This window comes from Pseudomonas sp. GW821-FHT07F05 (assembly GCF_059418765.1).
The window spans coordinates 179,591-237,261 of record NZ_JBWKQL010000004.1 but is presented as its reverse complement, the minus strand read 5'-3'; the positions used below and the strand labels follow the sequence as shown (position 1 = coordinate 237,261).

At 63.0% G+C, this 57,671-nt stretch carries 44 protein-coding genes and 1 pseudogene (1 of these 45 cut by a window edge); 24 read left to right on the top strand and 21 right to left on the bottom strand.

What is annotated here, in order from left to right; translation table 11 throughout:
- The 3 genes in view from AC07RO_RS12280 to AC07RO_RS12270 are tightly spaced (each overlapping or abutting the next) and all read left to right on the top strand, a layout consistent with a single transcriptional unit that may run on beyond the window.
- Positions 1-2,866, top strand: partial view of an efflux RND transporter permease subunit gene (locus AC07RO_RS12280; RefSeq protein ID WP_495086158.1) — the 3' portion only. 365 nt of this gene lie to the left of the window's left edge; only the last 2,866 of its 3,231 coding nucleotides appear in the window; the start codon falls outside the window, past its left edge; it ends in the stop codon at positions 2,864-2,866.
- A complete protein-coding gene (locus AC07RO_RS12275; protein ID WP_495086157.1) occupies positions 2,856-4,022 on the top strand; it encodes an efflux RND transporter periplasmic adaptor subunit in 1,167 nt (388 codons plus the stop codon). The genes AC07RO_RS12280 and AC07RO_RS12275 overlap by 11 nt, the downstream gene beginning before the upstream one ends.
- On the top strand, positions 4,006-5,415 hold the full coding sequence (locus AC07RO_RS12270) for an efflux transporter outer membrane subunit (RefSeq protein WP_495086156.1): 1,410 nt from the start codon (positions 4,006-4,008) through the stop codon (positions 5,413-5,415). Before AC07RO_RS12275 ends, AC07RO_RS12270 begins: the two co-directional genes overlap by 17 nt.
- A 1,447-nt stretch (positions 5,416-6,862) precedes the next feature.
- Here the strand turns inward: AC07RO_RS12270 and AC07RO_RS12265 are convergent.
- Positions 6,863-7,318: pseudogene (locus tag AC07RO_RS12265) on the bottom strand (REP-associated tyrosine transposase); the annotation flags it as partial.
- Positions 7,319-7,496: 178 nt separating this feature from the next.
- Entirely contained in the window at positions 7,497-9,767 is a 2,271-nt protein-coding gene (katG, locus tag AC07RO_RS12260) for a catalase/peroxidase HPI (RefSeq protein WP_495086155.1), read from the bottom strand.
- A 266-nt stretch (positions 9,768-10,033) separates the two neighbouring features.
- Between katG and AC07RO_RS12255 the strand changes: the two genes are divergently transcribed.
- Entirely contained in the window at positions 10,034-10,495 is a 462-nt protein-coding gene (locus AC07RO_RS12255) for an Hsp20 family protein (protein ID WP_282372645.1), read from the top strand.
- Positions 10,496-10,543: 48 nt separating this feature from the next.
- Here the strand turns inward: AC07RO_RS12255 and AC07RO_RS12250 are convergent, their stop codons facing one another.
- Genes AC07RO_RS12250 through AC07RO_RS12240 form a run of 3 tightly spaced genes read right to left on the bottom strand, consistent with a single transcriptional unit; the run spans position 10,544 to position 13,568 of the window.
- Positions 10,544-11,398 (bottom strand): amidohydrolase family protein, encoded by an 855-nt coding sequence (locus tag AC07RO_RS12250; protein ID WP_495086154.1) that lies wholly within the window; start codon positions 11,396-11,398, stop codon positions 10,544-10,546.
- Between the two features lie 54 nt (positions 11,399-11,452).
- The gene (locus AC07RO_RS12245; protein WP_495086153.1) at positions 11,453-12,874 is read right to left on the bottom strand and encodes an MFS transporter; all 1,422 of its coding nucleotides are present in this window, start codon (positions 12,872-12,874) and stop codon (positions 11,453-11,455) included.
- Positions 12,837-13,568, bottom strand: a complete 732-nt coding sequence (locus tag AC07RO_RS12240; RefSeq protein WP_495086152.1) for a GntR family transcriptional regulator — start codon at positions 13,566-13,568, stop codon at positions 12,837-12,839. Before AC07RO_RS12240 ends, AC07RO_RS12245 begins: the two co-directional genes overlap by 38 nt.
- 1,015 nt (positions 13,569-14,583) lie before the next feature.
- Between AC07RO_RS12240 and AC07RO_RS12235 the strand changes: the two genes are divergently transcribed.
- Positions 14,584-15,018 (top strand): GNAT family N-acetyltransferase, encoded by a 435-nt coding sequence (locus tag AC07RO_RS12235; RefSeq protein WP_495086151.1) that lies wholly within the window; start codon positions 14,584-14,586, stop codon positions 15,016-15,018.
- Positions 15,019-15,036: 18 nt separating this feature from the next.
- Here AC07RO_RS12235 and AC07RO_RS12230 read toward each other — a convergent pair whose 3' ends face one another.
- On the bottom strand, positions 15,037-15,924 hold the full coding sequence (locus AC07RO_RS12230; RefSeq protein ID WP_495086150.1) for a DMT family transporter: 888 nt from the start codon (positions 15,922-15,924) through the stop codon (positions 15,037-15,039).
- A 541-nt stretch (positions 15,925-16,465) separates the two neighbouring features.
- Between AC07RO_RS12230 and AC07RO_RS12225 the strand changes: the two genes are divergently transcribed.
- Together AC07RO_RS12225 and yghU are read left to right on the top strand one after the other, a co-directional pair.
- A complete protein-coding gene (locus tag AC07RO_RS12225; RefSeq protein WP_495086149.1) occupies positions 16,466-18,178 on the top strand; it encodes an amidase in 1,713 nt (570 codons plus the stop codon).
- 72 nt (positions 18,179-18,250) lie between these two features.
- Positions 18,251-19,090: a glutathione-dependent disulfide-bond oxidoreductase gene (gene yghU, locus AC07RO_RS12220; RefSeq protein WP_346627850.1), complete on the top strand. Its 840-nt coding sequence runs from the start codon at positions 18,251-18,253 to the stop codon at positions 19,088-19,090.
- 1,153 nt (positions 19,091-20,243) lie between these two features.
- Here the strand turns inward: yghU and AC07RO_RS12215 are convergent.
- Positions 20,244-21,110 carry an aldo/keto reductase family oxidoreductase gene (locus AC07RO_RS12215; RefSeq protein ID WP_495086148.1) on the bottom strand — a complete coding sequence of 289 codons (867 nt, stop codon included), beginning with the start codon at positions 21,108-21,110 and terminating at the stop codon, positions 20,244-20,246.
- Positions 21,111-21,227: 117 nt separating this feature from the next.
- Between AC07RO_RS12215 and AC07RO_RS12210 the strand changes: the two genes are divergently transcribed.
- On the top strand, positions 21,228-22,127 hold the full coding sequence (locus tag AC07RO_RS12210; RefSeq protein WP_495086147.1) for a LysR family transcriptional regulator: 900 nt from the start codon (positions 21,228-21,230) through the stop codon (positions 22,125-22,127).
- 171 nt (positions 22,128-22,298) lie between these two features.
- On the opposite strand, the gene AC07RO_RS12205 is transcribed toward AC07RO_RS12210, so the two are convergent.
- On the bottom strand, positions 22,299-22,571 hold the full coding sequence (locus AC07RO_RS12205; protein WP_495086146.1) for a DUF2790 domain-containing protein: 273 nt from the start codon (positions 22,569-22,571) through the stop codon (positions 22,299-22,301).
- A gap of 517 nt (positions 22,572-23,088) precedes the next feature.
- On the opposite strand from AC07RO_RS12205, the gene AC07RO_RS12200 reads away from it, so the two are divergent.
- The 3 genes from AC07RO_RS12200 to AC07RO_RS12190 are packed head-to-tail and all read left to right on the top strand — an operon-like array spanning position 23,089 to position 26,973.
- A complete protein-coding gene (locus tag AC07RO_RS12200) occupies positions 23,089-23,541 on the top strand; it encodes a (2Fe-2S)-binding protein (RefSeq protein ID WP_074893339.1) in 453 nt (150 codons plus the stop codon).
- A gap of 11 nt (positions 23,542-23,552) precedes the next feature.
- Positions 23,553-25,745: a xanthine dehydrogenase family protein molybdopterin-binding subunit gene (locus tag AC07RO_RS12195; RefSeq protein ID WP_495086145.1), complete on the top strand. Its 2,193-nt coding sequence runs from the start codon at positions 23,553-23,555 to the stop codon at positions 25,743-25,745.
- A gap of 10 nt (positions 25,746-25,755) precedes the next feature.
- A complete protein-coding gene (locus AC07RO_RS12190) occupies positions 25,756-26,973 on the top strand; it encodes a c-type cytochrome (RefSeq protein WP_495086144.1) in 1,218 nt (405 codons plus the stop codon).
- Positions 26,974-27,034: 61 nt separating this feature from the next.
- Here AC07RO_RS12190 and AC07RO_RS12185 read toward each other — a convergent pair whose 3' ends face one another.
- The gene (locus AC07RO_RS12185) at positions 27,035-27,430 is read right to left on the bottom strand and encodes an ester cyclase (protein ID WP_495086143.1); all 396 of its coding nucleotides are present in this window, start codon (positions 27,428-27,430) and stop codon (positions 27,035-27,037) included.
- Positions 27,431-27,842: 412 nt separating this feature from the next.
- On the opposite strand from AC07RO_RS12185, the gene AC07RO_RS12180 reads away from it, so the two are divergent.
- Positions 27,843-28,268: an NUDIX hydrolase gene (locus AC07RO_RS12180; RefSeq protein ID WP_495086142.1), complete on the top strand. Its 426-nt coding sequence runs from the start codon at positions 27,843-27,845 to the stop codon at positions 28,266-28,268.
- Positions 28,269-28,493: 225 nt separating this feature from the next.
- Positions 28,494-30,917, top strand: coding sequence for a glucose/quinate/shikimate family membrane-bound PQQ-dependent dehydrogenase (locus AC07RO_RS12175; protein WP_495086141.1), 2,424 nt, complete (start codon positions 28,494-28,496; stop codon positions 30,915-30,917).
- A 231-nt stretch (positions 30,918-31,148) separates the two neighbouring features.
- On the opposite strand, the gene AC07RO_RS12170 is transcribed toward AC07RO_RS12175, so the two are convergent.
- Together AC07RO_RS12170 and AC07RO_RS12165 are read right to left on the bottom strand one after the other, a co-directional pair.
- Positions 31,149-31,838 (bottom strand): ATPase, encoded by a 690-nt coding sequence (locus tag AC07RO_RS12170; protein WP_495086140.1) that lies wholly within the window; start codon positions 31,836-31,838, stop codon positions 31,149-31,151.
- 172 nt (positions 31,839-32,010) lie between these two features.
- Positions 32,011-33,345: an aminotransferase-like domain-containing protein gene (locus AC07RO_RS12165; RefSeq protein WP_495086139.1), complete on the bottom strand. Its 1,335-nt coding sequence runs from the start codon at positions 33,343-33,345 to the stop codon at positions 32,011-32,013.
- Positions 33,346-33,492: 147 nt separating this feature from the next.
- On the opposite strand from AC07RO_RS12165, the gene AC07RO_RS12160 reads away from it, so the two are divergent.
- Positions 33,493-34,389, top strand: coding sequence for a DMT family transporter (locus AC07RO_RS12160; protein ID WP_495086138.1), 897 nt, complete (start codon positions 33,493-33,495; stop codon positions 34,387-34,389).
- 80 nt (positions 34,390-34,469) lie between these two features.
- Here the strand turns inward: AC07RO_RS12160 and AC07RO_RS12155 are convergent, their stop codons facing one another.
- Complete coding sequence (locus AC07RO_RS12155) at positions 34,470-35,807, bottom strand: PQQ-dependent sugar dehydrogenase (protein WP_282372684.1); 1,338 nt, start codon at positions 35,805-35,807, stop codon at positions 34,470-34,472.
- A 290-nt stretch (positions 35,808-36,097) separates the two neighbouring features.
- Here AC07RO_RS12155 and AC07RO_RS12150 point away from each other — a divergent pair, with 290 nt between their 5' ends.
- The 5 genes from AC07RO_RS12150 (at position 36,098) to AC07RO_RS12130 (ending at position 40,627) form a co-directional block, all read left to right on the top strand.
- Positions 36,098-37,288, top strand: coding sequence for a GAF domain-containing sensor histidine kinase (locus AC07RO_RS12150; RefSeq protein ID WP_495086137.1), 1,191 nt, complete (start codon positions 36,098-36,100; stop codon positions 37,286-37,288).
- Positions 37,289-37,397: 109 nt separating this feature from the next.
- On the top strand, positions 37,398-38,147 hold the full coding sequence (locus tag AC07RO_RS12145) for a creatininase family protein (protein WP_495086136.1): 750 nt from the start codon (positions 37,398-37,400) through the stop codon (positions 38,145-38,147).
- A gap of 164 nt (positions 38,148-38,311) precedes the next feature.
- Positions 38,312-38,677: a hypothetical protein gene (locus AC07RO_RS12140; RefSeq protein ID WP_192172315.1), complete on the top strand. Its 366-nt coding sequence runs from the start codon at positions 38,312-38,314 to the stop codon at positions 38,675-38,677.
- A gap of 318 nt (positions 38,678-38,995) precedes the next feature.
- On the top strand, positions 38,996-40,204 hold the full coding sequence (locus AC07RO_RS12135; protein ID WP_495086135.1) for an MFS transporter: 1,209 nt from the start codon (positions 38,996-38,998) through the stop codon (positions 40,202-40,204).
- A 57-nt stretch (positions 40,205-40,261) separates the two neighbouring features.
- Complete coding sequence (locus AC07RO_RS12130; RefSeq protein WP_369304227.1) at positions 40,262-40,627, top strand: glyoxalase superfamily protein; 366 nt, start codon at positions 40,262-40,264, stop codon at positions 40,625-40,627.
- A 12-nt stretch (positions 40,628-40,639) separates the two neighbouring features.
- Here the strand turns inward: AC07RO_RS12130 and AC07RO_RS12125 are convergent, their stop codons facing one another.
- A complete protein-coding gene (locus AC07RO_RS12125; protein WP_346628840.1) occupies positions 40,640-41,494 on the bottom strand; it encodes a LysR family transcriptional regulator in 855 nt (284 codons plus the stop codon).
- Positions 41,495-41,640: 146 nt separating this feature from the next.
- Between AC07RO_RS12125 and AC07RO_RS12120 the strand changes: the two genes are divergently transcribed.
- Genes AC07RO_RS12120 through AC07RO_RS12110 form a run of 3 tightly spaced genes read left to right on the top strand, consistent with a single transcriptional unit; the run spans position 41,641 to position 44,826 of the window.
- Complete coding sequence (locus tag AC07RO_RS12120; RefSeq protein WP_495086212.1) at positions 41,641-42,507, top strand: DMT family transporter; 867 nt, start codon at positions 41,641-41,643, stop codon at positions 42,505-42,507.
- Positions 42,508-42,566: 59 nt separating this feature from the next.
- Positions 42,567-43,904 (top strand): ankyrin repeat domain-containing protein, encoded by a 1,338-nt coding sequence (locus AC07RO_RS12115; RefSeq protein WP_495086134.1) that lies wholly within the window; start codon positions 42,567-42,569, stop codon positions 43,902-43,904.
- A gap of 49 nt (positions 43,905-43,953) precedes the next feature.
- Positions 43,954-44,826 carry an NAD(P)-dependent oxidoreductase gene (locus tag AC07RO_RS12110; RefSeq protein WP_495086133.1) on the top strand — a complete coding sequence of 291 codons (873 nt, stop codon included), beginning with the start codon at positions 43,954-43,956 and terminating at the stop codon, positions 44,824-44,826.
- A gap of 42 nt (positions 44,827-44,868) precedes the next feature.
- Here the strand turns inward: AC07RO_RS12110 and AC07RO_RS12105 are convergent, their stop codons facing one another.
- From AC07RO_RS12105 to yghX, 3 genes are all read right to left on the bottom strand, one after another.
- Positions 44,869-45,519, bottom strand: a complete 651-nt coding sequence (locus AC07RO_RS12105; protein WP_495086132.1) for a GntR family transcriptional regulator — start codon at positions 45,517-45,519, stop codon at positions 44,869-44,871.
- Positions 45,520-45,630: 111 nt separating this feature from the next.
- The gene (atzF, locus tag AC07RO_RS12100) at positions 45,631-47,460 is read right to left on the bottom strand and encodes an allophanate hydrolase (RefSeq protein ID WP_495086131.1); all 1,830 of its coding nucleotides are present in this window, start codon (positions 47,458-47,460) and stop codon (positions 45,631-45,633) included.
- A 640-nt stretch (positions 47,461-48,100) separates the two neighbouring features.
- Entirely contained in the window at positions 48,101-48,988 is an 888-nt protein-coding gene (gene yghX / locus AC07RO_RS12095) for a YghX family hydrolase (protein ID WP_495086130.1), read from the bottom strand.
- A 266-nt stretch (positions 48,989-49,254) separates the two neighbouring features.
- Here yghX and AC07RO_RS12090 point away from each other — a divergent pair, with 266 nt between their 5' ends.
- Positions 49,255-49,686 carry a nuclear transport factor 2 family protein gene (locus AC07RO_RS12090; RefSeq protein ID WP_192172305.1) on the top strand — a complete coding sequence of 144 codons (432 nt, stop codon included), beginning with the start codon at positions 49,255-49,257 and terminating at the stop codon, positions 49,684-49,686.
- Between the two features lie 87 nt (positions 49,687-49,773).
- Here the strand turns inward: AC07RO_RS12090 and AC07RO_RS12085 are convergent, their stop codons facing one another.
- A complete protein-coding gene (locus AC07RO_RS12085; RefSeq protein ID WP_495086129.1) occupies positions 49,774-50,658 on the bottom strand; it encodes a LysR family transcriptional regulator in 885 nt (294 codons plus the stop codon).
- Positions 50,659-50,774: 116 nt separating this feature from the next.
- Here AC07RO_RS12085 and argC point away from each other — a divergent pair, with 116 nt between their 5' ends.
- Positions 50,775-51,713: an N-acetyl-gamma-glutamyl-phosphate reductase gene (gene argC / locus AC07RO_RS12080; protein WP_495086128.1), complete on the top strand. Its 939-nt coding sequence runs from the start codon at positions 50,775-50,777 to the stop codon at positions 51,711-51,713.
- A gap of 6 nt (positions 51,714-51,719) precedes the next feature.
- Here argC and AC07RO_RS12075 read toward each other — a convergent pair whose 3' ends face one another.
- The 4 genes from AC07RO_RS12075 to eat form a co-directional block, all read right to left on the bottom strand.
- The gene (locus AC07RO_RS12075; protein WP_495086127.1) at positions 51,720-53,138 is read right to left on the bottom strand and encodes a CoA transferase; all 1,419 of its coding nucleotides are present in this window, start codon (positions 53,136-53,138) and stop codon (positions 51,720-51,722) included.
- A 664-nt stretch (positions 53,139-53,802) separates the two neighbouring features.
- Positions 53,803-54,621, bottom strand: a complete 819-nt coding sequence (gene eutC, locus AC07RO_RS12070; protein WP_495086126.1) for an ethanolamine ammonia-lyase subunit EutC — start codon at positions 54,619-54,621, stop codon at positions 53,803-53,805.
- 36 nt (positions 54,622-54,657) lie between these two features.
- The gene (locus tag AC07RO_RS12065; RefSeq protein WP_495086125.1) at positions 54,658-56,049 is read right to left on the bottom strand and encodes an ethanolamine ammonia-lyase subunit EutB; all 1,392 of its coding nucleotides are present in this window, start codon (positions 56,047-56,049) and stop codon (positions 54,658-54,660) included.
- Positions 56,050-56,076: 27 nt separating this feature from the next.
- The gene (gene eat / locus AC07RO_RS12060; RefSeq protein ID WP_282373663.1) at positions 56,077-57,429 is read right to left on the bottom strand and encodes an ethanolamine permease; all 1,353 of its coding nucleotides are present in this window, start codon (positions 57,427-57,429) and stop codon (positions 56,077-56,079) included.
- Positions 57,430-57,671: the final 242 nt, after the last annotated feature.

Genomic DNA, 57,671 nt, shown 5'->3' with positions numbered 1-57,671 from the left:
GGCGGGCATCACCCCGCCGCTGATCCTCAACTACAGCGCCTCGACCGTGCCGATCCTGCAGATGGCCTTTTCCAGCCCGACGCTGTCGGAAGCGAAGATTCGCGATCTGGTGCAGAACAGCGTCCGGCTGCCGCTGAGTGCGGTGCCGGGGCTGGCGATGCCGACGCCCATGGGCGGCAAGCAGCGGCAGATCACCCTGGACCTCGATCCCCAGGCGCTGGCCGCCAAAGGCCTGTCGGCGCAAGACGTCGGCAACGCACTGGCCGCCGGTAACCAGATCATCCCGGTGGGCACGGCGAAGATGGGCGGCGACGAATACACCGTGCTGCTCAACAACAGCCCCAAGGCCATCGACGAACTCAATGACCTGCCGATCAAGACCGTCGACGGCGCGCTGATCACCATCGGCCAAGTGGCCCACGTGCGCGACGGTTCGCCGCCGCAGACCAACATCGTGCGCGTTGACGGCCGTCGCGCCGTGCTGATGCCGGCGCTGAAGAACGGCAACATCTCGACCCTGTCCATCGTCGACAACATCCGCAACATGCTGCCGCTGATCAACGAGACGCTGCCGCCAGCGCTGAAAACCTCGCTGCTGGGCGACGCCTCCGTGTTCGTCAAAGCGTCGGTGGGGAGTGTGGCCCGGGAAGGCATCATCGCCGCCTTGCTGACCAGCGTGATGATCCTGCTATTCCTCGGCAGTTGGCGCTCGACGCTGATCATCGCCGCGTCGATTCCCCTGGCCGTGCTCTCGGCCATCGCCCTGCTTTCCGTGACCGGACAAACCCTGAACGTGATGACCCTCGGCGGCTTGGCGCTGGCCGTGGGGATCCTGGTGGACGACGCAACGGTGACCATCGAGAACATCAACTGGCACCTGGAACAGGGCAAGGCGGTGAAGGACGCGATCATGGACGGCGCGCGGCAGATCGTCGGCCCCGCCTTCGTCTCGCTGCTGTGCATCTGCATCGTCTTCGTGCCGATGTTCATGCTGCAAGGGATCGCCGGTTATTTGTTCCGGCCCATGGCGCTGGCGGTGATCTTCGCCATGGCCAGCTCGTTCCTGCTGTCGCGCACGCTGGTGCCGACCCTGGCGATGTTTCTGCTCAAACCCCACGTGCTGGAGACCGGCGCCGGGCATCACCCGGAAGACCCGTTCATCAATCACCACGAAGGCGATCAGCATGGCCGACAACGCAACCTGGTCCTGCGCGGCGCATTGATGTTTCAGCAGGGTTTCGAGGCACGTTTCTCAGCGATTCGCGACACCTACCACGGCCTGCTGGGCCTGGCGCTGAAGCGGCGCAAGTCATTCCTCATCGGCTTTCTCGCCTGCGTGCTCGCCAGTTTTGCGCTGCTGCCGAGCCTGGGCGAAGACTTCTTCCCGGCCACCGACGCCGGCGCGCTGTCGATGCACGTGCGCCTGCCGCTGGGCACGCGGATCGAGGAAAGCGCGGCGGCGTTCGACCGCATCGAGCAGCGCATCCGCGAGATCATCCCGGCGGATGAGCTGGACACGGTGATCGACAACATCGGCATCCCCCTGAGCGGCATCGACATGGCCTACAGCAGCAGCGGCACCATCGGACCGCAGGATGGCGATATTCAAGTCACCCTCAAGGCCGACCACGCGCCGACCGCCGATTACGTCAAGCGCCTGCGCGAAGCCTTGCCGCAAAGCTTCCCCGGCAGCCAATTCGCCTTCATGCCCGCCGACATCAGCAGCCAGATCCTCAACTTCGGCGCACCCGCGCCGCTGGACCTGAAAATCTCCGGCCCCAACGGCGACGCCAACCGCGCCTACGCACTGGAACTGCAGCGGCGCTTGCAGCATGTGTCGGGCATCGCCGACCTGCGCATTCAGCAATCCACTGGTTACCCGTCGTTGCAGGTGAACGTTGATCGGCTGCGGGCCAAGCAACTGGGGATCACCGAAAAAGACGTGACCACCAGCCTCGGCGCTTCCTTGGCCGGGACCTCCCAAGTGGCGCCGACGTACTGGCTGAACCCGAAAAACGGCGTCTCGTATTCGGTGGTCGCGGCGACACCGCAATACCGTCTCGATAGCCTGCCGAGCCTCGAAGCCCTGCCGATTACCGGCAGTAACGGACAGTCGCAGATCCTCGGCGGCCTGGCGACGATCAGCCGCGTCGACAGCCCGGCGGTGGTCACCCACTACAACATTCAGCCGACCCTGGACCTGTTCGCGAACGTGCAGGGCCGCGACCTAGGCGGCGTGGCGGCGGACATCCAGAAGGTCATCGACGGCACCGCGCACCTGCGGCCCAAAGGCGCGACGGTCAGCCTGCACGGCCAGATCGACGCGTTGCATGAAGCATTCAGCGGTTTGAGCCTGGGCCTGCTCGGCGCCGTGGTGCTGATCTATTTGCTGATCGTGGTCAACTTCCAATCGTGGATCGATCCGTTCGTGATCATCACCGCCCTCCCCGCCGCGCTGGCCGGCATCGTCTGGATGCTGTTTATCAGCGGCACATCGTTGTCGGTCCCAGCGCTGACGGGCGCGATCCTGTGCATGGGCGTGGCCACCGCCAACTCGATTCTGGTGGTGAGTTTCTGCCGCGAGCGCCTCGCCGAACACGGCGATGCCCTGCTCGCCGCGATGGAGGCTGGCTACACGCGCTTCCGCCCGGTGTGCATGACCGCGCTGGCGATGATCATCGGCATGCTGCCGCTGGCGATCTCCCAGGAACAGAACGCGCCGCTCGGCCGTGCGGTGATCGGCGGCCTGATCCTCGCCACCACTGCGACCCTGCTGTTCGTGCCGGTGGTGTTCAGCCTCGTCCACCGCCACTCAACACCCTTGCCTGCGAATGCCCTTGATGGAGAAACACCCCATGTCGTCTGAACACGCCCCTTCGCGCAAACGCCTGATGTTGCTCGGCATTGGCGGCCTGACCCTGGCGGCGCTGCTGGTCGCCAATGGCCTGGCCGCACGCACCCGCGAGGCACACGCCGTCGACGCCTGGACCGAGCGGCAATCGGTGCCCGTTGTCAGCGTTGTCGTGCCGACCCAAAGCGCCCAAGGCAACACCTTGCGCCTGCCCGCGCGCCTCGAGGCCTGGAGCAATGCGGCGATCAACGCGCGGGTCAGCGGTTACCTGAAAGACTGGGACGCCGACATCGGCAGCCATGTGCAGGCCGGTCAGGTACTGGCCCACATAGACAGCCCCGAGCTCGACCAGCAACTGGCTCAGGCGCGGGCGCGTCTGGCCCAGCAACACGCCAACGCACGCATCGCACAGACCACGGCGGCACGCTGGCAGCATCTACTGACCACCCATTCAGTGTCGCAACAGGAAGTGGATGAAAAAGTTGCCACCGCCACGGCTGCCAACGCCGATGTGCAGGCGGCAGAGGCTGACTATCAACGGATCGTGGCGCTGGAGGAATACAAGACCATTCGCGCGCCATTCAGTGGCACTGTCACCGCGCGCAACACTGACATCGGTCAGTTGATCAAGGCCGATGACGGCGGCGCGCGCCCGCTGTTCAGCCTCGCAGACACCCATCGCCTGCGGCTGTATGTGCCGATCCCGCAGAACTACGCCAGCGTGGTCCGCCCCGGCATGCGGGTGCAACTGAGCGTGCCCGAGCATCCGGGGCAGACCTACACCGCCACGTTGCTCGGGGATTCCACGGCGGTGGATCCGCGCTCCGGCACCCTGCTGGCCCAGTTCATCGCCGACAACCCGGACGGCGCGCTGATGCCCGGCGACTACGCCGACGCCACGCTGCCGGTAAACAGCGCCAGCGGCGGGCTGAGCATTCCGGCCAGCGCGCTGATCTTCCGCGCCAAAGGCACCCAGGTTGCCACCCTCGATGGCGCCGGCCATGTGCACCTGCGCGACATCCACATCGCGATGGATCTGGGGGACCGGCTGATCATCGATCAAGGCCTCAAACCGGCCGATCACGTCATCGATAACCCGCCCGATGCGCTGCGGGAGAACGATGCCGTGCAACTGGCGGACGCCGGAGGTGACCATGCGCACAAGGTTTGAACTGCTGGCGCTGGCCATTGCCGTGACGCTGCAGGGCTGTTCGCTCGCACCGGTTTATCGGGCGCCGGCGGTTCATCTGCCCGCGCATTTCGCCGAGGACGCCGGTCCCTGGCACCCGGCGCAGCCTGCCGATACGGTGCAAGCCCAGTGGTGGAAAGCGTTCGAGGACGCGCAACTGAATGACCTGCAACAACGGCTGCTCAATGCCAACCCGGACCTGACCGCTGCGCTGGCTCACTACGACGCCGCGCTCGCGTATGCCAGTCAGCTGCACGCGGGGCTGATGCCTCAGGTCAACGCCAGCCTGAGCCCGGTTCGTCAGCGGCAGTCGGATCGTCGGCCACTGCGCAGCGGCACGCAGCCCTCGATCTACAACAGTGACACCGCCGGGTTCAGCCTGAATTTCGATCCGGACCTGTGGGGCAAGATCCGCAACCAGGTGGCGGCCGGCGACGCCCAGGCCCAAGCCTCGGCGGACGATCTGGCGGTCGCGCGGCTGAGCCTGCAGCGCCAGTTGGCGACGCTGTATGTGCAGGTGCGCGGGCTGGACGCGCAGAGCCGCATCCTGCAGACCTCGCTGGACGATTACACCCAGGCCCTGCAACTGACCCGCGATCGCTACGAGGGCAAGATCGCGTCGGCACTGGACCTGACCCGTGCGCAAAGCCAGCTCGCCGAAGCCCGGGCGCAGCTCGATGACGTCAACGCCCAGCGCGACCTCGGCGAACACGCCATCGCCGAACTGGTGGGCGCGATGCCCGGAGACGTTAATCTGGCCCAGAACGCGCAACCGCTGAAACTGCCCGGCATCCCCCACGCCTTGCCCGGCAGCCTGTTGCAACAACGCCCCGACGTCGCCGCCGCAGAGCGTCGCGTGTTCGCCGCCAACGCCAACATCGGCGTGGCGAAAGCGGCGTGGTACCCGGACTTCAGCCTGACCGGCCTGCTCGGCGGGCAAACCCAGGGCAGCGGCAATCTGCTGGCGGCAGCCAATCGTTACTGGGCGCTGGGGCCGCTGGTCAACCTGCCGATTTTCGACGGCGGCCGCCGCAGCGCCAACGAGCGGCAAGCCAAGGCCGAATTCGAAGAAGCCGCCGCGCAGTACCACAGCCAGGTGCTCAAGGCGGTGCGCGAGGTGGAAGACAATCTGGGTCAGTTGCGCGATCTGCAGCGTGAATCCGAGGACCAGCACGCCGCCGTCGACGCCGCACAAAACGCCGAACAGATGGCGATCAGCAGCTACCAGGCCGGGGCCGCGAGTTACCTGGATGTAGTGACCGCGCAAACTGCGGCGCTTCAGGCACAACGGCGGTTGCAGGTGGTTGAGACCAATAGGTTGCAGGCCAGTGTCGGGCTCATGGCGGCGTTGGGTGGGGGGTGGAAAAACGGGTGAGCTTAGCGCTCTATGAGAGTGACCGGGATGGCGCTCCACCTTATTTCGGCCAGTTCGTTGGACCTGTGGGAGTGAGCTTGCTCACGAAGAGGCCAGTACATTCAGCCATTTTCTCTGGTACCTGAAAGTAAGTCTTCGCGAGCAAGCTCGACTCCCACGGGATGGTGGTTCGCCTCGGAATCTCAGGTTGCTGCAGGACTTGTGGGAGTGAGCTTGCTCACGAAGAGGCCGGGTCATTCAGCCACTTTCTCTGGTGACTGAAAGTAAGTCTTCGCGAGCAAGCTCGCTCCTACCAAATAGTGGGCTGACTCGAAATCTCCGGTTGCTGCAAAACTTGTGGGAGTGACCGGGGTGGCGCTCCACCTTGCTCAGGAAGGGGCCGGGGCATTCAATCACTTTCTCTGGCGGCTGAAAGTGAGCTTTCGCGAGCAAGCTCGACTACCACATGACGGTGGGCTGACTCGAAATCTCCGGTTGCTATAAAACTTGTGGGAGTGAGCTTGCTCACGAAGGGGCCGGGGCATTCAACCACTTTCTCTGGCGGCTGAAAGTAAGTCTTCGCGAGCAAGCTCGACTCCCACGGGATGGTGGTTCGCCTCGAAATTTCGGCCAGTTCGGGGGACCTGTGGGAGTGAGCTTGCTCACGAAGGGGCCGGGGCATTCAACCACTTTCTCTGGCGGCTGAAAGTAAGCCTTCGCGAGCAAGCTCGACATCCACGGGATGGTGGCCTGCCTCGATATTTCGGCCAGTTCGGGGGACTTGTGGGAGTGAGCTTGCTCACGAAGGGGCCGGGGCATTCAGCCACTTCCTCTGCGGCTGAAAGTGAGCCTTCGCGAGCAAGCTCGACTCCCACGGGATGGTGGTTCGGCTCGACATTTCGGTAAGTTCGGGGGACTTGTGTGAGTGAGCTTGCTCACGAAGAGGCCAGTACATTCAGCCACCTTCTCGGGTGGCTGAAAGTAAGCCTTCGCGAGCAAGCTCGACTCCCACGGGATGGTGATTCGGCTCAGGATTTTCGGTTGTTGCAGGACCTGTGGGAGTGAGCTTGCTCACGAAGGGGCCGGGACAGTCAGCCACTTTCTCTTCCGGCTGAAAGTGAGCCTTCGCGAGCAAGCTCGACTCCCACGGGATGGTGGTGCGCCTCGGAATCTCAGGTTGCTGCAAAACTTGTGGGAGTGAGCTTGCTCACGAAGGGGCCGGGGCATTCAGCCACGTTCTCTGCCGGCTGAAAGTGAGCCTTCGCGAGCAAGCTCGACTCCCACGGGATGGTGGTTCGGCTCGATATTTCGGCCAGTTCGTTGGACCTGTGGGAGTGACCGGGGTGGCGGCCCACCTTGTTCACGAAGACTCATTGATGGGCAATGACTCAGGCAGATCATTGTTGATTCCTAATAAAAGCTTAAGAAACTCACTCCCGGACTCTCCGAACTCCACCCCTGAACCTGGCAATCCAATGGAGTCCCATAGTGGATAATCTCCGACCCGGCTGACTAACCCGGCCCGGAGAGGATTGGCCACGATATAGCGGGCGAAGTGAATCAGATCATCCTCATGGCGTGCGGCTGCATCGTGATATCCAGGCTGCCACAGTCGCCCCTGATGGCCGGTGACCCTGTTCACTGCAATGGCGGTCTTCGACTTGACTCGCTGAACAATGCCCGCAAGCGAGCCATGATGAAGCTTCACTAACCAGTGAAAATGGTCAGGCATCACAACCCACGCCAGCGTTTTTGCAAATCCGCACTCGTGCACCTCTCTCATTTCCTTTACGAGCAGCCGACCCACCCGCCAATCACTAAAATCATCTCTCATACGGTCAAGCCGGGAGGTAACCAGATAGATCCTCCCCATTTCGGAATACCGCCCTATGCGCAAGCTGCGCGAACGCGCTTTCGTGACCATGCTGACTACCTCGACTGTGGATGCACAAACCACGGTAGCCGCTTCATGAGCCATGCCTTTGAGGGTGTATTTCACGCTATGTCCTGTTCATCCAACGCGGATGCACCCGGCCGCGCAAACAACGCCTCCACAAGGGAGGCGTTGGGTCTTACAAGTCGAGGGCTATGAAGCACGCACCTCAGGCAAGATCAAAGCGGTCCAGCTCCATCACTTTGGTCCACGCGGCGACGAAGTCCTGGATGAACCTCTCTTCCCCGTCAGCACTGGCGTAGACCTCCGCCACGGCCCGCAATTGAGCGTGTGAACTGAACACCAGGTCGACCCGGGTGCCGGTCCATTTGACGGCGCCGGTGCTGCGGTCGCGGGCTTCGAACAGCTGGTCGCCGCCCGACACCCCTTTCCACTCGACCCCCATGTCCAACAGGTTCTTGAAGAAGTCGTTGCTCAGCGTGCCCGGCCTTTCGGTCAGGACGCCGTGCTGGCTGTGCCCGGCGTTGATATCCAGAACGCGCAATCCGCCGATCAGAACGGTCATCTGCGGTGCCGTCAGGTTCAGCAACTGCGCCTTGTCGACCAGCAGCTTCTCTGCCGAGACGCGGTAGTGTCCTTTCAGGTAATTGCGGAAACCGTCGGCAATGGGTTCAAGGAAGCCGAACGACTCGACGTCGGTCTGCTCCTGGGAAGCATCCATACGGCCTGGGGTGAACGGCACAGTGACCTGATGACCGGCATTTTTCGCCGCCTGCTCGATACCCGCGCTGCCGCCGAGAACGATCAAATCAGCCAGCGAAATCTGCTTGCCGCCGGACTGGGCGCCGTTGAATTCGTCGCGAACACGCTCCAGGGTTTGCAGCACGCCCGCCAGATTGGCCGGTTGGTTGACCGCCCAGTCTTTCTGCGGGGCCAGACGCAGACGACCGCCGTTGGCGCCGCCGCGTTTGTCGGAACCACGGAAGGTGGACGCCGCCGCCCAGGCCGTGCCGACCAGCTGCGAGACCGACAGCCCGGACGCCAGGATTTTTTCCTTCAGCGCAGCTACATCATTGGCGTCCACCAGCGGGTGGTTGACCTCGGGAATCGGGTCCTGCCACAGCAGCTCTTCCCCTGGCATTTCCGGGCCGAGGTAACGGGCGAGCGGGCCCATGTCCCGGTGGGTCAACTTGAACCAGGCGCGGGCGAAGGCATCGGCCAATTGGTCAGGGTTTTCCAGGAAGCGTCGGGAGACCTGCTCGTAGGCAGGGTCCACGCGCAGCGCCAGATCGGACGTCAGCATGCGCGGTTCCTGGCGTTTGGCAGGATCGAAGGCATGGGGGATTTTGCCCGCGCCCTCGCCATTCTTCGGTCTCCACTGATGGGCGCCGGCCGGGCTCTTGGTCAGCTCCCACTCGAAGCCGAACAGGTTTTCCAGGTACTCGTTGCTCCACTGGGTTGGGGTGGAGGTCCAGGTCACTTCAAGCCCGCTGGTGATGGCATCGCCGGCCTTGCCGGAGCCATAGGTGCTGCGCCAGCCCAGCCCTTGTGCTTCAAGGCCTGCAGCTTCCGGTTCAGGGCCGACGTTGTCAGCGGGCCCGGCACCGTGGGTCTTGCCGAAGGCGTGGCCGCCAGCGATCAGGGCGACGGTTTCCTCGTCGTTCATGGCCATGCGACCGAAGGTCTCGCGGATGTCCCGCGCCGAGGCCGCCGGATCAGGCACGCCTTCCGGCCCCTCAGGGTTTACATAGATCAATCCCATCTGCACGGCGGCCAATGGGTTTTCGAGATTGCGCTCGCCGTTGGCGGTGCGGGTCTGTTCTTCGCTGTGGTGCTCCGGCTCCGCAACCAGCGTGCCCTCGCCCGGCTGCTGCATGTCCTTATGAGCGCCGTAACGGTCTTCACCGCCCAGCCAAGTGGTTTCAGCGCCCCAGTAAACAGCTTCGTCCGGTTCCCAGACATCGGCACGCCCACCGGAAAAACCGAAGGTCTTGAAGCCCATGGATTCCAGCGCGACGTTGCCGGTGAGCACGATCAGGTCGGCCCAGGAAATCTTGCTGCCGTACTTTTGCTTCACTGGCCAGATCAGGCGGCGAGCCTTGTCGAGGTTGACGTTGTCCGGCCAGCTGTTGAGCGGTGCGAAGCGCTGCTGCCCGGCCCCTGCGCCGCCACGGCCGTCAGCGGTGCGGTAGGTCCCGGCGCTGTGCCAGGCCATGCGAATGAACAGCGGACCGTAGTGACCGAAGTCGGCCGGCCACCACTCCTGGGATTGAGTCATCACTTCCAGCAGGTCGCGTTTGACCGCTGCGAAATCGAGGCTCTTGAATTCTTTGGCGTAGTCGAAGCCCTCGCCCATCGGGTCAGTCAATGGCGAGTGCTGGTGCAGGATCTTGAGGTTCAGCTGGTTCGGCCACCAGTCACGGTTTGTGGTTCCGCCTCCGGCTGCGTGGTTGATCGGGCATTTCGATTCAGTCGACATGGTCTACTCACCTTCTTGTTTACTTTTTACTTTTTCGGCCATCAGCGAGACAGCCCAGGCTAGCACTCGCACAAGACTAGACGAATCAGGCCAGCCGTCTAATAGGCAAATGTTTGGGCGACGATAGAGTGGTTCTGTTGGCGGAGTATTTAACGGAGGTGCTTGTATTTTCTGGCGCTTGAGCTCAACTCTAACAACAGCATCAAGTGCAGAGCCGGCGTCGACCGGCGTCTTGATCACCGTGGCAATCTCCAGGAGATTCAGGCATGGCCACCACCGCTTCACTGGCCCCGTTGTTCCGGCAATCAGTGGGCTTTGATCGCTTCAACGATTTTTTTGAATCTGCCTTGCACAGCGAAATAAACGCCAGCGGCCCCCCTCACAACGTCGAACGATACGGCACCGATCATTACCGAATCGTGATCGCCACGGCAGGGCTTGCCGCCGCTGACCTTGACCTGACCCTGGAAAGAAATGTGCTCACCGTTTGCGGGGCTGAAGCCCAGACCGATGGCGGCGTGACGTACCTGCATCAGGGCATCGCCCATGGGCCGTTCCGGCTGGTCTTCCATCTGGCCGATCACATTGAGGTACAGGGCGCGACCTTCAAGAATGGTTTGCTGATCGTCTTCCTGCTGCGGGTCGAACCCCAAGGGGCCAAGGCCCGCCGGATCAGCATTCACAGCCCCGGCGACGATCCCGACCGGCCGCACATCAGCCGGCCCTGATCAACGGCGAGAAACGCGCGCCTGAAGCCGGATCAGGCCTCGGTCGGATCAGGCCTCGGTCGGCGGGAAATCAAACAGCACTTGAGGTGCGTCGATGAGCAACGAGCGCATCAATGGCGCGGAGCAGCCCAGCGCCTGCAGCTGCTCGACCACAGAGCCATAGCTGACCCTGTTTTCATGCTGGGTATGGGGCCAATCACTGCCCCAGACCAGCCGCTGCTGACCGAAAGCGTCGACCAGCAACGACAGCGCGGCACGGGCGAAATCGAGGTTCTCTTGCGCGCTGCCCTCCAGCCGGTAAATGCCCGAGACTTTCATCCACAGCTGCCCGCTCCGGCCCAGCTCCAGCATCTGGGGAAAGCCCGGTTGATCGAGGCCCAGGCGGGCGTCGGGCCGACCAAAGTGATCAATCACGATCTTCATGCCGAACGGCATCAGCCCGGCCAGCAGCGCAGGCATATCGGCGACGTGGCGGTGCACTTCTACATGCCAGTCGAGCACGGCGATGTGCCCGAAGAACACCTGCCACTGCGGTTCGGAAAAGTCCGGCAGCGCCTTGGCCATCAGGTTCAGACGCACGCCAACGACGCCCAGTCGATCCATCTCGTCCAACGCGGCACGGCTGATGTCGCGGTCGACCACCACCACGCCACGCAGTTGATCCGGCGCCTGTTGAAGGGCGTCGAGCAAGTAACGGTTATCGGTCCCGAGGAAACTCGGTTGCACCAGCACGCCATGGCTCAGGCCGTGCTGGTGAAGTTGATCCCGGTACATCGCCAGCGTGGCGTCGTAGTCGGGTGAATAGCGTCGTGCCGATGTCAGGTCCAGCTCCCTGCTGAAGACGTGTGCGTGGCCGTCGATGCCAAGGATCGACGGGGGGGAGACGGAAAAGAGGTCGGACATGGATCTCATCTATCAAAAGGTGCGCGACGCAAAACGCGTCGCGCAGAAGGAAAATCAGGCGCGGGCGGTTTCGCTGCGTGTGTCTGCGACGGCGCCGGCAGTAGGGCTGGCTTCCAGGCTGCGACCGCGGGTTTCCGGCAGGCACAATGCGGCAATCACGGCGACGCCATAGGCGATCCCGGCGTCGATGCCAATGGCGGAACCCAGCGACATCGATTCGCTCATGTGGCCCACCAGGAACGGGAAGACCGAGGACAGCACACGGCCGAAGTTGTAGCAAAAGCCCACCCCTGCCCCGCGCACGTCAGCCGGATACAGTTCGTTGAACAGCGCGCCGAGGCTGGCCGGAATGCCGGCGGCGAAGAAGCCCAGCGGGAAACCGAGGAACAGCATTTGTGTGTTGGTCAGCGGCAGGAACACGTAGCACTGCACGGTGATGACACAGCACAGGGCGAACAGCACGATGTTCAGTCGGCGGCCGATGCGGTCGATGAGAAAGCCGCTGGCAATGCAGCCGCACCAGAAGGCCACGATGATGACTGCCAGGTAACCGCCGGAGTTGAGCACCGACAGATTGCGTTCGGTTTTCAGGAACGTCGGCAGCCAGGTCATCACCGCGTGATAACCGCCGTGGGCGCCGAGGCCGAGCAAGCCGCCGAGCAGCGTCACGCGGATCAGTTCCGGGCGGAAGATGCCGGCCAGGGATTTGAAGAAGCTCTGCGGGATGGCGTTGTCTTTTTGCAGGCGCTGAAAGCTGTCCGGCTCCTCGACGTTGCGGCGCACCCAGATGATCAGCAGCGACGGCAGCAGGCCGACCAGAAACATCACCCGCCAGGCCATGTCCTGGGGCACGAAGGAATAGATCAAGGTAAACACGCCGACGGCCAGGCCCCAGCCCACCGCCCACGCGCTCTGCACGGTGCCCATGACCTTGCCACGGTATTTCGGGTTGATGGTTTCGGCCATCAACACCGCGCCTGCGGCCCACTCGCCACCGATGCCGAAACCCTGCAGCCCCTTGACGATCAGCAGCGAGCTGAAGCCGGTGACGAACGCCGACAGAAAGGTGAAAAACGAGAACCAGAGGATCATCCACTGCAGCGTGCGCACCCGGCCGTAGCGGTCGGACAGCGTGCCACCGACCCAGCCGCCGAGGGCCGAGGTGATCAGCGTCACGCCACTGATCAGGCCGGCGTCACCCTTGGTCAACGCGAAGGCGGCGATCAGCGCCGGAATCGCCAGGCCGAACATCTGAACTTCCAGGGCGTCCAGCGACCATCCGCCGAAGCAGGCCCAGAACGTTTTGCGCTCCCGAGGAGTGACGTGGCGATACCAGTTGAACATGGTTTTTGTCCTTATAAGTGTGAAGCAGCAGGTGCTGTAGAGCCCGTTCTGAGTGACGGGCTTGGGTGCAGAGTTCGGGTTTCTCAGCGGCGCGTCAGCGGATGTCGACGCTGTAGCGGAAGTGGCTGGCATGGCCGCGCGAACGGCGCCATTCCAGCGGTTGTCCGGCGTAGTTGCGCGCCAGACGCTCGATCACCACTACCGGGCTGTTGACCGGCACCTGCAGCAAGCGGGCGTGGGTGTCGTTGATGGCTTCGGCGGTCAGGGTTTCTTCGGCGTAGGCCACGACCTGGCCGCATTGCTCTTCGTAGATCGGATAGAGCAGCGGGCCCTGGCGGCTGAGGTCAATTTCCAGCAGGGTCTGAAACTGCACCTGGGGCAACCAGATTTCTTCGGCGAGCACGGGCTGGGCGTCGAGCAGACGCAGGCGGATCAGGCGAATCACCGGCGCGTCCAGCGACAGACCGAGGGCGTGAGAAACGGCCGAGGGCGCGGTGACGGCTTCGATGGAGAGGATGCGGCTTTCAGGCACCTGGCGTTCGCCGGAGACGCTTTGAAAGCGGAAGAAGCGGAACAGCGAGGACTGGAACTGCGGCCGGCGAATGAAGGTGCCGCGGCCCTGTTGGCGTTCGAGGATGTTCTCGTTGACCAGCATGTCGATGGCTTTGCGCACGGTGCCGGTGGACAGGCAGTACTCGCTGGACAGCGCGGCTTCGGTGGGAATGGCTTCGCCCGGGCGCCAGCGGTTGTTGGCGATCTGTTCGGCGAGCTGGTCTCGCAGGCGTTGGTAGAGCGGCAAGCGGACATCGCTGGAAAGTCGGTTCATGGAGGCGCTTCGCTGTTGTAGTTATGTAGTCATCTATATGAATCCGCGTTGAGTATTGTCCCGTTACAAATAGGCGTCAAGGGTGGGGATGGGGGTTGGCGGATGAATGGCGTTTGGGCGTTTGGGCGTTTGGGCGTTTGGGGTTTGGGGGTTTGGGGGTTTGGGGGTTTGAGGTTTCACGTTTCTCAGGGGAATGCGGAAACGGCAGAGCGTGTGTCTGCCGTCAGGTTGCGGGGAGCGCGGAGGGTGTCAGGTCGGGATCAGGTCGGGGAGATTGTGGCGAGCGCGCCGATCATGAGGGTCAGGGCGAGAAAGCCGAACAGGAAGATGGCGAGCTTGGCCATGGGGTTCTCCTACGCAAGTATGAAGTACTAGAGGTTTCAGGCCGGATGATGGGGACCGGTCGGGCTTGATCGGTCTGCCGGGAGTGAAGTGATCTTGGGGGCTGCGGCTGTTTCAGTACAGATTCAGGTAAGGCTTATAAATACGGATCAGATGGGTGGTGTCAGATGGCTAGATCAAGAGCATCTGCCTAACGGCAGACGTTTCGCCTTCGGCGAGTTACTTGGAAAAGCACCCCAAGTAACCAAGGGTGCTTGCTCCTGGTTGGGTTCCTCCTTCGTCGGAATACCCTCACTCCGACGACGCTCCGTGGGCCCGCGCCGAACGGACATCCATGTCCTGACGGCGCTCTCGCGGCATCCATGCCGCTCGGCCCACTCCGCGTCGTCTGCGTTCGGCCTGCACCCAAGTCGCGTTCTGCGGTGCTTGAGCTTTTTGCGTACGAAGATCAAAAGCTTCCCGGCTGAAGCCGGTCCTACTAAACACCGCGTGCTGTTAGTGGGACCGGCTTCAGCCGGGAAGAGGCCGGCATGAGCGTCACAAGATGTCCGATCGTTCCCAGGCTCCGCGTGGGAATCCATCCCGTGACGCTCCGCGTCACCTTGCGGCTGACATGACACCCCACCAATCGCGCTGCTACGCTCCCTGCCCTCTCTCCACTTAGGCGCCAACCATGCCCACCATCCGCCCCATGACCCCGGACGATTACGACGCCATCACCCAACTCATGCGCGACACGCCGGGTATTTCCTTGCGTGACGCGGACTCGCGCGAGTCCACCGAGCGGTATCTGCTGCGCAACCCCGGACTAAGTTTTGTGGCGGAGGACGGTTCACTCATCTGCGGGTGTGTGATGTCGGGCCATGATGGCCGGCGCGGGTATCTGCAGCATTTGCTGGTGCTGCCTGAGTATCGGCGGCAGGGAATCGGGCAGGCGCTGGTCGAGCGGTGTCTGGTCAGTCTGGAGGCGGAAGGCATTCACAAATGCCATATCGACGTGCTCAAGACCAACCCGGCCGCAGCGACCTATTGGGCGAACCAGGGCTGGCAGTTGCGGGTTGATATCCACCGTTTTTCCTTCACCCGTCCGGGCAATGAAAACGCCTGACACTCAGCTAGGCCCTGATCAGACCTGACTGACAGGCGCAGCGGGTTGGCGTCTGGCGTAAACCATCAGGCCGCTGAGGAGGATAAGTCCGATGCCAAACAGCGAGGCGGTGGCCGGGAAGTTGCCGAACAGCAGAACCCCGTAAGCCACCGCGAAGATGATTTGCAGGTAACCCAACGGTGCGAGCACGGAGGAGGACGCGTAACGATAGGACTTGGCCATCAAAAAATGCGCGCACAGCCCCAGACCGCCCAGCACCAGCAGCAACCCCATCTGCAACCAGTCAGGTTCGGCCCAGTAGAACGGCACGATGGCGCTGAGGATCAGGGTGCAGAACACGCCAACGTAGAAGCTGCACACCGACGGGCTGTCGGTCTCCCCCGCCAGTTGCGTGAGCAGTTGATACAGCGCGAAGAACAGCGCGGTCGCGAGGGGAAACAGCATCCACAGCGAGAAGGCGTCGCTCGCCGGGTTGATGATCACCAGCACGCCGATGAAGCCCAGCACCACCGACAGCCACTGCCAGCGATCCGCCTTGATGCCGAAGATCAGCGGCGACAGGATCGTTACAAAAGCAGGGGCAAGGAAGACCAGCGCCGTGGATTCGGCGATGGGGACGTGGGTCAGGCCGAACAGGAAAGACAGGCTGTCGGCGAGCAACACCACCGCGCGCAGCAGGTGCAGCCAGGGCCGTCGGGTGTGGAAGACGTTTGCGCCGCCGTTGCGCAGCAGCACGGTGGTCACCAGCGTCGAGTGAACCAGGTAGCGGGCCCAGGCGACGAAGATCACCGGCAGGGAATAGATCAGCGTCTTGGAAATCGCATCATGACTGGCGAACGTCAGCGCCACGCCCGCCATCAACCACATGCCGATGACTTGCCGGTGCGCGCCGTGATGGGGGGTCATTGGAAAACCTGCCACAGAAAATGATGCGCAGGAGTTAACCACAGAACTCGGCCCAGGCGCCCGCGCAGCTTGCCCAAGCGGCGCGGGCACTTTATCGCGGGCAATAAAAAACCCGCCTGAGCGGGTTCTTTTCTATCAACACCATTCCAACATCCTGTCAGTAGCCGTCCCGGCAAATGGTGGATCATCCATGACCTGCGAAGCACATCCAGCGCCTCGGTTGATGGATCCAAGGTTGCGCTTGTGGCGCTTCGCTGTACAGGGCGACATTGCCCGGCGTCGTGTAAGCCTTTCGCCATACCGCATGTGCGGCGGCCCTCTGACGCTCTGCATTAAGGGCATCTGCGCAAGCCTCGCGACAAAGGCATGGCGGAGGCATAATGTGCGCCACACGAATACGCCCGCCGACCTGAGCTGCGGTGCCCACCCACGCCTCAGTCGGTTTCAAACCAGCCCGGCCCTGCCGCGCAACGGGAAGCGATATGCCCATTCTTGTTCAGACGTCCTGCTCTCTACTCCCCGGCTCACGGTCGTCGCAGTCATGATCGAAGTCACCGAAGTCTCCATCGCGCAGTTGCGCTCAGCCCTTGAAGCGGGCCAGACCACCGCCGTCGAACTGGTCCAGGCGTACCTCGCCAGAATCGACGCCTATGACGGCACCGACACCGCCACCGCGCTCAACGCCGTGGTCGTGCGCAATCCCCAGGCCCTCGACGAAGCGCAAGCTTCCGATGACCGTCGCGCGCGAGGCGAAACCCTCGGCCCCCTCGACGGCATTCCCTACACCGCCAAAGACAGCTATCTGGTCAACGGACTCACGGCGGCATCGGGCAGCCCGGCGTTTGCCGAACTGGTCGCTCACCGTGATGCGTTCACCATCGAGCGGTTGCGTGGGGCCGGTGCGATCTGTCTGGGCAAGACCAACATGCCGCCGATGGCCAATGGCGGCATGCAGCGCGGCGTGTATGGCCGCGCTGAAAGCCCTTACAACGAGGATTTCCTGACGGCGCCGTTTGCGTCCGGGTCATCCAACGGCGCCGGCACTGCAACGGCCGCGAGTTTCGCGGCGTTCGGGCTGGCCGAAGAAACCTGGTCGAGCGGCCGTGGCCCTGCGTCGAACAACGGCCTGTGCGCCTACACGCCGTCACGCGGGGTGATTTCGGTGCGCGGCAACTGGCCGCTGACGCCGACCATGGACGTGGTCGTGCCCTTCGCGCGGACCATGGCCGACCTGCTCGAAGTGCTGGACGTGGTGGTCGCCGAAGACGCCGACACCCGCGGCGACCTGTGGCGGTTGCAGCCGTGGGTGCCGATTCCCTCGGTCGACTCGGTGCGCCCGGCGTCCTACGCCGACCTCGCCGCCAGCCCGCAGACTCTGGCCGGCAAACGCTTCGGTGTGCCGCGCATGTACATCAACGCCGACCCTGAAGCCGGTACCTCCGAAGCACCCGGCATTGGCGGCCCCACCGGCCAGCGCATCATCACCCGCGCCTCGGTGATCGACCTGTGGGAACAAGCGCGCCAGGCACTCGAAGCCCAGGGCGCCGAAGTCATCGAAGTGGATTTCCCGCTGGTCTCCAACTGCGAGGGCGATCGTCCCGGCGCGCCGACGGTGTACAACCGCGGTATCGTTTCCAAGGAATTTTTGCACCACGAATTGTGGGACCTCACCGCCTGGGCGTTCGATGACTTTCTACAAGCCAACGGCGACCCGAAACTGAACCGCCTGGCCGACGTCAACGGACCGCTGATTTTCCCCCACGACCCCGGCACTCTGCCCAACCGCGAGGGCGATCTCGCTGCCGGCATGGACGAGTACGTGAAGATGGCCCAACGCGGCATCACGCCGTGGGACCAGATCGACACCTTGCCGGACGGCCTGCGCGGGCTGGAACATACCCGCCGCATTGACCTCGAAGACTGGATGCAGCGGCTCGGGCTGGATGCCGTGCTGTTCCCGACCGTGGCCGACGTAGCCCCGGCCGATGCCGATTTCAACCCTGCCTCGGCGGACATCGCCTGGAGCAACGGCGTCTGGGTCGCCAACGGCAACCTCGCGATCCGTCACCTGGGCGTGCCCACCGTTACGGTGCCGATGGGCGTGATGGCCGACATTGGCATGCCCGTGGGCCTGACCTTCGCCGGCCGCGCATACGACGATTCCGCCCTGCTGCGCTTCGCTTCGGCGTTCGAATCCATCGGCAGCAAGCGCCAGATTCCGCCGCGCACGCCGCCGTTGTCTTCTGCTCGATAAACAGTGTTAAAGGGTCGGGGCCGGCGCGTCTCGACTCCTCCCGCTAAAACTGACCCTCAGGAGAAGTGTTCAATGAGCAAGGCACCTTACGTCCCGCCTACCGTGTGGAAACACGAAGCGCCCTCCGGCGGCCAGTTCGCCAGCATCAACCGCCCGACGGCCGGACCGACCCACGAGAAAGTCCTGCCGGTCGGCAAGCACCCCTTGCAGCTGTATTCGCTGGCCACGCCCAATGGCGTCAAAGTGACGATTCTGCTTGAGGAGCTGCTTGCCCTTGGCCACAGCGGCGCCGAGTACGACGCCTGGCTGATCCGTATCAACGAGGGCGATCAGTTCGGCAGCGGCTTCGTCGACATCAACCCCAACTCGAAAATCCCCGCACTGCTGGATCGCAGCGTCGAACCCAACCTTCGCGTGTTCGAGTCCGGTTCGATCCTGCTGTATCTGGCGGAGAAGTTTGGCGAGTTGCTGCCCAAGGATCTGGCGGGCCGCACCGAAACCCTGAACTGGCTGTTCTGGCAGATGGGCGCTGCGCCGTATCTGGGTGGGGGCTTCGGGCACTTTTATGTGTACGCGCCGGAGAAGTTTGAGTACGCGATCGACCGCTTCACCATGGAAGCCAAGCGTCAGTTGGACGTGCTGAATCGGCGCCTCAGCGAAAGCGCTTATCTGGCCGGCGACAGCTACACCATCGCCGACATCGCCGTGTGGTCGTGGTACGGACAAGTGGTGCGCAACACCGTATACGGCGCCGCCGAATTCCTCGCCGCCCACGAATACACCCACGTGCAGCGCTGGGCCGAAACCATTGCGCAACGGCCGGCAGTGATTCGCGGCATGCGCGTCAACCGGACCTGGGGCGACGAAGCCACTCAAGTGCCGGAACGGCATGATGCGTCGGACTTGGATTGAGGCAATTCCCGGCGGTCAGTGAGGCTCTCCAGTCTCACTGACACATCGCAGATCCCCTGTGGGACCGGCTTCAGCCGGGAAGGCGTCGGTCGTCACGCCGCAAAATTGTTGGTGCTCACACCGGCCTCTTCCCGGCTAAAGCCAGTCCTACGAGAACACCGCATCCATCCAGTTGCACCGCGTGGTCTAAATGTAGGACCGGCTTCAGCCGGGAAAGCGTCGGTCGTCACACCGCAAAATTGTTGGTTGTCACACCGGCCTCTTCCCGGCTAAAGCCAGTCCTACGATGACACCGCATCCATCCAGTTGCACCGCGTGGTCTAAATGTAGGACCGGCTTCAGCCGGGAAAGCGTCGCTTGTCATACCGCAAATTAATGGTGCTCACACCGGCCTCTTCCCGGCTAAAGCCAGTCCCACGAGAACACCGCATTCGTCCAGCTGCACCGCGTGTTCTAAATGTAGGACCGGCTTCAGCCGGGAAAGCGTCGAGGGTGATACCGCAAATTGATGGTGCTCATACCGGCCTCTTCCCGGCTAAAGCCAGTCCTACGAGAACACCGCATCCATCCAGCTGCACCGCGTGGTCTAAATGTAGGACCGGCTTCAGCCGGGAAAGCGTCGCTTGTCATACCGCAAATTAATGGTGCTCACACCGGCCTCTTCCCGGCTAAAGCCAGTCCCACGAGAACACCGCATTCGTCCAGCTGCACCGCGTGTTCTAAATGTAGGACCGGCTTCAGCCGGGAAAGCGTCGAGGGTGATACCGCAAATTGATGGTGCTCATACCGGCCTCTTCCCGGCTAAAGCCAGTCCTACGAGAACACCGCATCCATCCAGCTGCACCGCGTGGTCTAAATGTAGGACCGGCTTCAGCCGGGAAAGCGTCGGTCGTCACACCGCAAAATTGTTGGTGGTCACACCGGCCTCTTCCCGGCTAAAGCCAGTCCCACGAGAACACCGCATCCATCCAGCTGCACCGCGTGTTCTAAATGTGGGACCGGCTTCAGCCGGGAAGGCGTCGGTCGTCACGCCGCAAAATTGTTGGTGTTCACACCGGCCTCTTGCCGGCTAAAGCCGGTCCCACTGAAAGCATGCATTCCTCCAGTGGGACCCCATGCGCCAGACGTAGGGCCGGCGCATGCCGAGACAGCTTCAGGCGCCCTGCCCGCCGAGTTCGGCGAGCATGTCCTGGGGGATCACCAGCTCGGCTGCCGTCAGGTTTTCGTGCAGATGCGCCACCGAGGAGGTGCCCGGGATCAGCAGCAGATTAGGCGCACGCTGCAGCAGCCATGCCAGTGCCACGCACATTGGCGAGGTGTCGAGGCGTGTGGCGACGTCCGACAGCGTCTGGGACTGCAACGGCGTGAAACCGCCCAGCGGGAAGAACGGCACGTAGGCGATGCCCTGCTTGCCGAGTTCTGCGATCATCTGCTCGTCATCACGGTGGGCCAGGTTGTAATGGTTCTGCACGCAAACCACCTGGGCAATGCCCTGCGCCTCGGCAACCTGTTTCGCACTGACGTTGCTCAGGCCCAGATGCTGAATCAGCCCCTGACGCTGCAATTCAGCCAGCGCACTGAACTGCTCGGCTATCGACGCGTCATCCGGCGAATGCCCGGTGCCCCACGCCCTGAAGTTCACCACGTGCAGCGCTTCCACGCCGAGATTGCGCAGGTTGTCGTGCACCGCGCTCACCAGTTCCGCCGGGCTGTTGGCGGGATTCCATGAAGCGTCGGTGCCTCGGGACGCGCCAACCTTGGTGACGATCAGCAGCTCATCGGCATAAGGATGCAGGGCCTCACGGATCAGAAGGTTGGTGACATGGGGACCATAGAAGTCGGCCGTGTCGATATGGTTGACGCCGGAAGCAACCGCTTCACGCAGAACGGCGATGGCAGCCGCGTGATCTTTCGGCGGCCCGTAAACGCCGGGCCCTGCCAGCTGCATGGCGCCGTACCCCATGCGGTTGACGGTGCGACCGCCGAATGAAAAGTGTCCTGCCTTTCTGGCCTGGTTCATGGGTGACGCCTCGTGATCAAGAATGTGGGATGGCTCAAGTGGTGGGCTGACTATAGGCGTTGACCGCTGCGCTGATAATCAGGTGCAATCGGCACGGGTTGTACGAGCGAGCGGACGATGGCGACAGACATTCAGGATTTGCTGGCCTTCGTGGCCGTGGTCAACGCAGGCGGTTTTCGTGAAGGCGCACGGCTGAGTGGCAAGTCGGCGTCCAGCCTCAGCGATGCTGTTCGACGCATGGAGTCTCGCCTGGGCGTGCGCCTGCTCAACCGCACCACCCGCAGCGTCGTCCCGACCGAAGCCGGCGCGCGGCTGATGGAACGGATTGTCCCGGCCCTCGGCGAAGTCGAATCGGCGCTGGACGTGGTCAATGATTTTCGCGACCGCCCTTCGGGCACGCTCAGGCTCAACGTGCCCGCCAGCGCCGCCCGCCTGATATTGCCGCAGATCATCACCCCGTTTCTGCAGGCGCACCCGGACATCCGAATGGAAGTGGTCACGGAGGAAAGCTTCGTCGACATGATTGCCGCCGGCTGTGACGCGGGCATTCGCTACGACGATCGCCTTGAACAGGACATGATCGCCGTGCCCATCGGCCCGCGCGTTCAGCGTTTCGCGACCGCCGCATCGCCGGCGTACCTCGATGCCCGGGGCCGCCCTGAACATCCACGGGACCTGCTCAACCACAGCTGCCTGCGGGGCAAATTTCCGAGCGGTTTAATACCTTTATGGGAATACGAGCGGGACGGAGAAGAGGTTCGCGTCGAGCCGACCGGCCCGTTGACCGTGCGGATCGGCAGCGCCGTCGACCTTGCCGTGCAAACCGCCATCGACGGCCTGGGCATCGTCTCGTTGTTCGAAGACTGGTTGCGCCCCCATCTGGACAGCGGCGCGCTGGAACCGGTGCTCGAACCCTGGTGGCCAAGCTTCAGCGGGCCGTTTCTGTATTACCCGGGGCGGCGCTATGTGCCATCACCGTTGAGAGCCTTCCTGGACTTCATCCAGCGGATGGCGTGATGCTTGTCCGTGCACAGAACTGACCAGATATTTTAAATAAATAACTGCAAGTTCACGGTCGAACTAGCCCGCAGGATGTTGCAGTTAGATAATCAGGCAAAAAAAAACGCTGCATTCAATGCAGCGTTTCTTTTATAGCGTTTGTAGTTGAAGCCGCCAGGGCACTGGCGATCAACCATTTTGACGACCGTAACCCATGATGGTGTAGTCAAGGCTGTGGGTCACGCCGGCGTGGTCAACATAAACCATGGTGGATTGCACCGGACCATCAACTTTCTGTGGGTCCTGGGCGTTTTTGATGCTGATCACTTTCGCGACGTCGATACCTTTGTGGCGGTTGTATTGTTCAACCTGGACCGAGTGCTGTTGGCTGGTGGCCGGGAGTTCGCCGGCAGCGGCAAATACACTGGCGAGGGACAGAGCAGCGAAGGCTAATACTTTCATGGTCGTTCTCCAGAAGTTCATTAAGTAGTAAGGGAGCAAAGCGCTTGTCGTTTGCTTCTGGGGCCATTCTGTTCGTGATCGGCGCAGATGATAAATACTTAAAATCGATAAGGCCCATCACCGTCATCGATGCTTGAGTTAATTAGATCAATTTCCGTAATAGACCCTTGCGTATTCTGTTAACTCACAACTTTCAACACATCGATTGAGACTGGCGCAGCCCCCTGTTAAGTGCGACAGATGCAGGGACAGCACTACGGCGGAGCGCGTCATGTTGTCGCGGGTGATTGAACTGCCTGTCGGGAAATATTTTCAGCGCAATCAAACATTTCCAATGATGAACGTACTACCATTCATCCCGCTGACTCGTCCCGAACCAAAATGTCCGAGCAGACCTATATAAAGCGCTGGCCACTGGCACGGCGCTATTTTTTTAAAACAAACCGAAGCCTTGATGCCGCCTCACGAGCCTGCTCGTGGCGCAGTGCGTCAACCGTGATGACCGTCTGAGGTTGTGATGCAGAAATTGATGATTAACGGCCAGGAGCACGACCTGGATGTCGCCGACGACATGCCATTGTTGTGGGTCCTGCGCGACGTGATGGGCCTGACCGGCACCAAATACGGTTGCGGCATTGCCCAGTGCGGCGTGTGCACCGTGCACCTGGACGGCCAGGCCGTGCGCTCATGCGTACTGCCGGTGAGTGCCGTCGCCGGCCGCAAGGTCACCACCATCGAAGCGGTCGGCGAGCAGGCCGTAGGTCAGGCGGTACAGAAAGCCTGGCTGGACCATGAAGTCGTGCAATGCGGCTACTGCCAGTCGGGGCAGATCATGTCGGCCGTCGCGCTGCTGCAGGAACACCCCAAAGCCAACGACGAGCAGATCGTCAACGCTATGTCGGGCAACCTCTGCCGCTGCGCCACCTACACCCGCATTCGCGCCGCCATCAAAAGCGTCAGCCAGGCCTGAAGGAAGTCATCATGTCCGAATCACAATCATCTGCCGCGATGCTCTCGCGTCGCGGGCTGCTCAAAGGCAGCGCGCTGCTGGGCGGGCTGGTCATCGGCACCTATCTGCCGGCGTCAGTCACCCGCAGCTTCGCCGCTGATCTGGTCAAGGGCGCCAGCCTGGGCGACAACGCCGAGCAAGGCTATGGCGCCTTCGTGCGCATTGACCACAGCGGCGCCGTCACGCTGATTTCACCGAAAATCGAAATGGGCCAGGGCGTGCAGACTGGCATTGCCATGATGGTCGCCGAAGAGCTCGAAGTGCCGTTGAGCCAGATCACCATCACCGAGGCGCCGCCCAATGCAGCGCTGTACACCGACGCGCTGCTGAGCTTTCAGGCCACCGGCGGTTCGACCTCCACCCGCTACAGCTGGGAGCCCCTGCGCAAGGCCGGCGCCGGCGCGCGCATCGTGCTGATCCAGGCCGCAGCCATGCGCTGGAAAGTCGCGCCGAGCCAGTGCCACGCCGAGAACGGCCGGGTTATCGGCCCGAACGGCCAAAGTGCCGGTTACGGCGAGCTGGTCGACGCTGCCGCGAAGTTACCGCTGCCGACCGAGATCCCCCTAAAAGCCGTCGGCGAATTCAAGCTGCTGGGCAAACCGGTCCAGCGTCTGGACACCCCGAACAAGGTCAACGGCACGGCGAAATTCACCATCGACCTGCAAGTGCCGGGGATGCTGATTGCGTCCACCCTCACCTGCCCGGTTCATGGCGGCACGCTGCGCGGCGTCAAGAATGAAGACGCTGCGCGCAAGGTCCCCGGCGTGCGCGATATCGTCCGCCTGGACAACGCGGTGGCGGTGACGGCAAGCAACTTCTGGTCCTGTCAGCAAGCGCTCAAGGCGCTGGACATCGACTGGGACCTCGGCCCCCATGCCGGTCTTGATTCGGCCCAGCTGGACAAATCGCTGTTCGATGCGAGCGCTGGCGACGGTGTGTTCGCGCACCAGTCCGGTGACATCGCCGGGGCGTTAAAAAATGCCTCGAGCCGCTTCGAGGCGATCTACGAACAACCCTTCCTGTCTCACTCCCCTCTGGAGCCGATGACCTGCGTCGCCCATGTGCGCGCCGACGCGTGCGAGTTGTGGGTCGGCTGTCAGGCCCCGGGTATGGCCCAGGCGGGCGCCGCCAAAGTCTGCGGCATGCCGGTGGAAAAGGTGGTGATCCACAACCAGTTGATCGGCGGTGGTTTCGGCCGTCGTCTGGAGTCCGACTTCATCTTCCAGGCCGTGGATATCGCGCGCCAGTTGAGCTACCCGATCAAGCTGATCTGGAGCCGAGAAGAGGACATGACCCACGACCGCTATCGTCCGCACTACGTCGACCGCCTCAATGCAGCGCTGGATAAAGACCTGCGTCCGGTGGGCTGGGAGCATCGCATCGCCGGTGCCTCGGTGGTCGCGGCCTACATCGGCGCATTGCCGGCGGACGGCGTCGATGGCGATGCCGTCGAAGTGGCGAAGGATCCGATCTACACCCTGCCCAACCTGCAGGTGCGCTACATCCGTCACGACCCGGAAGTGATTCCGGTCTCGTGGTGGCGTGGCGTCGGACCGCTGCGCAGCACCTATGCCATCGAGTGCTTCATCGACGAGCTGGCGCACAACGCCAAGGTCGATCCGGTGAAATACCGCCTGGCGCTGATGCAGTCGCAACCCCGCGCCCAGGCAGTGCTGACCAAAGCGGCGCAACTGGTGGAGTGGGACAAGCCGCTGCCTGCCGGTTCCGGCCGTGGCGTGGCAGTGACGGCGGTGTTCGGCAGCTTTGTCGCGACCATCGTCGAGCTGGAGAAGCAAGGCGACAAAGGCCTGCGCATCAAGCGGCTGGTGACGGTCATCGACTGCGGCTTCGCGACCAACCCGACCTCTGTAGCGTCGCAGATGGAAGGCGGCACGCTGTTCGGTCTGTCGGCCGCACTGTTCAACGAAATCCTCGTCGAGAAGGGTCAAGTGCAGCAGACCAACTTCCACGAGTACCGGCAGATCCGCATGAGCGACGCGCCACCGGTGGAGGTGCACATCGTCGACAGCGTCGAGACCCCTGGCGGTGTTGGTGAAACCGGGGCCGTGCCCGCTGCGGCCGCGCTGGTCAATGCGGTGTACGCCGCGACCGGTGTGCGTGAGCGTCGTTTGCCGTTGAGCCGCTTTGGCTATTTCACTGTTTGAGGAGCGCGTCATGAACGTTTTCAACACTGCGCTCGGACTTGTGGCCGGTTTGCTGGCCAGCACCGTTTACGCGAGCGACACCCCAGCGATGAGCAAGGGCGAATACCTGACCCGCGCCGCTGATTGCGTGGCCTGCCACGTCGTGCCGGGCGGCAAGCCGTACGCCGGCGGGCTGGAATTCAAATTGCCGTTCGGCAGCCTGTATTCCCCCAACATCACCCCGGACAAAGAAACCGGGATCGGCAACTGGACCGACGACGAATTCGTCGACGCCCTGCAAAAAGGCGTGGGCAAGGACGGCAAGCATTACTACCCGGCCTTCCCTTACACCTCCTACACGCTGATGTCCCGGGAAGACATCCTGGCGATCAAGGGCTACCTGTTCAGCCTTGAGCCGGTGAAGCAGATGCCGCCCGAAAACAAGATTTCGTTCCCGTTCAATCAGCGCTGGGGAATGATGTTCTGGAACGCGATTTTCGCCGGCAACGAACGCTTCGTCCCGGACAGCAAGCAGTCGGCTGAATGGAATCGTGGCGCGTATCTGGTGCAGGGCCCGGGCCACTGCGGCGAATGCCACACCCCACGCAACATCTTCCAGGCGATGAGCACCGGCAACTCTCTGGCGGGTGCGGAACTGGGCAACTGGATGGCCTACAACATCAGTTCCGACGCCAAATACGGCATCGGCGCCTGGCCGGAAGACGCCATCGTCAGCTACCTGTCGAAGGGCTACGCGGCCGGTTTCGGCGGCGCGGGCGGGCCAATGGGTGACGCGGTCGAGCACAGCCTGCGCTACCTGGATCCGGCGGACCTGAAAGCCATCGCGGTGTACCTCAAGAGCACGCCGGCGAGAAGCGAAGGCATCCCCCGCCCAACCATGGCAGTGAACGATGCAGCGCTGCAAAAGGGGCTCGGCCAGAAGCTGTTCAACGACACCTGCGTGGCCTGTCACCAGATCGACGGCAGCGGGCGGCAATCACCGGCGGGTGGGTTGGCCGGTTTGAAAACCGTCAACGACCCCAAAGGTCGTAACCTGATGGCGACGCTGCTGGAAGGTCACACGCCAACCGCGGCACGGGTCGACCAGCGCATGCCTGACTTCGCCCGCAGCTACAGCGACGCTGAACTGGCTGCCGTCAGCACCTTCGTGCTGCGTCGGTTCGGTCAGAGCAACGGCGAGGTCAAAGCGGAAGACGTCGCGAAGAACCGCGCCAGCGCGTTGCATTGATGGCGGGGTGGCGCCGCTGATTCTCCTCTGAGTCAGCCGCGCTGCCAGGCCATTCGGCGGTTCAGGGCTTCGGCACCTGCGCCGCCACCGCTGCCTTGTCGATCACCGACGCGACGTTGACGATACGCCCCGCCTCAAACGTGTAGAACACGTTCTCCGTAAACTGCACCCTCCTCCCGTTCACCGCCACCTCGAACAGCTCGCCCACCGGCGTGCAATCGAACGTCAGCCGCGCGGCAATGTGCGGTGGCTCGGAGATCAGCAGATCGATGACGAAACGCAGGTCAGGGATGGCGCGGAAATCCTGCTCCAGCATTTGCCGATAGCCGGCCAGGCCGACGCGCTCGCCGTTGTAATGCACCTCCTCGCCGACGAAGTCTCCCAAGGCAGCCCAGTCCTGACGATTGAGGCAGGCGATGTAGCCGGTGTAGCCGTCTTTGAGTGTCTGGTGATCCATGGTGTCTCCCGGGGTGGGTAGGGCAAATGAATGTTAGTCCCACTGCAAACAGGCAATGCTTTTAGTGGGACTGGCTTTAGCCGGGAAGAGGCCAGTGTAAACACCATTAAATTTGCAGTGTGACGACTGACGCCTTCCCGGCTAAAGCCGGTCCTACTAAATGATTGCGCTGTGTCAGTTGCATCGGGACACCATCCGTGACGCTGAATGCACGCAATGCTTTTAGTGGGACTGGCTTTAGCCGGGAAAAGGCCATCGTAAACACCATCAATTCTGCAGTGTGACGACTGACGCCTTCCCGGCTGAAGCGGTGCTACTGAATGATTGCGGTGTGTCAGTGCTACTGGCTGCAAGAAGATGCCTCAGCCAGGAAGTGCTAGGTTATCCGCACTGACTCCATGAAGGCGCAATCATGTCCTCTCACCCTCCCTTCTCCGGTGCGAAAGTCGCGATTCTGTGCAACGGCTCGCTGCTGACGTACCAACGTGATGACAAGCCGGAGATCCCGTGGCCGAATCTGTGGGACCTGCCCGGCGGCGGCCGCGAAGGCGACGAGACCCCGGAAGAGTGCGCCGTGCGGGAAACGCTGGAAGAATTCGGCATCGTCCCCGACCCCGCTTCCTTCATCCACAAACGGGTCTACCCGGGTCAGGGCGTCAACGGGCTCGACACCTGGTTTTTCGTCGCTGAAGTGGCTGACGGCCTGTTCGATCAGGTGGTGTTCGGCGATGAAGGCCAGCGCTGGCAGGTGATGACGGCCGAGGCGTTTCTTGCGATGGACAACGCGGTTGACCGCCTGCAACACCGCTTACGTGAGTTCATGGATCAGCAGCGTTGACACGTCCGGCCCCGAAGGACGCCCGCCCCGACTCACCCAAACAGAGACAAATTGACGCAGGCATGGCGTTTTTTTGCTATCGTCGCCGGAATTAACTAACCGGTTAATTACGCGACGGATAATGCCGGCAGAACCTCATCTGGCAGCCATCACGCTCTGAACCCTTGCCCTCACCTCACTTGATCGGTCATCCACGACCCTTCTTCGCGTCAGCAGGAATGCCTCATGAATCACTCACAACCTTCGGCAGCCGTCAGCCGCTGGCCCATTCGGGTCGTCGCGCTGGGCGTGCTGGTTTTCGGATTACTCTTCGCAGCGGGCGGCGGCTACCTCGTCACACTGGGCGGCAGCGCGTATTTCCTGCTGGCCGGTCTGGGGCTGATGGTTTCGGCGGTCCTGCTGTTCCGACGTCGCCTGGCAGGCGCGTGGCTGTTTGCAGCGGTGATGCTGTCGACGCTGATCTGGGCGCTGGTGGACGCCGGGCTGGTGTTCTGGCCGCTGGTTTCCCGCCTGTTTGCGCTTGGCGTGCTGAGTCTGCTGGTCGCGCTGATCTACCCTTCCCTGCGCAAGGCCAATGGCCTCGCAGCCGGTCGCGGCGGTTACCTCGTTGGCGGCGTGCTGGCGGTGGCGATGGTCGCCGGGTTCTGGGGGATGTTTCAGCCCCACGCCTCGGTGTCGCCGACGGGGGATGGCCCGGCGCTGACCAAGGTCGATCCGGCCCACGCGCAGAAAGACTGGGCCCATTACGGCAACGATGAAGGCGGCAGCCGCTTCGCCGCGCTGGACCAGATCAACCGCGACAACGTCAGCAAGCTGGTGCCGGCCTGGACCTACCACACCGGCGACGTCGCCATCAGCGACGGCAATGGCGCCGAAGACCAGATGACCCCGTTGCAGATCGGCGACAAGGTGTTCATCTGCACGCCCCACAACAACGTCATCGCGCTGGACGCCGATACCGGCAAGCAGCTGTGGAAAAACGAAATCCACGCCAAGTCCGCCGTGTGGCAACGCTGCCGCGGGCTGGCTTATTTCGATGCCAGCGCCGCCGTCGCGCCACCCACCGATGGCAGCACCCCAGCCGCGCCGGTCGCAGTGCCGGCCGGCGCCAACTGCCAGCGTCGTTTGCTGACCAACACCATCGACGCGCGCCTGATTGCTGTGGACGCCGACACCGGCGAGTTCTGCCAGGGCTTCGGCAACAACGGCCAGGTCGACCTCAAGGCCGGTCTGGGCAACGTGCCCGATTCCTACTATCAACTGTCATCGGCGCCGCTGATGGCCGGGACCACCGTGGTGGTGGGCGGACGCGTGGCCGACAACGTACAGGCTGACATGCCGGGCGGCGTGATCCGGGGCTTTGACGTGGTCACCGGGCAGATGCGCTGGGCGTTCGATCCGGGCAATCCCGAAGACAAGCAGGCCCCTGCCGCCGACAAAACCTATGTGCGCAGCACGCCGAACAGTTGGGCACCGATGTCCTACGACCCGGCCATGGACACGCTGTTCCTGCCGATGGGCAGTTCGTCCACCGATATTTATGGCGTGAAACGCACGGAGCTCGACCACACCTACGGCGCCTCGGTGCTGGCATTGAACGCCACCACCGGCGTGCAGAAGTGGGTGTATCAGACGGTCCACAACGACCTCTGGGATTTCGACCTGCCGATGCAGCCGAGCCTGATCGACTTCGCCAAGCCTGACGGCAGCAAGGTGCCGGCGCTGGTCATCGGCACCAAGGCCGGGCAGATTTTCGTCCTCGATCGTCACACGGGCCAGCCGCTGACCGAGGTCAAGGAAGTCCCGGTCAAGGCGTCGAACATCCCCAACGAACCCTACTCGCCGACCCAGCCAAAATCTGTCGGCATGCCGCAAATCGGCGCGCAGACCCTGACCGAGTCGGACATGTGGGGCGCCACGCCGTTCGACCAGTTGCTGTGCCGGATTTCGTTCAAGAAGATGCGCTACGAGGGCCTGTTCACGGCGCCGGGCACCGACATTTCCCTGAGCTTTCCGGGCTCCCTGGGCGGGATGAACTGGGGCAGCCTGTCGACCGACCCGGTGCACGGCTTCATCTTCGTCAACGACATGCGCCTGGGCCTGTGGATTCAGATGGTGCCGCAGTTGAAAGACGCCATCGCAGCCTCCGGCGGTGAAGCGCTGAACACCGGCATGGGCGCCGTGCCGCTGAAAGGCACCCCGTACGCCGTAAACAAAAACCGCTTTCTGTCCGTGGCCGGCATCCCGTGCCAGGCGCCGCCGTTTGGCACGCTGACCGCCATCGACATGAAGACTCAAAAGATTGCCTGGCAAGTGCCGGTGGGCACCGTTCAGGACACTGGCCCGATGGGCATCAAAATGCACCTGCCGCTGCCGATCGGCATGCCGACGCTGGGGGGCACGCTGTCGACCCAGGGCGGGTTGGTGTTCATCGCCGGCACCCAGGATTACTACCTGCGCGCGTTCAACAGCGCCAACGGCGAAGAAGCCTGGAAAGCCCGCTTGCCCGTTGGCAGTCAGGGCGGCCCGATGACGTATGTGTCACCGAAGACCGGCAAGCAGTACATCGTCATCACCGCCGGCGGCGCCCGTCAGTCGGCGGATCGCGGTGATTACGTGATTGCCTACGCGTTGCCTGACGGCAAATAACTGCTCCACAAAAAAACCGCTGACACCTTGATGTGGGGCGCAGCGGTTTTTTTTTGCATCAGGGGAAAGGCTCAGGCCGGATTCACCTTGGGAACTGCGTTTACCTTGTGGGACCGGCTTCAGCCGGGAAAGCGTCGGGCGTCACGCTGCAAAATCGAGGGCGATTACACCGGCCTCTTCCCGGCTAAAGCCGGTCCCACTATCGAACCGCGTTCGCCTTGTAGGCAGCGATCAATTACTCGCCACTTCCGCCGAATTACCGGTGGTCACCAGCGCCTTGAGCGAAGCATCGAACTGCTTCAGGGCGTTGATCTGCAGGTCGCGCTGCTGGTTGATCTGCGCGGCGATCTCCGGAGCGGCCTTGTCGTGGACCCACACCGAGGTCAGCTCTTTCGCGCCGAGGCCTTCAGCCTTGCCGATGTATTGCAGGTTCGAGTCGTAGAACTTCGCGATGAAGCGCGCTTCCACTTGAGAGTTACGCTGGGACACCAGGCGGCTGTAGGTGTCGAGCATCACCACCACGTCCGGCCGCGCCTGCATCAGCGCGTCGAGATTGTCGTACACAGTGACCGATGCGAACTGTTTCTCCAAAGAACCTTTCAGCCAGTCCATCGCCAGTTTCGGATCGGAGCTGCTCACGAACGCCTCACGAATACGCGAATCCAGCCCGCCATTCTTGACGCCTTTCAACGCCACGGCGTGATAACGCTCAAGGTATTCGAGGGTGCTGACGGTGTTTTCGCTGTAGAGCACACCAACGCTTTGATAAGACTGCAGCGCCACACGGCTTTCAACCACCGGCAGCAAATGGCACGCCTCGGCATCTGCCGCCGAAGCAGTGACCGCCGCGGAAGCAGAACCCGACGCGACAAATCCGCTGGACAGCACGGCGACGAGGGTCAGCAGGGTTGAAATTTTCATCGCGTGGCGTCCTTCTCAAGCAAGTTCGGTATGGGGCCATCCTCCTCTCTTCCGAGAAAAAGAGAACTCGCCTACCGTGATGGTCACTATCGATTTCAGGAATGGTAGGCGGAGTGAGAAACACCTTTACCGATGCTTCAACAAAGCCCGCTGCCCTCTCCTCTTGTACCCTTCAATACACGTAACGCCCAACTGCCCGACGTACTGCCTGTAACGCTACCCGCAATGCATCCAGATCCAGAGAGCCCAACGCCAGGCGAATCCCGTGGGGGACAACGCTGGACGTGGCGAAGGGTTCGGCAGTCGAGACCGCCACCTTGTCCGCCAGCAACGCCATGGCCACCTGATCGGCCCTGGCATCCTCCGGCAGGTGCACCCATAAAAAATAGGACGCCGGGTGACTGATGACGTTCAACCCGATTAACAGCTCTCGGGCGAGCGCTTGTCGGGCCCGTGCGTCGAGGCGTTTTTCCGCCTCAAGGCGCGCGGCGGTGCCGTCCTCGATCCAGCCGCAGACCAGCGACGTCATCACCCCCGGCGTGTTCCAGACCGTCGCCCGGATCGCCCGCTCGATGGCCGACACCCACTGCAGCGGCGCGACCACGTAGCCGACCCGCAGCCCCGTGGCGATGTTCTTCGAGAACCCCGAGACGTACACGGTCAGCTCCGGCGCTAACGCTTTCAACGGAGCGGGCGGCTCGTCGGCCAGAAATGCGTAGGCCGCGTCCTCGATCAATAGCAGGCCGTGCTGCCGAGCGATGCGCACCAAGTGCTCGCGCCACGACAGGTCCATCACCCAGCCCATGGGATTGTGCAGCGTCGGCATCGTGTAGACCGCCTTGACTCGCCGTCGCTGGCAGAGCTTTTCAAGGGCGTCCAGATCAGGACCATCGTCAGCATAGGGGATCGCCACCAGCTCCAGCCGATGCGCATCAGCCACCACTTTGAACCCCGAATAGGTCAGCGCATCCACCGCGACCACATCGCCCGGTTTGAGCAAGGCCATCACCGTGACCGCCAGGCCATGCTGCGCGCCGCTGACGATCACCACCTCCTCGGCCTCGACCGTTAATCCCCGAGCAGCAAGGTGCCGCGCCATGCACGCGCGCTCATGGCTTCGGCCGGCATGGGGCTGATAGCGCAGCAGTGCCTCCAGATCGCCCGACAACGCCAATTGGCGAAGGCCGTTGCGCAGCAGTTCGGCCTGGCCCGGCAACGTCGGGTAGTTGAAATTGAGGTCGAGCACGCCGGGTGCGCTGGTCTGCTGATCGACGCCATGACTGAGCGGCAGGGCGATTTCCCGGACAAAAGTGCCGCGCCCGGTTTCGCCACTCACCAGGCCCATGGCTTCAAGCTCAGCATAGACCCGGGATGCCGTGACCAGCGCCAGGCTTTCAGCTGCCGCCAACTGACGATGGGTCGGCAGGCGCGTCCCGGGCGCCAGTTCGCCGGCTGAGATCTGCGCGGCGAATCGGTCGACAAGGGTTTTATAGCGGGCGCGAGGCATAAGCACTGTATCCATGACAATTTTTTGATTGTGCTGATATTGCTCTTTAGGCTGCTCCTTGCGCCACCTCGGCGGCCGCCCCGGTCGGCAACACACCATCAACCGGCAACAGCGTTCTCACGCCTGCGCCCCAAGAGTCCGCATCGCATGGAAATCTCTTCAAAGCCCCAGCCCCTGACGGCAAAACCCTCCACTGCCGGATGGCTGAACGGCCTGATCGGCGTGATCATTTTCAGCGGCTCACTGCCTGCCACGCGCCTCGCAGTGCTGGAGTTCGCGCCGCTTTTCCTGACCGTCGCCAGAGCGTCCATTGCCGGCGCGGTTGCCCTGTGCCTGTTGCTGGTGCTGCGAGAGAAACGCCCCAGCCGCCGTCAACTGATGCCGCTACTCATCGTCGCCAGTGGCGTGGTGATCGGCTTCCCGCTGCTCACGGCGCTGGCGCTGCAATACGTTACGTCGGCGCACTCCATCGTTTTTGTCGGCCTGTTGCCGTTGGCGACTGCCGTGTTCGCCGTGCTGCGCGGCGGCGAGCGTCCGCGTCCGGTGTTCTGGGTGTTCTCGTTGCTGGGCAGTGCGCTGGTGGTGGGATTCGCCTGCGCTCAGGGGCTGTCGGCGTCACCAGCGGGGGATCTGCTGATGTTGCTGGCGATTGTCGTCTGCGGCCTGGGTTACGCCGAAGGCGCCACGCTGTCCCGAACCCTTGGCGGGTGGCAGGTTATCTGCTGGGCGCTGGTGCTGGCGTTGCCGCTCATGCTGATGCTGACCCTGCTCAGCGCGCCGCCAGCCCTGTCCACCATCAGCGCACCGGCGTGGGTGAGCCTGGGCTACGTGTCGCTGTTCAGCATGTTGATTGGCTTCGTGTTCTGGTACCGCGGTCTTGCCCAGGGCGGGATCGCTGCGGTGGGACAATTGCAGTTGCTGCAGCCCTTTTTTGGTCTGACGCTGGCCGCGACCCTCCTGCATGAACGCGTCAGCGTGGGCATGCTGGTCGTAACCGTCGGGGTGATTCTCTGCGTGGCCGGAGCGCGGCGATTTTCACGCTAGCTGCAGGCACGACCAAGGGGCGGCCCAAACGAAAAATGCCGGTGATCATCACCGGCATTTTTCATTTCATCGCTGCGCCATCACTTGGCCTGACTGACGCGCCAGACCTTATTGCCCACATCGTCCGCCACCAGCAACGCGCCCTGTTTATCGAGGATCACGCCGACCGGACGGCCCTGCGCGTCGCCGTCGGCGTTGAGGAAGCCGGTCAGGACGTCCACTGGCAGGCCGGTTGGGCGGCCATCCTTGAAGCCGACGAAGACGACCTTGTACCCCGCCTGGGGATTGCGGTTCCACGAACCGTGCTCGCCGACAAACACGCCGTCGGCAAATTTGGCCGGCATGCCGCGCGGGTCGGACCAGGTCAGGCCCAGCGGCGCGACGTGGGTGCCGAGGGCGTAATCCGGGGCGATGGCCTTGGCGACCATGTCCGGGCGCGGCGGCTGCAAGCGGCTGTCGACGTGTTGGCCGTAGTAGCTCCAGGGCCAGCCGTAGAACGCGCCGTCCTTGACCGAGGTCAGGTAATCCGGCACCAGGTCGCTGCCAATTTCGTCACGCTCGTTGACCACCGTCCACAGCTCGTTGCTGCCCGGCTTCCAGGCCAGCCCGTTGGGGTTGCGCAGGCCGCTGGCGAACAGGCGTTTCTGCCCGGTCTTGACGTCAACTTCCCAGACCGCCGCGCGACCTTCTTCGGCTTCCAGACCGTTCTCGCCCACGTTGCTGTTCGAGCCAACGGTGACGTACAGCTTGGTGCCTTCGCGGTTGGCGATGATGTTCTTGGTCCAGTGGTGATTGATGCCCGCCGGCAGGTCGGTGACTTTCACCGGCTTGGCGGTGCTTTCGGTCTGGCCGTCGTTGTACGGGACCTTGACCACCGCGTCGGCATTGGCGATGAACAACTCGTTGCCCACCAGCACCATGCCGAACGGCGAAGTCAGGCCGCTGATGAACACCTTCTTCATTTCCGCGCGGCCATCGCCGTCGGCATCGCGCAGGATGCTGATGCGGTTGGCGCTCTCGGCTTCGGCGCCCACCCGGCTCATGACGATCCCGGTGGCGGTGCGCTTGATCCAGGCCATCACGCCCGGCCCGCCGTCCGTCGCGCCTTCAGGCTTGGGCGGCTTGTTGCTTTCGGCCACCAGAATGTCGCCGTTGGGCAGGCTGTACAGCCAGCGCGGGTGATCGAGGTTCTCGGCCAGCGCGCTGACCTTAAAGCCCTCGGCGGCCTTGGGCGTGTCGGTGCCCTTCCAGCCGACGGCCTTGGACACCTTGACCGTCGGAATCAACGTGCTGTTCGGCTCGGGCAGTTGCGGCTGCGCGCCTACACCCGCCTGGAACGGCAGCTTGGCGGTCTCGCCGCAGGCACTGAGCATCGCAGCAGTGGTCATCAGCAGTGCAAATCGGTGCATCGCAATCATCGTTCAACCTCGCGGCGGCCATCCATGGGCCCATTGTTTTGAGAATTAGAAGCTGGGAGAAGCAAACGCTTCAAGAGACATAAGGCTGACAAGTATCGCCACGTCGACCGACAGCAAACAGCTCATGGGACGCAAATGACATTTGCCCTTGGGGCACCAATAAAACGACCACTGCGCGAGGCTCAGGGTTCAATAATCTGCGCCGACACGTCGCGTAAGGGGGCCGAGGGGTTAGCCATATCGGCCGATTTTAGCTACGCTGCCCTCCCACTACCCCAGAGCCAGATCCGATGACCCGCCCAGAGTTTGCTTTGGATGTTGAGGCGATCAGTGCGATCCCTGCCGTGCCCGTCATTCTGAGCATGGTCAAGCACATCACCGGCATGCGCTTCGCGGCGATCGCCAGGGTCACGGAAAGCCACTGGGTGGCCTGCGCCGTCGATGACTCGATCAATTTCGGCCTCAAGCCGGGCGGCGAGTTGGTGCTGGAATCGACCATTTGCCACGAGATCAGGCAGCATCAGCAACCCGTGGTCTTCGGCCATGCCAGCGCCGACCCGCAGTTCGCCACCCATCACACGCCCAACATCTACGGGCTGGAAAGCTACATCTCGATCCCCATCATCCTGGCCGACGGCCGTTTCTTCGGCACGCTGTGCGCGATCGATTCAGTGCCGGCAAACCTGGGCGATCCTGCCATCGTCAAGACGCTGACCCTGTTCGCGCAGTTGATCGCCATGAGCCTGGACACCCAGGGCCACTTGGAGAGCGCCCGGGCCGAGCTGACCGACGCCCACGAGCACGGCCGGCTGCGCGAGCAATTCATGGCGGTGCTGGGCCACGACCTGCGCACGCCGTTGAGCGCGATCCGCATGAGCGCCGACCTGCTGGCGACCAAAACCGAAGACAAGCGCTCGCTGGGGCTGGTGGCGGCCATCCGGCAGAGCTCGATCCGCATGGGCGTGCTGATCGAGAACGTGCTGGATTTTGCCCGGGGCCGAATGGGCGGCGGGATTCCGGTGAAGCGCCACATCACCGACGAACTTCCCGAGGTGTTGACAGCGACGGTGGACGAGATCCGCGCGTCGCACCCGCAGGCGAGCTTCATCGAGGCTATCGACCTCAGCGGCACCGTCTACTGCGACCCGCTGCGCATCAGTCAGTTGCTGTCCAACCTGCTGGGCAACGCCGTCACCCACGGGTCGCCCACGACGCCGATCCATCTGCACGTCTGGCAGGAATGCGATCAAGTCATCATTTCCGTCATGAATTATGGCGCGCCCATTTCGCCACGGCTGATGCCGCTGCTGTTCGAGCCCTTCACCCGATCCGAAGCCGGTGGTCGCGGGGAAGGCTTGGGACTGGGGCTGTACATCGCCTCACAGATCGCCACTGCCCATGACGGGATCCTGACCGTGAGCTCATCGGCGGAACTGGGCACCTGTTTCATCGCGCGTTTTCCTTCTGAGCCGCCCGCCTGAGCGCCGATTGCCGATTTCGGCACGGCCACCCGGCAGCGCTGCGCTGCACATTGATTTTTCGCCATAACGCAGTTTTCTGAAGCCCCCTTCCCTGAGGAGAGCACCTGACATGCTTCTGCACCAGTCCACGTGGATCGAGATCGAGCAGTTTCTCAAACGCAGCCGCACGGTCGTCGTGCCCATTGGCTCGAACGAACAACATGGCCCCACCGGCCTGCTCGGCACTGACTGGATGTGCCCGCAGATCATCGCCCACGAAGCGCAGAAGAGCGCCGACATCCTGATCGCGCCGACCTTCAACATCGGCATGGCGCAGCACCATCTGGGCTTTCCCGGGACGATCTCGCTGCGCCCCTCGACGTTCATCGCCGCCATTGGTGACTGGGCTCGCTCGCTGGCGGGCCATGGCTTCGAAAAAATCCTCTTCCTCAATGGGCACGGCGGCAACGTCGCGTCGATCGAGGCAGCGTTTTCCGAGCTGTATGCCGAGGCCAGTTTCGCCGGGCGGTCTGCAGGCTTCGCCATGAAGCTGATCAACTGGTGGGACCTGGAAGGCGTTGGTGAACTCGCCCATCGGCAGTTCCCGGTGGGCCACGGCTCCCACGCGACGCCGTCCGAGATCGCGGTGACCCAGTGGGCCTACCCGGAGTCGATCAAATCAGCGGACTACTCGCCGCAGATTGCCCCGACCGGTCCGATCCGCGAAGCGAAGGATTTCCGCGCGCGCTTCCCCGACGGGCGTATGGGCTCTGACCCTGCGCTGGCCACGCCGGAAAAAGGCGGAGAGCTGGTGGCGCTGGCCGCCAAAGGGCTGGTGCGCGCGGTTGACGCGTTCAGTCGCGAACCGGCGCTGCATTGATATCGCTGCGTTGACGTGGCTTGGCCGTGCGGCAATAGCGCGCGGCGTTGAACTCGTCCGCCAAACGGCGGCCATAGTGGTATGCGCTTTTTGAAACGGTATGGGACCTGGGGCAGTCTGCAGCGCAACGACCTCGCCCGGTCCCCTTGGCTGACAGGTGATATGTGAATACGTTTATCCCACTGGACAAAGTTGAAGAAATCGATCTGCAGGATTACCACGAGGTCTGGCTGACCACGTCAGAAACATGGCCACAAGACCCGGCGACGGTCCACCGCAAGTGCTTGTGGCGCCAGGATCGCGAGATGACCTCCGATGTGGAAATCGACGGCGTGTACTTTGAAAACCTTCCGCACCTGTGGCTGCGGGTGGACGACCTCGATGATCAACAGGACATCGACCTGGTCATCGAAAAGCTCAAGACGCGCATTGCCGCACTGAATCTCAAAGGTGAGTTCTATCCTCCCGAGCTGCCGACAGCGGCGCCTCACAAAGACGAAGACGAAATCAAGAAAGACCTGCGCAGCTAATTCGCTTCAACCCTCGCTTCTCCGACGCGCGCCGTTGCTGATCTTCAGCACGGCGCCGTTTTTGTTTCTGCCTCGCGCCTTTCCCGTCAGTGACCGGCTTCAGCCGGGAAGAGGCCAGTGTGAACACCCTCGATCTTGCAGCGTGGCATCCGACGCCTTCCCGGCTAAAGCCAGTCCTACGGGAACACGCAATCCGTCAGTGGGACCGGCTTTAGCCGTGAAGAGGCCAGTGTGAACAGCATCAAACGCACATCGGTACAAGCCCGCCCTGCCCGTCCTTGTTAACGTCACCGACCTGATCCCTGCGAGGCGCTTTGAATGAATCAATCCCACACGACATGGGGCCGCCAGACCAGCTTTTGGGTCGCGGCCGCCGTGGTGGTCCATACGCTGTGGACCAGCGCCGCGCCCGCCATGATGTACCCGCTCTACGCCCATCAATGGCAACTGACGCCGACCGTGACCACGCTGATTTTCGCGGTGTTCCCGGTGTTCGTTGTGGCGACGCTGATTGCCCTGGGCGACCTTTCCGATTACATCGGGCGTCGTGCGGCGATGTTGCTGGGTGTCGGCGCTTCACTGATCGGCGTGCTGTTGTTCGCCGTCGCTCCCGACGTCACGTGGTTGTTGATCGGCCGGGCGTTCATGGGCGTCGGCGTCGGGTTGTCAGCAGGCCCTTCGGCGGCTGCGGTCGTCGAATTCAGCGCGCCGGGCAAGGCGAAACTGGCCGGCGCCATCACCACTGCCGCGCAGGCTTCGGGCCTTGCCGCCGCGCTCATCCTCGGCGGCGGCCTGATCCAGTACGCGCCGTTTCCCACGCGCCTGAGCTTCTGGGTGTTGGTCGTCGTGCTCGGCGCCACGCTGTTCGGCGTCTGGCGGTTGCCGCGCCACACCCCGGCCGAGAGCAAAAAGCCCTGGTCGCTGAAGCTGCCGCACATTCACCCGCCGCTGCGCCGCACGTTTCTGGTGTCGGTCAGCGCGGTGCTCAGTGCGTATTCGGTCGGGGCGACGATGCTCTCGCTGGGTTCGCAGATCGCCCATGACCTGATCGGCTCAAGCAACGCGCTGGTCAACGGCGGCGCCATTTCGCTGTTCGCCATCGTCCTTGGCATCACCGGCATCGTCGGCAAACGCTTCGGTTCAAGGCTGTCAATCATCGCCGGCGCGAGTTTTTCCATCGTCAGCCTGTTGCTGCTCATGCTCGCGACCAAAACCCACGCCCTGCCGGTGTTCCTGCTCTCCAGCGCAGCCAGCGGCGCCGGTTACAGCCTGTTATTCATGGGCGGCCTCAACCTGATCAACGCCCACGCACCGATGCATCACCGCGCAGGCACTCTGTCGGCGCTGTTTCTGGTGGCGTACCTGATGCAGGGCGTTGTCGCTTTGTTGCTGGGCCGCGCCGCCACCGCATGGGGTCTGGATCTGGCGATTGATGTGGGCTCAGTGGCCCTCGCCGCCTTGAGCCTCAGTGCGATGTTGCTGGCGATTTACGTGCGCCAGCCGCCGACCAGAGCAGACGTCGGCTAGACGCCGGGCCACTCTGGGCTAGAATCGCCCGCTCAGACCATCAAGGAGTGAACCCCTGTGCAGATGTCCCCGGCGATACCGCTGATTCGTATTTTTTCCGAAGCCAAGGCGAAAGAGTTCTACGTCGATTTTCTCGGCTTCAGCCTGGACTGGGAGCACCGCTTTGAACCGGGTCTGCCGCTGTATGCCCAGGCCCGCCGCGACAATCTGGTCATCCACCTGACCGAACACCATGGCGACGCGACGCCGGGCTCGACGATCTTCGTGCCGGTCAGCGACATCGCTGAATTGCAGCGCGAACTGCTGGCGAAAAACTACGGCTATTCGCGCCCCGGCATTCAGGACCTCGACTGGGGCAAGGTCATGGAAATCGCCGATCCGTTCGGCAACCGCCTGCGTTTCTGCGAGCGCTCCGAGGACTGAACCGCGCCGCCGTCAGAGGCGGAAATACTGCCCGATCGCCCGCCGCAGCAGGTCCACCGCGTCATCGCCGTGGGAAGCAGACGAGCGCACGACGATGATGTCGTGGTCAGCGATCAGCGGCAGGCCGTCCAGAATGCGCATGCCGTCGGTGACCCGGGCGCGGTCGATCACGCTGATCCCCAGACCCGCTTCGACGCAGGCCTTGACCGCCTGATTGGACGAACTCTCGAGCACGATGCGCATGCGGTGGCCGCTGCGCTTGAGTGACTCGATCATCGCTTGCCGGTACGAGCATTGCGCGGCGTGCACGGCCAGCGGCAATGGGTCCGGTAAATCCCCCGAGTGATGTGCGGCGCCAACCCACACCGGGGTCGTCGGCACCAGCAGTTGATCGTCCGCACCCAACTGGCCTTCGGGCAGGGCGATGACCGCCACCTGCAGCCGCCCCCGCCGGACCTGATCGCGCAAGATGAAGCTGGGCGCGGTCTTCAGCTCCAGAACAATGTTCGGCCACGCGGCGGTGAAAATCGGCAGCACGTCGCGAATCAGGTGGGTGGCGTATTCATCCGGCACGCCGAGGGTGATGCGCCCCGCCATCTGCGTGCCCTGCAGCTCGGCCAGCACTTGATCGTGGGTGCTCAGCAGCGCAGCGGTGGAGGTTAGAAACCGCTTGCCCAGCGGCGTCAGCGACACCGACTGATTGTCGCGGTTGAGCAGCCGCCCGCCCGCCACCGCTTCCAGCCGCTGCACGTGCACGCTGACCGCCGCCGGGCTTTTGTGCAGCTGTTCCGCCGCCGCGCTGAACTTGCCAATGCGCGCCACGGCGTGAAAGGTGCGGACCTGTTCGATATCCAGAATGGCGCTCATGGTTCACTGATCCCGAAGCACTGCTGTCGTTTATTTTGATTTATTAGACTACGGCGGTTGGGTACGTTGGGTCCATGAACACTTCAAACGAACTGACCAACGCGAGCCTTCCCCTTCCGTCTCGACGCCGGATTTTCCCCTTGCCGATGCTCGAAGCCGGGCTGGTGATCATCTGGAGCTCGGGCTTCATTGGCGCGCGCTTCTCCATCGATTTCGCGCCGGCGTCGCTGGTGGTGTTCTGGCGTTGCCTCCTGGTCACGCTGATTCTGTTTCCCTTTGTAGCCCGGCAACTGCGCCAGACGCCGCCCGCGGTGGTGCTGAAAAACGCCGGCATCGGCCTGCTGGCCATGGCCGGTTATCTGTTCGGCGTGACCGAGGGGATTGCCCTTGGCGTGCCGGCCGGGCTGGCAGCGCTGTTCGCCGACCTGCTGCCGATCGGCATGGCCGTGCTCGCGGCCGTGGTGCTGCGCCAGCGATTGGCCCGCAGCGTATGGATCGGTTTGCTCATCGGCCTGGCGGGCGTGATGCTGGCGACCCACGACGCGCTGGCCTGGGGCAGCGCACCCCCATGGGCCTACGCCCTGCCGGTGCTGGGCATGCTGTCGCTGGCAGTGGCGACCCTGTGGCAAAAACATTCCCCCGACCCGCAGGCATTGGGCCTGCTGCCCAACCTGTGGCTGCAGTGCTTCGTCTCGACCTTCGTGTTTTCCCTCGTTGCGGGACTGCACGGGAGTCTCGCGCCCGTCCCCAATTCAGGCTTCGCGATGAGTGTGCTGTGGACGTCGGTGTCGACGGTCGGCGGTTACGGGCTGTACTGGATGTGCCTGCGTCGTGCCACGCCAACGCGGGTTGCCAGTGTCCTTTACCTCAGCCCGCCGCTGACGCTGCTGCTGGCCTGGGCCCTGTTCGACGAACCACTGTCGTGGCTGATGGCCCTGGGCATGGCGGTCTCGGGGGTCGGCATCGGTCTGGTGATACGCGGCGAGGCGCGGCAGGCGGCAAAGCACGGGTGATGTGGAACCGTTAGGCGCGCCGGCTCCACTCAGGCGTTTTTAACCATAAGCGCGCCCTTATGACTCCTATCCGAACTTCCTCGCCTTTCATCCCGGCTGTCCCCTCACACAGCCCTTCGGACAACGCTGAAACCTCCGAGGCCAGCCCGACGCTACACGCGGCCGTGGCCAATCGCGACGCCGAAGCGCTGGCGCGTCTGCGCAAGGACGGCCAGCGCGCCAACACCTTGAACGCCGAAGGCCATTCGCCGCTGGATGTGCTCGACAGAATGCGCGACATCGACGAGCGCAGCCGCTCCGGATTGCGCATGGCCTTGCTGCAGTCGCTCAACCCGACGGCGCCCCTGGCCTATGCCAAGCCGGAGGCGTTGCACGGCACCCCGTGGGGGCTGGAAATCCTGCAGTCCGGGGCGCTGAAGGGCGGTGTCAATGATGCCAAAGGCGGCACCCAGTCGTTGGAAGGCAAGGTGTTTTTCTCCGATCGCACCCGGGAGAGCTCGACCGACACGACCACCCGGCCCAACCTGCGCAGCAAGGCCCGCACCTATGCATTGGGCAAAGGGGTGAACACCAGTAACGCGCAATCACGGGCGCTGCAACACCGCATGGCGCAGGTGATCATCCATGCCCTCAACACCGGCAAAGCGCTGCCGCCCAATGCCATGGCGCCATCAATCGACGTCGCTGATCCCGAGCAACTGCCTGCCGAAAGTGCCGCATGGCTGCAGCGCTTTCTACACGCCAACTACATCCTCAAGCCTGTCGGGCGAAAGTTCATCGGCGCGCCGCTCGATGAACATCTGGGTGACCTGAAATTGCCGGGCTCCATTGCCTTGCGATCTGGCGGGCAGGGTAATGAGCTAAGGGGTGAAGACCTGAATCGTTTCTATCACCAGGCCGCGAGTGAGTTGCTGCGCTCCCTCGAAGATGGCAAAGCCCCGTACCTGGGCTTGCTGAATCAGGGCGGCGTTGTACCCCTAGTGTTCGGTTTCGAGAAGATCAACAACTTGTCCACCCACGCCATTCAGTACACCTCCGACACCAAGCAATATTCCTATCAGAACAAGGAGCATCCGCTTTCTGGCAGCCCGGAAAACGGTGGCAAACTCAAGGAAATGGAAGTGCGAGGCCTGGATGATTTCGCCACGGTGTGCCTGGGCTGCGCCATAAAAGGTGTCGAACTGCCCGCCGATCTGGTCGTGCGAGTGAAAGCCCAGAAGAGTGAAAAAGCCCTGTATCTGGACGCCTCCCAGACCGCGCTGTTCAGGCAGAAGCTGGCGGCTGAAGTGGCCGAACAGGCGGGAGATAAGCCACTGGGGACCCTTGACCTGTCCCAGTTGCAGCGGATCAATTCCGACATACGGGCCAAGGATTTAAGTGAATGGCTCCCGGTTTGATGATAGGAGTGTGCGCCGCACACCCCACCTTCTACTGGAGCGCATCCCCATGAAAATCGGCTTTTTGGGCCTCGGCAATATGGGTCAGGCCGTGGCTGGCAATCTGTTGAAAGGCGGTCATGAACTGCTGGTCTGGAACCGTTCTCCCGACGTGGCGAAGCCATTGGTCGAGCAAGGCGCCACGGCAGTCACCGAGCCTGCGCAAGCGTTCGCCGCCGACGTGGTGTTCAGCATGCTCGCCGACGACAAGGCCTTGCGCGCAGTGCTGCTGGATTCCGGTCTTCTCAAGTCACTCCAGGGCCCGCTGATCCACATCAACATGGCGACCATTTCCGTGACCTTCGCCGACGAGTTGGCCGAGTTGCACGCCGCGCAGGGCATCGACTACATCGCCGCGCCGGTGATGGGCCGCCCCAACATGGCTGCCGCCGCGAAGCTGAACATCATGGCTGCCGGCTCCGCTGAAGCCATCGAGACAGTGCAGCCGTTGTTCGACCTGATCGGCAGCAAGACCTGGCGCATGGGCGACAAACCCTCCAGCGCCAACGCCATGAAACTGGCCATGAACTTCATGCTGGTTTCGGCCATCGAGGCGATGAGCGAAGCGGCCGTGCTGGTCACCCGCCACGGCCTGAAATCGGCGGACCTGGTGGAACTGGCAGCGGGGACGATCTTCCCCGGCCCGGTGTACGCCGGTTATGGCGCGCTGATCGGTGAACGCACGTACGAGCCGGCCGCGTTCAAGGCAGTGCTTGGGCTCAAGGACGTGGATCTGGTGCTGGCGGCGGCCAGCCAGGTGTCGGTGCAGATGCCGAGCGCCGACATGATTCGCGCCCACTTGCAGGACGCCATCGACCATGGTCAGGGCGAGATGGACCTGGCGGTATTGGCCGAAGTGGCGGAGCGGCGCAACCCGCGCTGAGTGCTTCGTCGTTTGCCGTTGATGTGAGGTCCAGACGTCAGCTCAAGGCCGGGCGACATGGAGCCGGTGCAGGGTAATCTTGCGCACCTCCTGCTTGCTGACTTCGATGTGCCGCGTGAGCAACTCCTGCGCCTGCCCTGTGCGGCCGTTGAGCACGGCGTCGAGAATCTGCCCATGCTCATCGTAGGTCGCCTCGATGCGCGCCGCCTGGGTGAAATCCAGGCGGCGAATGATGCGTATCTTCTCGGTGATCTCCAGGTGCAGCCGCGCCATTTCGGTGTTGCCTGCCGCCTCCAGCAGTGCGCAGTGGAAACGCTCATCCAGCGCTGACACCTGCTGGGCATCTTGCAGGCGCTCGGGGGGCGTGACGAGCCAAGTGCTTTTCAGCTCGGCGATGACCGGATGTTGCTCCAGATCCAGTGCCTCCAGACGCATCAGTGCCGCGCACTCCAGCACGATGCGCACGTCGTAAAGCTCTTCGAAATAAGTGAAATCGAACGCCCTCACCCGCCAACCGCTGCGGAAATGCACCTCCAGATAACCTTCGCGCTCCAGCCGATACAGAGCCTGCCGCACCGGCGTGCGGCTGGCCTGCACGCGTTCGGCCACCTCGCCTTCGCTGAAGCGATCCCCCGGCAGCAGGCGGAACTCGAAGATGTCTTCCTTGAGCTGCTGATAGATGCGCTCGGCCATATTGTCCGGGCGCAGTTTGGGTTTCTGTGAAGGGATGATGGCCTGGGTGCTCCTTCGAAGAATGGTGGGGCGTGACGCAGTGTTTTTCCTGGGACCGCGTCAGGCGTCGGGTCAGGCTTTTTTCAGGCTGGCGATGTACGCGCGCCAGCCACCGAACGAGGTGATGTCCAGCGCGCCATCAATCGCCCAAGGCTCGCAGATGAAACCCTTGACGCTGCGACCGTCCTTCAGCGTCAGGTTGCCGATGCCCAGCGGCGCGGGGATCTCGGCCACGAACTCGCCAAAGCGCGCCAGCGGTATGTCCCACAGCTCGACGATGATCGACGCTCCGCCTGGAGATTTCACCAGCCCCGGTTTGGGCGGCACGGTGCCGGGCAAGGCGTAAAGCCGGTAGTCACCTGCGGTCAGGGTTTGTTCGACGAGCACGGCATCGCGGCTGGTGAGCTGCACGTTCAGCGGCATGCCGGTCAGGTGCGCGCCCACCACGGCAACCCGCACACTGCCGCGCGGTGCAGTCGCTGGCGAAGGTGTCGGGGCTGGCGACGCTGGCATTGCGCGGCCGGTTGCGCCCATGGGCAAGCCGACGCTTTCCTGCCAGCGCTGGCCAAACCGGGCAAGTGCGGTGTCATGCCATGCCGGTGCAATCAAGGTGATGCCCGAAGGCAAGCCATCGGCACGCATACCGGCAGGCAATGCCAGGGCCGAGAGGTCCGCCAGGTTGGTGAAGTTGGTGTAGAAGCCGAACTGCGAGTTGTACAGCACCGGTTCGGCGGCCATTTCTGCCTGGGTGCGCAAGGTCGCGGACGTGGGTACGACCAATGCGTCGAAACCGGCCAGCGCGTCGTTGATCTGCCGGCTCAGCGTGGCGCGCAGGTACTCGGCGCGGTAGGCGTCACAGGCGCTGTAGGCCAGACCGTTTTCGACAATACCGCGCACTACGGGATTGATGGCGTCGGGGTTGGTTTCCAGCATCGAAGTCAGGGCCACCGTGCGTTCGGCGACCCACGGGCCGTAATACAACTGATCGGCCAGGGCCTTGAACGGGGCGAAGTCGATGCGAGTGATCTCGGCGCCCATGCCGCTCAAACGGTGCAGCGCCTGCTCGAACACGGCTTGATTCTGCGCATCACCGAAGAACTCCAGAGTATCCGGCACGGCCAGCTTCATCGCTGCGCGAAAGCCTACCGGCGCTGTGCCAGGGTTGTGGCGGGAATAGGCGTCATCGCCATCGAATCCTTCAGCGAGACCGGCAACTTTCTGCGCGTCGTCCACGGTCAGCGCGAAGATCGAAATGCAGTCCACTGTCTTGCACGCCGGCACCAGCCCGGTGTTGGGCAAACGGCCCTTGGTCGGTTTCAGGCCGACGATGTTGTTGAAGCCCGCCGGCACCCGGCCAGAGCCTGCGGTGTCGGTGCCCAACGAAAACGCCACCAATCCTCGCGCCACCACCGACGCCGATCCGGAGCTGGAGCCGCCGCTGACGTAATCGGGATTGAAACTGTTGGGCACGGCGCCGTAGGGCGAACGCGTGCCAACCAGGCCGGTGGCGAACTGATCGAGGTTGGTCTTACCCATCAAAATCGCCCCGGCTGCGCGCAGTCGGGCCAGCACCGTCGCGTCCTTGCTCGCGGTGTAGGTGAATTCCGGGCACGCCGCCGTCGTCGGCCAGCCGGCTGCATCAATGTTGTCTTTGATCGCGAACGGCACGCCGTACAGCGGCAATTGGGTGAGGTCGCCGTTCAACGCCGCGAGCCGCTCAGCGAGGGCTTCGAGCTGCTCGCTAACCTGCGCCTGACTGGCCCGGGCGATCCACGCGGTATCGGTTTCCGGGTAAGCGCTGGGGAGCGTGAGCAAAACTTCCGGGGACAACTGCCCGGTCTGATAGGCCGTCAGCCATTCGTTGATCGTCCAGCCGATATGGGGGTGTTGGAGGTCATGCATGGGAGGCTTCCATCTTGTATCCAAGTTTGGATTCAACAAAAGCAAAAGCCGGGCCACGGGGGTGAAAGCCCCGGCCGCCCTGGGTGGATGGTTTCTTACTCACTGTTGAAAGAGCCTGCGCTCGCCTCAAAAAAGCACACCGTGCAGGGTTTTGGTGCCAGCTGGCACACCACGATCACCCAGTGTGACCGGAGACGCGGAGCGTCAGGGGATGCATTCCCACGCGGAGCGTGAGGAACGATCGGAAAGTGGTGGCGAACACACCGGCCTCTTCCCGGCTAAAGCCGGTCGCACTAAAAGCAGCGCGTGTCCGTAGGACCGGCTTTAGCCGCGAAGCTGTTGATCTTGATCTTCGAACACAAAAGGCCCAGTCACCGCCAAACGCGACTTGGGTGCAGGCCGAACGTAGACGACGCGCAGTGGGCCGAGCCGCATGGATGCGGCGAGAGCGCCGTCAGGACATGGATGTCCGTTCGGCGCGGGCCCACGGAGCGTCGTCGGAGTGAGGGTATTCCGACGAAGGAGGAACCCAACCAGGAGCAAGCACCCTTGGTTACTTGGGGTGCTCTTCCAAGTAACTCGCCGAAGGCGAAATGTCTGCCCTTAGGCAGACCCCTCTCAGCTGCACTGCGCTCTCCACTCAGACCAGATACTTTTTGAACCATGCGACCGTCCGGTCCCACGCCAACGTCGCAGCAGCATCGTCATACCGCGGCGTCGAATCGTTATGAAAACCATGGTTGGCGCCCTTATAAATATGCGCCTCATACGTTTTGCCCGCCGCCTTCAACGCCGCCTCATACGCCGGCCAGCCATCAGTGATCGGCTTATCCAGCTCTGCGTAATGCAACAACAACGGCGCCTTGATCCGGCTCACATCCTCGGCCCTGGGCTGACGGCCATAAAACGGCACCGCCGCCGCCAACTCCGGATAAGCCACGGCCGCAGCATTGGCTACGCCCCCGCCGTAACAAAACCCGGTGATCCCGACTTTCCCGGTGGAAGCGTGGTGAGCCATCAGCCACTCGATGCCGGCGAAAAAGTCATTCATCAGCTTCTCCGGATCGACCTTCGCCTGCAGCTCGCGACCTTGGTCGTCGTTGCCCGGATAGCCCCCGACCGAAGACAAACCGTCAGGCGCCAGGGCGATAAAACCGGCCTTGGCCACACGCCGGGCGACGTCTTCGATGTAGGGATTGAGGCCGCGATTCTCATGCACCACCAGCACCGACGCGAGTTTGGCATCGGCCTTCGCCGGCCGCACCAGATACCCGCGCACCTGGCCATTGCCCTGGGGCGACGGATACGTGATGTACTCGGCGATGATGTCCGGGTCGGTGAACTTGACCTGCTCGGCCAGCGCGTAATTGGGGCTCAGCGAAGCCAGAATCGTCGTGGCGGCAAGCCCGCCCACGGCGAACACCGCCGCGCGATCCAGAAACTCCCGGCGGTTGATCTTGCCGTGAACGTAATAGTCGTAAAGCTCAAGCAATTCAGGGGCGAAGTCTTTGGCGGTGAGACGGGTCATCTGTGCGCATCCTCATCGATTGTTCAACGGGCACAGGCGTAGAACCGAGCGCCTGAACGTGCCGCAGCGAGCCCTCAGTAAAGCAGTATTTAGGCCGAGTGCGTCACATCACGCGCTGTCGAACAGCATCTTTCAACGGCGCGCTTTCCAACTCTCTCGTTGTGGGCTAGCCTGAGCGGCGCAGTTGTACGACGACGTACAAAGCCACTTTTCGACGAAAATGGCCCTGCATGCCGCTTCCATCAACAATAAAAAAGGATGCACTCATGACCCGACTCAAACTGACCCTCGGCTTCTTGTGCCTGTTTTCAGGCTTCGTGGCCGCCGCCCCTTCTGCCGATGAACAAGCCGTCGCCAAGGCCGTCGACAACATGACCCAGGCGATGCTGCACAAGGACATCGCCGGCCTTAAAGCGTTGACGTCCGACAACGTCACCTACGGGCACTCCAGCGGCAAGGTGCAGAACAAGGATGAATTCATCGCCGACATTGAAACCGGTCGCAGCGGCTTCAACACCCTGGAAATGAAAAACCAGACAATCAACATGAATGGCGACACTGCCTTGGTGCGCAACCACTTCTCTGCCGAAGCCGTGAACAGCGGCAAGGTCGTGCCGACCGAGATCGAAAACTTTCAGGTCTGGCAAAAACAGAAAGGCCACTGGCTGCTGATCGGGCGCCAGGCGTTCAAATTCTGATGGCATGACTCCAACGTTGTAACCGACCGGGCGCCTGACAGGATCAAGCCCCGGTCGGCTACACGTCTGTTTTTAACTCCCGTTGCCCTACAACGCTTCCAACTCCTGCAACACCTCCAGCACATAACGGGTCGAGCGTTCGACGCTTCCGGCCCGGTGCGCAATGCCCAACTCCCGCCACAGCGCCGGCTGCAACGGACGCATGACAATGCGGCTCTCCGGCGCGGGCGTGGACGCCTCATGGGGCAGCAAGGTCGCGCCATAGCCCGCCCCCACCAGACTCTTGATCGCGTCGTTGTAATTGAGATGAATGCGCGGCGTCGGCTGCGGCCCCTCACCGGCAAACCACTCGGCGACTTGGCGGGACAGCCGCGTGGTGGCGTCGTTGAGAATCAGCGGCTGACTGGCGAGCCATGACGGCGTGATGACCGACGGGCAGTCCCAGCGCGCCGGCAAAAACGCCATCACCGGGTCCCGGCGCCACGGCTGAATCGACAAACCCTTCACCGGCGCCTGGGGCAGCGCAATTACGCCGATGTCCAGGCTGCCGTCCGCGAGCTTTTGCAGCGTCTGTTGCGACGTCAGCACCGCGACCTGCACGTCGATGCCAGGGTGTAACTGCTCCAGGGTTTCCAGCGCCTGGGGCAGCAATTGCGCGATGACACCCGTCGAAGCCCCCAGTCGCACCCGCCCGGCCAGTCCCTGGACCTGACGCTCGACGTCTTCCAGCGCCTGCTCGGCATCGGCCAACAGGCGCCGCGCGCGCTCGATCAGGGTGTCGCCGATGGCCGAGGGCTGAACCCGGCCCCGCGTGCGCGAGAGCAACACGCCGCCCACTCGCTGCTCCAGATCAGCGATGTGCAGGCTCACCGTCGGCGGCGCGAGGTTGAGCACCCGTGCGGCTTCAGCAAATGAGCCGTGGTCGGCGATGGCCACAAGAGTGCGCAAACGATCCAGACTGATTTCCCGCACCGGCCGGCCCTCCTTCAGAAAAGCTGAAGTGTACCGTCAACAAATTCAACTTTCTCTATCCACGAGCGGGCTGGAAGATGGTTGGCATTGACGACCTTCTGCGGAATTCAAATGCCATGTCTTTAAAACAAGCGCCCCTCCCTATCGTGTTCATCGACGGCAACCAAGGCACCACCGGCCTGCAAATACACCAGCGCCTGCAAGGCCGCACCGACCTGCAGGTGGTAACGCTCCCGGCCGAGCACCGCAAAAACCCTGAAAGCCGAGCTGCCGCGATCAACGCGTGCGACATCGCGGTGCTGTGCCTGCCCGACGAGGCCGCCCGCGACGCAGCGGCGAGCATCACCAATCCGGACGTGAGGGTGATCGACGCCAGCTCCGCACACCGCACCCATCCCGACTGGGTCTACGGTTTCGCGCAGATGAGCGAAGCACAGAAACAACGCATCGCCACAGCCCGCCGCGTCAGCAATCCGGGCTGCTACCCCACCGGTGCGGTCGGCTTGTTGCGGCCGTTGCTGGAGGCGGCACTGCTGCCGCGCGACTACCCGATCAGCATCAATGCGGTGTCAGGCTATTCGGGCAAAGGCCGCGCAGGTGTCGATGAATTTGAGGGGCCAGATGTCGCGCAGGCGATTCCGTTTCAGATTTACGGCCTGAGCCTGGCGCACAAGCACGTCTCGGAGATCCAACAATTCAGCGGGCTGAGCGAGCGGCCAGTGTTCGTACCGGCTTACGGCGCGTTTCGTCAGGGCATCGTGCTGACCATCGCGCTGCAAACGCGCTTGCTGCCCCACGGCGTGACGGGCACGACGCTGCATGCCGCGCTGGCTGAGCATTATCGAGGCAGCGGGTTTGTCGAAGTGCTGCCGATGGAGCAGTCGCGCGCGCTGAGCGGGATCGACCCGCGCCAGCTCAACGGCACGGATAACCTGCGGCTGATGGTGTTCGAGCACGACGGCCACGTACTGCTGGCCGCCGTGTTCGACAACCTGGGCAAGGGCGCGGCCGGGGCGGCGGTGCAGAACCTGGATCTGATGATTGCGGGTGGCTGACGCGCGTTACAGCCATCTCGCGTCGCCACTGCCCAGTGCGCTCGCCGGTAAATCCCAGTGGGTCGGCGTGCCGTCGAGCTGCCCGGCGGGTTTGAGGCGCAGCGCCGGGCCCCAGGCGGTGTGCTCGACGGCGGCGGAGTAATCGCTCGGATTCAACGGCAGCAGCGCTGCAGGCTGGGCCTCGGCTGGGGCATACGACATCAGCGATAACGCCGTGCGCGCCAGGGATGCCTGCACTTGACCCCCTTGTCCGGTGATATGTCGCTCGGTCAGACCGCGCACCGCTGCCGCCGCCATCAGATACCCCGTGGCGTGATCCAGCGCCTGCACCGGCAGCGGCACGGGCCGATCGCTTCCGACTGCAAGCATGCCGGCGTCGGCGATGCCGCAGCTCATTTGCACCAGGCTGTCAAAACCCCGTCGCTCCCGCCATGGGCCGGTCCAGCCGTAGGCGTTCAGCGATACATCCACCAGACCGGGATTGAGCTGGCGGCGGCGCTCAGCATCGAGGCCCAGTCGCGTGAGGGCGTCGGCGCGGTAGCCGTGAACCATCACGTCTGCTTCGCGGATCAGGCCCTCCAACACTGCGTGATCGGCGGGGTCGCGCAAATCCAGCCGCGCACAGCGTTTGCCAAGCACCACCTCCGGGACGGTGCCGGGCTCGTCCCAGCCAGGAGGGTCGATGCGCAGCACCTCGGCGCCGAACCCGGCGAGAAACCGCGTGGCCACGGGGCCGGCCAGAATACGCGTGAGGTCGAGCACACGGATCCCGCGCAAGGGCCGTTCGCGTGGGACGATCCATTCGGGTCGTGCGGGGTTTGACTGATGCAATGGAGCCGGTGCCGCTGTGGCCTGCGCACGATGCAGCAACGGTTCGGCGGCGACGGCGCGACCCTGAGGATGTTCGCGCCAGGCCGAAGCGCTGAGCATGGCGGCGGCACAACCGTGATTGTCGACCACCGCGCTTTCCAGCTCACTGGCCTGCCAGTGCAGCACGGCCTGACTGACCGCGTCGCGCTCGGGAGCGGTTTTCAGCACGGCGAGCGCGGCCTGACGATGGTGCGGTGCGTTGGTGTGCAACCGGATCCATCCATCTGCCGCGCGGTAATCCCCCGCCACCGCGTCCCACTGCGCCGGCAGCGACCAACCTTGGGGCTGAAGGGACGTTGTGAACCAGAACGAGGCCAGGCGCCGATCGACCGTGATCAGCGGCAACGTGCCGTGGGCCTGATCAATCAATTCGCCCACCGCCAGATGCGCGGCAGCGACGGCGGCAGTGGCGAAATCGGTGACCGGGAATGTCGACGCCAGGGCGCCTTCGCCGATGGTCTGGAGATGGTCAAGATAGCGAGTCGGCCCGCCGAGGGCCAACCAGAATTCGCGCAGGAAATGCGTGCAGGCAGTGTCGGACTGGGCAATCGGCATGGGGCAGCGCTCTCGGGATTGGTGGAAGCAGCCTAGCAAAAGAGTCTGGAAAGGGGGGCGAAGGTGGCGTGTTTTCCGTTGGAGATGCAGCGGATGCACTGGCCTCTTCCCGGCTGAAGCCGGTCCTACTCACACCGCACGTGCATCTCGCAGGACCGGCTTTAGCCGGGAAAGCGGTGTCTCTGCCGGTGGATATGCAGTGGATGCACTGGCCTCTTCCCGGCTAAAGCCGGTCCCACTAAAAGCACCGCGTGCATCCAGTCATACTGGCGGTGACCTGAAATGTGGGACCGGCTTTAGCCGGTAAGACGGTGTATCTATTGTCAGAAATGCAGTGGCTGCACTGGCCTCTTCGTGAGCAAGCTCACTCCCACAGGTTCTGCAGGCTGGCTCAGATCCGGCGTCGACAACGATTATGTGGGAGCGAGCTTGCTCGCGAAGGGGGCGTAACTGCCGCAGGAGATTCAGCGGATGCACTGGCCTATTCCCGGCTGAAGCCGGTCCCACTAAAAGCACCGTATGCATCCAGTCATACTGGCGGTGACCTAAAATGTGGGACCGGCTTTAGCCGGGAAGGCGTCAAAGAACACACCGAATATTCAAGCCGTGCACAAGGTGACGCCGAGCGTCACGGGCTGCGTATCCACGCAGAGCGTGGGCACGATCAAGGTCCCAGCAGAAAATTCCCCGGCCGGGTGCCCTCGCCCGCTTCCAGCACCGGCACTTGCGCGTCGTCCTTCAAGCTCACGCCGGACAATTGCCGACGCCAGGCCTCGCGCATCAGGTACAGCAACTTGTGCGCCGCCATCGCGTAACTCATGCCTTCAAGGCGCACGTTGGAAATGCAGTTGCGCGCGGCGTCATTCAGGCCCACGCGCGGTGCGTACGTAAAGTACAGGCCGAGGCTGTCCGGTGAGCTGAGGCCCGGCCGCTCGCCGATCAGGATCACCACCATGCGCGCCTTGAGCAGTGCGCCGATTTCATCGGCAACGGCGACGCGGCCCTGTTCCACCAGCACCACCGGCGCCAGGCTCCAACCTTCCGCCGCTACCATTTCGTCGATGCGCTCCAGCATCGCCGGGCTGTGGCGTTGCACCGCGAGCGCAGACAAACCGTCTGCGACCACCAGCGCCAAATCAAATCCTTCAGGATGCGCAGACGCGTAGTCCTTCAGTTGGGCAGCCGACGCCTCTGACAAACGCCGCCCCAGATCAGGCCGTTGCAGATACATATGGCGGTCCGTTGCCGAGCTTTGCAGGGTCAGCGTTTCGCGGGACCGGCCCGCCAGTTGCTCGGCCAGCGCTCCGTGATCGAACGCCAGGTGCACGGCGTCGCGGGCCTGGGCGTGGGCAAACTGGAAATCCAGCTGCGCCGCCGTCGGCAAACTCGTGCCCGCATGCCCGAGGGCGATTCGCGCCGAGGTCAGCGACCGCAACTGCTGCCAGGCATCGGCGTGTGCGGGTGATTTCTTGTCATCGCTCATGGCTCAAGCCCTTGTCTGGAACTGCTGATCAAGCGACTAATTCAACTGCGCCAGCGCCTTGCGAAACAACGGCGGCACGCCCTGCCCCAGCCGCACGCCGCCGTCGTCCTGACGCAGGATGTCCATGCGCGTCAGCCATTCCTCAAACTCAGGCGCCGGGCGCAAGCCGATGGTTTTGCGTGCATACAAAGCGTCGTGAAACGAGGTGGTCTGGTAGTTGAGCATCACGTCGTCGGACCCCGGAATGCCCATGATGAAGTTGATGCCCGCAACGCCGAGCAAGGTCAGCAGCACGTCCATGTCGTCCTGATCGGCTTCGGCATGGTTGGTGTAGCAGATGTCGCAGCCCATGGGCACGCCGAGCAGCTTGCCGCAAAAGTGATCTTCAAGCCCGGCGCGAATGATCTGCTTGCCGTTGTACAGGTATTCCGGGCCGATAAAGCCGACCACGGTGTTCACTAGAAACGGGTTGAAGTGCCGCGCGACGGCGTAAGCCCGGGCCTCGCAGGTCTGTTGATCGACGCCGTGATGCGCGTTGGCCGACAAGGCGCTGCCCTGGCCGGTTTCGAAGTACATCAGGTTGTCGCCCAGCGGGCCGCGCTTCAGGCTCAGACCCGCTTCGTAGCCTTCACGAAGGATTTCCAGGCTGATGCCGAACCCGCTGTTGGCCGCTTCGGTGCCGGCGATGGACTGAAACACCAGGTCCAGCGGCACACCTTTTTCGATGGCCGCCACCGATGAGGTGACGTGGGTCAGCACGCAGGACTGGGTGGGAATCTCGTAATGACGAATGACGCCGTCGAGCATCTTCAGCAGTTCGCTGATGGCGCTGGCGCTGTCGGTGGCCGGGTTGATGCCGATCATGGCGTCGCCGTTGCCGTACAGCAAACCGTCGAGCACGCTGGCGGCGATGCCGGCCGGATCATCGGTGGGGTGATTGGGTTGCAGTCGGGTGGACATGCGCCCGCGCAGGCCGACGGTGTTGCGAAAGCGAGTGACGACACGAATTTTCTGCGCCACCAGCACCAGATCCTGCACGCGCATGATCTTCGACACCGCCGCCGCCATCTCCGGGGTCAAGCCCGGTGCCAGGGCCTTGAGGCTGGCCTCGGTGGCGTCGTCCCCCAGCAGCCAGTCGCGAAAGCCGCCGACCGTGAGGTGGCTGACCGGGGCGAAGGCGGCGCGGTCATGGCTGTCGACGATCAGGCGGGTGACTTCATCCTCTTCATAGGGAATCAGCGCTTCGGTGAGAAATTGCTTGAGCGGCACATCGGCCAGGGCCATTTGCGCCGCCGCGCGTTCGGCATCGCTGCTGGCAGCGACTTCTGCGAGAAAGTCACCGGAGCGTGCGGGGCTGGCCTTGGCCATGAGTTCCCGCAGGCTGTCGAAGCGCCAGACCATGCCACCGATGCTGTGGGAAAAACTCATGCACACCTCTTTTATCGAACCGCGTGATTAACCGGCGACCGCGACCGCCGCACTGCGCCCGCGGACCATTTTGCAGAACACCGCGCCCACGGCCATCAGGCAGATGAATATGGCGCAGATCAGCAGGTTGAACCAGACCATGGCGACCAAACACACCACCGCCAGCGCCAGAGCGATGCCCGGCACGATCGGATAGCCCGGCGCGCGGAAGCTGCGCTCAAGGTTCGGTTCGCTGCGGCGCAACTTGAACAGGCTGAGCATGCTGATGATGTACATCACGATGGCACCGAACACCGACATGGTGATCATCGCGGCGGTCAGCGTCATGCCCTGCAGGTTGATCACGCCGTCGCTGAGGATCGCGATGATGCCGATCACGCCGCCCGCAAGAATGGCGCGGTGGGGCGTCTGGAAGCGCGACAGTTTCGCCAGGCTCGGTGGCAGAAAGCCCGCCCGTGCCAGGGCGAAGAACTGCCGCGAGTAACCGAGAATGATGCCGTGGAAACTCGCCACCAGACCGAACAGGCCGATCCACACCAGCATGTGCATCCAGTTGGAGTTGCCGCCAACCACCGCTTTCATCGCCTGGGGCAACGGGTCATTGATGTTCGCCAGCGTACGCCAGTCGCCCACGCCACCGGCGAAGATCATCACGCCGATCGCCAGCACCACCAAGGTCAGGATGCCGCCCACGTAAGCCCGCGGAATGGTGCGTTTCGGGTCCTTGGCTTCTTCGGCCGCCATGGCGGCGCCTTCGATGGCGAGGAAGAACCAGATGGCGAACGGGATCGCCGCGAACATGCCGCTGATGGCCGGCAGGCCGAAGGTATCGGAACCGGCCCAGCCGCCGAGGACGAAATTGCTGAAGCTGAAGCCCGGGGCGACGACGCCCATGAACACCAGCAGTTCGGCCACCGCCAGAATGGTGACCACCAGTTCGAAGGTCGCTGCGATGCTCACGCCCAGGATGTTCAAGGTCATGAACACGAAATACGCGCCGATGGCCGCAACCCTTGGATCAAGGGACGGGAATTGCACGTTAAGGTAAGCGCCGATCGCCATGGCAATGGCGGGCGGGGCAAAGACGAACTCGATCAGCGTCGCCAGCCCGGCGATCATCCCACCGGTCACGCCAAAGGCGCGCAAGCTGTAGGCAAACGGTCCGCCGGCGTTGGGAATCGCGGTGGTCAGCTCGGTGAAACTGAAGATGAAGCAGGTGTACATCACCGCGACCATCAGCGTGGTCACCAGAAAGCCCAGTGTCCCGGCGGTGCCCCAGCCGTAACTCCACCCGAAGTATTCGCCGGAAATCACCAGGCCGACGGCGAGGCCCCACAAGTGCAGGGTTCCCAAGGTGGGTTTGAGTTGTGATGCAGTCATGAGTGTGTACCCCGGTAGCCAGGCGACGGTATTTGTCTGACGTCGAGCATAGTCACAGCTGACAGGCCAAGGCTTGACCGTACGGCGCGCGGTCTGTCGTCTGCGGTCAAGTTTTCCGGGTATCTGCCGGGGGTGCGCCACACTGGCGCGTGAAAACGGCCCGGTGCTTTATTGAGGGTCACGCAATGCCCGTGTTTGCTGACCGCCAGTGGCACCAGACTTCCCAACAGCCTGGGCAGCAG

Coding starts and splice junctions, on each gene's coding strand:
- AC07RO_RS12275 (WP_495086157.1), top strand. CDS start 2,856: ATGTCGTCTGAACACGCCCCTTCGCGCAAACGCCTGATGTTGCTCGGC.
- AC07RO_RS12270 (WP_495086156.1), top strand. CDS start 4,006: ATGCGCACAAGGTTTGAACTGCTGGCGCTGGCCATTGCCGTGACGCTG.
- katG (WP_495086155.1), bottom strand. CDS start 9,767: ATGTCGACTGAATCGAAATGCCCGATCAACCACGCAGCCGGAGGCGGA.
- AC07RO_RS12255 (WP_282372645.1), top strand. CDS start 10,034: ATGGCCACCACCGCTTCACTGGCCCCGTTGTTCCGGCAATCAGTGGGC.
- AC07RO_RS12250 (WP_495086154.1), bottom strand. CDS start 11,398: ATGTCCGACCTCTTTTCCGTCTCCCCCCCGTCGATCCTTGGCATCGAC.
- AC07RO_RS12245 (WP_495086153.1), bottom strand. CDS start 12,874: ATGCCAGCCACTTCCGCTACAGCGTCGACATCCGCTGACGCGCCGCTG.
- AC07RO_RS12240 (WP_495086152.1), bottom strand. CDS start 13,568: ATGAACCGACTTTCCAGCGATGTCCGCTTGCCGCTCTACCAACGCCTG.
- AC07RO_RS12235 (WP_495086151.1), top strand. CDS start 14,584: ATGCCCACCATCCGCCCCATGACCCCGGACGATTACGACGCCATCACC.
- AC07RO_RS12230 (WP_495086150.1), bottom strand. CDS start 15,924: ATGACCCCCCATCACGGCGCGCACCGGCAAGTCATCGGCATGTGGTTG.
- AC07RO_RS12225 (WP_495086149.1), top strand. CDS start 16,466: ATGATCGAAGTCACCGAAGTCTCCATCGCGCAGTTGCGCTCAGCCCTT.
- yghU (WP_346627850.1), top strand. CDS start 18,251: ATGAGCAAGGCACCTTACGTCCCGCCTACCGTGTGGAAACACGAAGCG.
- AC07RO_RS12215 (WP_495086148.1), bottom strand. CDS start 21,110: ATGAACCAGGCCAGAAAGGCAGGACACTTTTCATTCGGCGGTCGCACC.
- AC07RO_RS12210 (WP_495086147.1), top strand. CDS start 21,228: ATGGCGACAGACATTCAGGATTTGCTGGCCTTCGTGGCCGTGGTCAAC.
- AC07RO_RS12205 (WP_495086146.1), bottom strand. CDS start 22,571: ATGAAAGTATTAGCCTTCGCTGCTCTGTCCCTCGCCAGTGTATTTGCC.
- AC07RO_RS12200 (WP_074893339.1), top strand. CDS start 23,089: ATGCAGAAATTGATGATTAACGGCCAGGAGCACGACCTGGATGTCGCC.
- AC07RO_RS12195 (WP_495086145.1), top strand. CDS start 23,553: ATGTCCGAATCACAATCATCTGCCGCGATGCTCTCGCGTCGCGGGCTG.
- AC07RO_RS12190 (WP_495086144.1), top strand. CDS start 25,756: ATGAACGTTTTCAACACTGCGCTCGGACTTGTGGCCGGTTTGCTGGCC.
- AC07RO_RS12185 (WP_495086143.1), bottom strand. CDS start 27,430: ATGGATCACCAGACACTCAAAGACGGCTACACCGGCTACATCGCCTGC.
- AC07RO_RS12180 (WP_495086142.1), top strand. CDS start 27,843: ATGTCCTCTCACCCTCCCTTCTCCGGTGCGAAAGTCGCGATTCTGTGC.
- AC07RO_RS12175 (WP_495086141.1), top strand. CDS start 28,494: ATGAATCACTCACAACCTTCGGCAGCCGTCAGCCGCTGGCCCATTCGG.
- AC07RO_RS12170 (WP_495086140.1), bottom strand. CDS start 31,838: ATGAAAATTTCAACCCTGCTGACCCTCGTCGCCGTGCTGTCCAGCGGA.
- AC07RO_RS12165 (WP_495086139.1), bottom strand. CDS start 33,345: ATGCCTCGCGCCCGCTATAAAACCCTTGTCGACCGATTCGCCGCGCAG.
- AC07RO_RS12160 (WP_495086138.1), top strand. CDS start 33,493: ATGGAAATCTCTTCAAAGCCCCAGCCCCTGACGGCAAAACCCTCCACT.
- AC07RO_RS12155 (WP_282372684.1), bottom strand. CDS start 35,807: ATGATTGCGATGCACCGATTTGCACTGCTGATGACCACTGCTGCGATG.
- AC07RO_RS12150 (WP_495086137.1), top strand. CDS start 36,098: ATGACCCGCCCAGAGTTTGCTTTGGATGTTGAGGCGATCAGTGCGATC.
- AC07RO_RS12145 (WP_495086136.1), top strand. CDS start 37,398: ATGCTTCTGCACCAGTCCACGTGGATCGAGATCGAGCAGTTTCTCAAA.
- AC07RO_RS12135 (WP_495086135.1), top strand. CDS start 38,996: ATGAATCAATCCCACACGACATGGGGCCGCCAGACCAGCTTTTGGGTC.
- AC07RO_RS12125 (WP_346628840.1), bottom strand. CDS start 41,494: ATGAGCGCCATTCTGGATATCGAACAGGTCCGCACCTTTCACGCCGTG.
- AC07RO_RS12120 (WP_495086212.1), top strand. CDS start 41,641: ATGCTCGAAGCCGGGCTGGTGATCATCTGGAGCTCGGGCTTCATTGGC.
- AC07RO_RS12115 (WP_495086134.1), top strand. CDS start 42,567: ATGACTCCTATCCGAACTTCCTCGCCTTTCATCCCGGCTGTCCCCTCA.
- AC07RO_RS12110 (WP_495086133.1), top strand. CDS start 43,954: ATGAAAATCGGCTTTTTGGGCCTCGGCAATATGGGTCAGGCCGTGGCT.
- AC07RO_RS12105 (WP_495086132.1), bottom strand. CDS start 45,519: ATGGCCGAGCGCATCTATCAGCAGCTCAAGGAAGACATCTTCGAGTTC.
- atzF (WP_495086131.1), bottom strand. CDS start 47,460: ATGCATGACCTCCAACACCCCCATATCGGCTGGACGATCAACGAATGG.
- yghX (WP_495086130.1), bottom strand. CDS start 48,988: ATGACCCGTCTCACCGCCAAAGACTTCGCCCCTGAATTGCTTGAGCTT.
- AC07RO_RS12090 (WP_192172305.1), top strand. CDS start 49,255: ATGACCCGACTCAAACTGACCCTCGGCTTCTTGTGCCTGTTTTCAGGC.
- argC (WP_495086128.1), top strand. CDS start 50,775: ATGTCTTTAAAACAAGCGCCCCTCCCTATCGTGTTCATCGACGGCAAC.
- AC07RO_RS12075 (WP_495086127.1), bottom strand. CDS start 53,138: ATGCCGATTGCCCAGTCCGACACTGCCTGCACGCATTTCCTGCGCGAA.
- eutC (WP_495086126.1), bottom strand. CDS start 54,621: ATGAGCGATGACAAGAAATCACCCGCACACGCCGATGCCTGGCAGCAG.
- AC07RO_RS12065 (WP_495086125.1), bottom strand. CDS start 56,049: ATGAGTTTTTCCCACAGCATCGGTGGCATGGTCTGGCGCTTCGACAGC.
- eat (WP_282373663.1), bottom strand. CDS start 57,429: ATGACTGCATCACAACTCAAACCCACCTTGGGAACCCTGCACTTGTGG.